Raw genomic sequence first — 56,771 nt, forward strand, 5'->3', positions numbered from 1 at the left:
GGGCCGGTCGGGCCCGCCCGGAACGGCGCGGCGGCGGGGTCCTACCCCAGGTGCTGCGGCCCGAAGGCCTGCGGCAGCATCTCGTCGAGCGTACGGAGACCGTCGGGCGTCTCCAGGACGAGGCCGGGTCCGCCGAACTCGTACAGCAGCTGCCTGCACCGCCCGCACGGCACGAGCACCGAGCCCGTGCCGTCCACGCAGGTGAAGTGCGTCAGCCGGCCGCCGCCCGTGACGGCGAGCTGCGAGACCAGCCCGCACTCGGCGCAGAGCCCGATGCCGTACGAGGCGTTCTCGACGTTGCATCCGGTGACCGTGCGGCCGTCGTCGACGAGGGCCGCGACGCCGACCGGGTAGCCCGAGTACGGGGCGTACGCCCGGGACATGGCGTCCCGGGCGGCCTCGCGGAGCTTCTCCCAGTCGACGGGCGCGGGGGCTGTCACTTGCCCTCGCCCTTGCGGTACGGCACGCCGTCCGCCTTCGGCATGCGCAGCCGCTGCGCGGACAGGGCGAGCACCAGCAGCGTCGTGACGTACGGCGCGGCGTCGACGAACTGGCTCGGAACCTGGTCGGTCAGGGCGTACCAGGTGAAGAGCGCGCCGGAGATGACCGCCGAGATGGCCGCGGACAGGTACTTCTTCCGGTACAGCTGCCAGAAGACGACGATCACCAACAGGATTGCCAGAAGCAGCAGCATCGCGTGGACGTTCTCGGCGCCGCCGCGGAGCTTGAGGCTGTCGGTGAAGCCGAAGAGTCCGGCGCCCAGGGCCATGCCACCGGGCATCCAGTTGCCGAAGATCATCGCGGCGAGACCGATATAACCGCGGCCGCCGGTCTGGCCCTCCTGGTAGATGCTGGTGGCGACGATGGCCAGGAACGCGCCGCCGAGTCCCGCCAGACCGCCCGAGATCGTCACGGCGATGTACTTGTACTTGTAGACGTTCACACCGAGGGTCTCGGCCGCCACGGGGCTCTCGCCGCAGGAGCGGAGCCGCAGGCCGAACGTGGTGCGCCACAGCACCCACCAGGTGGCGGGGATGAGCAGCAGGGCGACGACGGTCAGCAGGGACAGGCCGGTGACCAGGCCGCCGATGATGCCCGCGAGGTCGGAGACGAAGAACCAGTGGTGTTGCTGGAGGTCCTGCATCCAGTCCGAGAGCCCCGGGATGGTGATCTTGTCGATCTCCTCCAGCCGCGGTGACTGCTTGGAGGACCCGCCGGGCTCCTCGGCGAAGGTGAAGTTGGAGAGGTAGCGGGTGACGCCGACGGCGAGGATGTTGATGGCCACACCGGAGACAATGTGGTTCACGCCGAAGGTGACGGTGATGACCGCGTGCAGCAGACCGCCGAGCGCGCCGCCGATGACGCCGAACAGGACACCCACCCAGGGGCCCCACTGGAAGCCGGCCCAGGCGCCGAACCAGGTGCCGAGGATCATCATGCCCTCGAGACCGATGTTGACGACACCGGCCCGCTCGGCCCAGAGGCCGCCGAGGCCCGCGAGTCCGATCGGGACCGCGAGTTCGAGGGCGCCACTGACCTGGCCCGCGGAGGTCACGTCGTTCGCGCCGCTGATGAGGCGCACCAGCGAGACAAGGGCGAGCGCACCGGCGATGATCAGGAGGACGACGGGCAGGGACAGCTTGCGCCGTCCGCCGCCCTTCGGGGCGGCGACGCGTGCGGCGGAGACTTTGCTGGTACTCACAGGGCCGCCTCCTTCTCGGTGGTGAGGGCGTGGCCGGCGGCGAGTTCCTCGCCGACCTTCTGCTGCTGGCGGCGGGTCCCGTAACGCCGGACGAGCTCGTAGCTGACGACGACCGAGATCACGATCAGGCCCTGCATGATCGTGGCGATCTCCTTCTCGAAGCCGAACTGGTCGAGGGGGGAAGACGCCTTGTCCAGGAACGCGATCAGCAACGCGCTGAGCGCGATGCCCACCGGGTGGTTGCGGCCGAGCAGCGCGATGGTGATGCCGGTGAAGCCGAGGCCGACGGGGAAGTCGAGGCTGTACGTGTGGGTGTCGCCCAGCAGCGTCGGCATGCCGACGAGGCCGGCGATCCCGCCCGAGATCAGCATCGAGGTCAGGATCATCTTCTTGGCGTCGACGCCGGAGGCCTGGGCGGCGCTCTCGCTGGCGCCCGTGGCGCGCAGGTCGAAGCCGAACCGGGTGCGGTTCAGGACGAACCAGTAGACGAGTCCGCAGCCGGCGGCGACGAAGGTGAATCCGTAGATCTCACCGGCCTCGGCGCTGAGGGAGAGACCGGGGAACCATCCGGCCTCCGGGATCTCGCCCGTCGTCAGGTTGTTGGAGCCCGCGGCCTGGTCACCGAAGTTCGTAGGCAGGATCAGCCAAGCGATCAGCGAAGTCGAGATGGAGTTGAGCATGATCGTGGACACGACCTCGCTCACTCCGCGCGTGGTCTTCAGGATGCCCGCGATGCCCGCCCAGAAGGCACCGACCAGCATCGCCACGACGACGATCAGCGCGATCTGGAGCGGTCCCGGCAGGCTGACGCTGGCACCGACGAGGGCGGCCATCATCGCCGCGAGGCGGTACTGCCCGTCGACACCGATGTTGAAGAGGTTCATCCGGAAGCCGACCGCGACCGCGAGAGCGGCGAGGTAGTACGTACCGGCCTGGTTGATGATCAGGACCTGTACGTCGCTGTACGACACCTGCTCGAAGAGCAGCCGGTACAGCTCGAACGGGTCGCGGTCGGAGATGAGCAGCACGATGGTGCTGAGCGCGAAGGCGACGACCAGGGCGAGTACCGGGCCGGCGAAGCCCAGGATCAGCCGGTCCTTGTCGAATTTCTTCATCAGGCCTCGTCCTCCGGTGCTGCTTCGAGGTGACCGGCGGCGGCGCCGGTCATGGCCGAGCCCAGTTCCTCGGGTGTGATGGTGGCGGGGTCGGCGTCCGCGACCAGCTGTCCTCGGTACATGACGCGCAGGGTGTCGGAGAGCCCGATGAGCTCGTCCAGGTCCGCCGAGATGAGCAGGACGGCGAGGCCCTCGCGGCGGGCCTCGCGGATCTGGTCCCAGATCTGCGCCTGCGCGCCGACGTCCACGCCCCGGGTGGGGTGCGCGGCGATCAGCAGCTTCGGGCTGTGGCTCATCTCGCGGCCGACGATCAGCTTCTGCTGGTTGCCGCCGGAGAGGGAACCAGCGGTGACCTCGATGCCGGGCGTGCGGACGTCGTACTCGCGCACGATCCGCTCGGTGTCGGTGCGTGCGGCCTTCGGGTCCAGGAGCCAGCCCTTGCTGTTGGGCTTCTCCGTGACGTGGCCGAGGATGCGGTTCTCCCAGAGCGGGGCGTCCAGCAGGACCCCGTGGCGGTGGCGGTCCTCGGGGATGTAACCGAGGCCGCCCTCGCGCCGCTTGCGGGTCGGGGTGCGCGAGATGTCGTCGGTGTCCAGCGTGATGACGCCGCCGTCCGGGCTCCGCATGCCGACGAGCGTCTCGATCAGCTCGGTCTGGCCGTTGCCCTCGACGCCCGCGATGCCGAGGACCTCGCCCTTGTGGATCGTGAAGCCGACGTCGGACAGGACGTCGCGGACGACGCCGTCGGGGTCCGTCACGCTGAGGGAGAGCCCCTCGACGCGCAGCATCGGCACGTCCGTCACGGTGGACTCGCGCGTCTCGGGCGAGGGGAGTTCGCTGCCGACCATCAGCTCGGCGAGCTGCTTGGTGGTGGTGTTCGCGGGGTCGGCGGTGCCGACCGTCGTGCCCCGCCGGATCACCGTGATCTCGTCGGCGACGGAGAGCACCTCGCCGAGCTTGTGCGAGATGAAGATGACGGTGAGGCCCTCGGCCTTGAGCTCGCGGAGGTTCGCGAAGAGCGCGTCCACCTCCTGCGGCACGAGCACGGCGGTCGGCTCGTCGAGGATGAGGATGCGGGCGCCCCGGTAGAGGACCTTGAGGATCTCCACGCGCTGGCGGTCGGCGACGCCGAGGTCCTCGATGAGCGCGTCGGGCCGCACCCCCAGGCCGTACGCGTCGGAGATCTCCTTGATTTTCTTGCGCGCGGCCGAGCCGATGCCGTGCAGCTTCTCGCCGCCGAGGACGACGTTCTCCAGGACGGTGAAGTTGTCGGCGAGCATGAAGTGCTGGTGGACCATGCCGATGCCACGCGCGATGGCGTCACCGGGGTTGCCGAACGAGACCTGCTCGCCGTCCACCGCGATGGTGCCCTCGTCCGGCTTCTGCATGCCGTAGAGGATCTTCATCAGGGTGGACTTTCCGGCGCCGTTCTCGCCGACGAGGGCGTGGACCGTTCCCTTGCGTACGGTGATACCGATGTCGTGGTTGGCCACGACTCCGGGGAAGCGCTTGGTGATGCCGTGCAGTTCTACGGCGGGGGGACTGCTGGACGCGTTGATGACGCACTCTCCTTGGCCGGACAGGAGCGGGGGCACGGGGGCAGAGGGGCGGGGTGAAGTTATCGCGCCTGAGGGCCGTCTACACGCGTAGCGCTGCCGAATCGTAAAGCGAGGAACCACGGCACGGCCCCGACACCGGGTCCGAGGCCTGTGCGAACAGGGCACTGCGACGGGCACAACTTCTTCGATGAGCACCCCACGGGCCCGGAGCGGCGGCGCTCCGCACTCCGGGCCCACGGGAAACCAGCCTGACGACCGGAGCCGTTACGGGGCGGTCTTGACGGTGATCTTGCCTTCGATGATCTCCTGCTTCGCCTTGTCCACGGCGGCGATGACCTCGGTCATCTTGGTGAAGGCCGGGTTGGACATCGCCAGGCCGACGCCGTCCTTGTCGAGGCCGTAGCGGACCTCACCGGACTGCGGCTTGCCGTCCTGGACGGACTTGATCAGGTTGAAGACGGAGTCCTCGACGTCCTTGGTGACGGAGGTGAGGATCGACTCCTTGTAGTCGGCCAGACCCGCCTGGTTGTACTGGTCGGAGTCGACGCCGATGTTCCACTTGCCGGCCTTGGAGACGGCCTCGATGGCACCGGAACCGGCCAGACCAGCGGCCGAGTAGATCACGTCGGCGCCCTTGTCGAGCTGGCCCTGCGCGGCGGCCTTGCCCAGGTCGGGCTTGGAGAAGCCGTCGAAGTTCGGCGGCTGCGTCAGGTACTGCGGCACGACCTTGACCGCGGAGTCGGTGTCCTTGACGCCCTGCTCGAAGCCGGCCTGGAACTTCTTGATCAGCGGGGTCTCGACACCGCCGATGAAGCCGACCGTCTTGGTCTTGGTGACCTTGGCGGCGGCGACACCCGCGAGGTAGGAGCCCTGCTCCTCGTTGAAGACGATGTTGGCGATGTTGTCGCCGGTCACAGAGGCGTCGTCGATGATGCCGAAGGTGATCTTCGGGAACTTCGGGGCGACCTTCTTGATGGCGGGCGCGTAGGCGAAGCCGACACCGATCACCGGGTTGTTGCCGGCGCGGGCCAGCGAGGTGAGGCGCTGGACCTTGTCCGCGTCCGACTCGCCCTCGGAGGGCTCGGCCTCGGTGCCCTTGACGCCGAGTTCCTTCTCGGCCTTGGCCAGGCCCGCGTAGGCGGCGTCGTTGAACGACTGGTCGCCGCGGCCACCGATGTCGTAGGCGATGGCCGTCTTGTCGGCCTTGGAGTCGGACGACGTGCTGCTGTCCGACGACGAGTCGCCACAGGCACTGACGCTCAGAGCGAGTGCCGCGGACATGACGCCCACGGTGGCAATCCTGGTGATCCGGCGCAAGGGAAGGCTCCTTCAAACCTGACCGAAGCGCCTCTTCCGGCGCTGGTTTCGCGGCGATCGTAACGCGCGTAGATGTCAGATAAGGACCTGTACGGAAGCCGTTATCGGATCGTCGCGAACAGAAGGTGTCCTGGTGGCCTACGCATCGTTGCCGGATCGGGCCGCGCGGCCCTCCACCGGCCGGGCCGCCGGGAGCGGGTCACGGGGCCCCGGAGCCGTGGGAGGCCCGGAGCCCGGGCCGCTTCCGGGCCCGGCGGCACTCCGGGCGGCTGCGGGCGGGCGCCCGGAGTGCCGCCGCACGGGAGGGGCACTGGTCAGCTGTCCAGCAGAGCAGCGGCGGTGAACAGCTCGACCCCGACGGTGATGGCTTCCTCGTCCACGTCGAAGTTTCCCCGGTGCAGGTCCAGGTCGCGGATGTCGCCGAGACCGCGTACGCCGAGCCTGGCCATGGCGCCGGGAATCTTCTCCAGGTACCAGGAGAAGTCCTCTCCGCCGAGACTCTGTTCGGTGTCCTCGATCGCATACGATCCGCGGCGGATCGTCATCGCGGCGTCGAGCAGGCCGATCGTCTCGGCCTCGTTCACCACGGGCGGGACGCCCCGTACGTAGTCGATCACGGTCTTCGCCCGGTACATTCCGGCCACCTCGTCGATCGCCGCGTGCACCAGGTCGGGCGCCTGCCGCCAGCTCTCCAGGTCGAGGCAGCGCACCGTGCCAGACAGCTCGGCGTGCTGCGGGATGACATTGGGCGCGTGGCCGGTCTCCAGCCGCCCCCAGGTGACCGCGAGGCCGGCCCGCGCGTCCACACGCCGGGCGAGCAGGGCGGGCACGTCGGTGGCCACCCGGGCCGCGGCCGTGACCAGGTCGGTGGTGAGGTGGGGGCGGGCGGTGTGCCCGCCCGGACCGTCGAGGGACACCTCCACCCGGTCGCAGGCGGAGGTGATCGGCCCGATCCGGAGCCCGATCTTCCCCACGTCCACCTTGGGGTCGCAGTGCACCCCGATGATCCGCCCGACGCCCTCCAGCACCCCGGCAGCCACCGCGTCGGACGCACCGCCGGGCAGCACCTCCTCGGCGGGCTGGAACAGCAGCCGCACGGGGCGCGGCAGCAGGCCCTGCCGGTCGAGCTCGCTGAGCACGAGTCCCGCGCCCAGGACGCACACGGTGTGGACGTCGTGCCCGCAGGCGTGCGCGCGGTCGGGCACCGTGGACCGGTAGGGGACGCCGGTCTTGGTGTCCGGGATCGGCAGGGCGTCGATGTCCCCGCGCAGCGCCAGCATGGGCGTCACGCCGTCCCACTCCCCCACGTCACAGACGAGTCCCGTGCCGCCGGGCAGCACCTCGGGCTCCAGCCCCGCCTTCTCCAGCCGGGCCTTGATGGCCGCGGTGGTGCGAAACTCCTGGTTGCCGAGCTCCGGGTGCATGTGCAGATCACGGCGGAAGGCGATGAGCTCGGCACGCAGTCCGTCGGTGAGTGTGCCGGGCAGGACGGCCTCGGCGTGGGGCGCACGGGACTTCAACTGGTTCACCTAGTCAAGGGTAGGCCCCCACCACCCACAACTGGCCACAGATCAACAAAAGTTCAGCCGCACAGACGAACAAAAGATGGCGTTGCGGCGTGTGGCGGGCGTTCTGGGTGGGTAAACTCCCCCGCTTTCCGGCGGGCCGCGAGCCCGGTCAGTCGTTCCGCGCGTCCCAGGGAGGGCCGATCCAGCTGTCGAAGGACGGGACCAGGGCCGTGAGGGCGGCTCCGAGCCGCCAGTCCAGCTCCGGCGCGTACAGCCGCACCGTGTTGCCGGACGACGTGAACTCCAGCGGCACCTTCCCCCCGGAGCGCCACTTGATGCGGCGGGGGCCGCGCGGGAAGTCCCCGCCGCCTCCGCCTCCGCCGAACACGAGGGCCACGAGCATGATCGGCAGGAAGAGCGTGAAGGGCCACCACACGCACCACCAGAAGAGCCGGCCCTTGTATCCCACCGCGTCGGTGCCACCGGCGGGTGTCACGGTCCAGCGTGTGCGCAGACCCCGGCTGAACGCCTTGTCGCGCGTGATCACCCCGAGTTGTTCCCCCTGCGCGCCGAGCACCTGGAACTGCGCCCGCCCGCCGCTCGCGGAGACGGTCACCAGCGTGGCGACCCGCGCCTGGCGGTGCTCGTCCGCCCACAGGACGAAGGAGCGGGCGCCGCTCTTGCGTGCCGCGAGATAAACGGGTACGCCGCCGGGCGGAAGCTCGCGTTCCACGTGGGCGACCGGCCGGGAACCGCCCTGCCCGTCGGAGAAGTCGATGCGGCAGTCCATGTCGCCGCCGGGGGCGGTCCTCAGCTTCCCCAGCGACCGCAGGCTCAACGTACTGGGCACCCGGCGGGCTCCTTCACGTGTCCGGGACGATCGGTCACCGGCCAATCTACGGGAGCCGGTTGACAACCGCCGGGGTGCGTCCGATACATCCCGGGCTGTCTCCGGGACCCCGCCCGGGAGCCTCCGGGCAAGGCGGCGGATTCCGGGGCATGGAGCCTCCCCCTGGGCTCCGGGGCATGGACCGGAGCAGGGCGGGGGCGCCGTGACGAGCCGTTCAGGGCCTCCACTTAGGCTGCTGCCGTTGGCCAATGCATCAAGTGGGGGGTACACGGCTGATGAGTCACGCCACAGAGGTCTTCCAGCCACTCCAGTCCGACGATCCACCCTCGGTGGAGGGCTATCGGTTCGCCGCGCGGCTGGGTGCCGGCGGTATGGGCCGGGTGTATCTGTCGCACACGCAGGGCGGCCGGCCCGTGGCGATCAAGGTGGTGCGGCCGGAGCTGGCCGACGATCCGGACTTCCGAAGGCGGTTCGCCCGGGAGATCAGGGCGGCGCGGCAGGTCAAGGGGGCGTACACCGCCGAGCTGATCGACGCCGACGCCGACGGGACACCTCCGTGGCTGGCCACGCTGTACGTGCCGGGGCCCTCGCTGACGCAGGCGGTGACCCGGCGCGGGCCGCTGCCGGTGCCGGCGCTGCTGTGGCTGATGGCCGGGGTGGCCGAGGCCCTGCAGGTCATCCACGCCGAGGGCATCGTGCACCGGGACCTGAAGCCTTCGAACGTGCTGCTGGCCCACGACGGCCCCCGGGTGATCGACTTCGGTATCGCGCTGGCCGCGGGCGGGACGTCGTACACCGCACCGGGGAGCACCATCGGCACGCCGTCCTTCATGGCTCCGGAGCAGGTGTCCGGGGGTGAGATCACCCCGGCGGCCGATGTCTTCGCGCTCGGCCAGACGGCGGCGTTCGCGGCGCTGGGCCGGACGCTCTACGGCGACGGCCCGGCCGTCAACGTCCAGTACCGGATCCTGCACTCCGAACCCGATCTGTCGCTGCTGCCCGATGCGCTGCGACCGCTGTTCGCCCGGTGCCTGGCCGCCGAACCGGCGGAGCGTGCCACGCCCGCCGAGATCGTGGAGTGGTGCCGGCAGCGCCTGGGGGCGGAGGCCGGCACGAGCGGGGGACCCCCCGTGTGGCGGGAGGTCGCCGGACCGGAGACGGTGGCTCCGGCACCCGTACCCGATCCGACCCCTGCCCTTCCGCAGCAGCCCACGCTCACGCCTACGGCCGCGACCGCGCCGGCGCCCCTGCTCGCCCCTCCTTACCCGCAGCCGCAGTTCGGATGGCCGAAGAAGCAGCTGACGGCACAGGAGCGCAGGATTCGCAGGCGGCGCACCGCACTGGTCACGGCCGCCGGTGTGACGGGAGGCCTTCTGCTGGTGGCGGCACTGGCGTGGACCCTCACGGATGCGATCGGCCGGTTCGGCGACGATGACGCGTCCGGCTCCAGGACATCCGCGACCGGACCGGCCGGGCGGTCGTCCGGGTCCCCGACGGGGTCTTCTCCGGGCACCTCGTCGGACGCGTCGGAGAAGCCGGACTCCCCTGGTCCTTCGGCCGTCGGGACCGGTGAAGACACCTCCGGGAGCGAGGCGTCCGCGACGGACCCGGACGGCAATCCATGGCCCAAGGTGTTCGCCCCGGTGACGGTGGACGCGAAGCACCGGCTGAGCCTGGAGAACCCGCCCTCTCTGAAGGGCAACAAGGGTGACATCCATCTGAGCTGCAAGGAGCCCGGCTGTGAACTGAAGGGCGAGCACACCGTCTTCATGCAGATAATGGGCGGCCATGGCACAGGCCTGGACATGTGCCGTCTCATGCTCAACAGCGCCGACGCCCACAGCTGGTCGCTGTCGGCGGCCGCGGTCGGCACCGAGTTCTGCATGAAGGACGACAAGGGCAACATCGGGCTGTTCGTGATCCAGACGAAGTCGACCTCGCTGCCGGAGCAGGCCTTCCTCCAGGGCGACCTGACCGTCTGGCCGAACGCGGACCAGTAGGGAGGCCCGGCCGCGGCGGGCGCCCCCTCAGCCCTCCGTGGCCGCCGCCGTGACCCGCCACGGCGCCAGCCGCTGCACGTCCCGGGCCGTCTCCGTGACCCCGCTCAGGAAACCCTGCGCGCGGGGGGACGCCGTGTCCCGCAGCCACTCGGGCGCTATGTCGCACACCGCGACCTTCACTCCCGTGCCCGCCAGGGCCAGGGGGAGGGTGTGGACCACGGTGGACGGGAAGCTCAGGACCGTGTGGCCGACGGGGCCTCTGCGGGCGATGAGTTCCAGGGGGAGGTCCGGGCGGACGATCTCCAGGCCGGTGGCGGATTCCAGGGCGTGGAGCTTCTCCGCCGACTCGCGGCGGTGCGCGAAGTAGCGGGTCGCGCCATGGGTGCGGGCCAGGGCCGTGACGGCTTCCTCGTACGGGGCCGGGTCGACCACGCCCGTCTCCACCAGGGAGGTGCCGACCAGGTCGGCCCCCTTGGTGATGAGGGGCGGGCCGAAGCGTTCCCGGGTCCAGGCGAAGGTGTTCGCGGTGACCTCGATGCCGGGGGGAGCCTCCACCGGCATGGCGGTGAACACCTCGACCGTGCGGGTCGCCGAGGGGGTGAAGCTGCGGCGGGCCGCGGAGGTGACCGGGGCGAGCAGCAGCTCGCGCGGCCCCCCGCTCCCCCGGCGGTGCCAGCGCACGAGACGTTCGCCCCGGGCCAGCTGGGCGACGAACTCCATGGTGGCCGTGCCGTCGTCGACCACCGTGATCCGGCGGGTGCGGACCAGGCTCAGGAGCAGTTGCACGTAACGGGAGAAGGGGTCCCCGATGACGATGCGGTCGGCCTTGCGGATCAGGCCGGTCAGGGCCCGCAGGGCCTTCAGGGGCGCGCCGGTCTCCCCGCGCGCCTCCTGCCAGCGGACATGTATGCCCTCGTCGCGGGCCAGCTCCGCCATCCTGCGCAGCTGGCCGCGCGACATCGGGTCGACCGGGGGGAGGACGACGACCGTGGTGTCGGGTCCTCCCCTGGTGTGGGTCCACTCCAGGACGTTCAGGAGCTGGACCGGGCTCTCGACGAAGGCGAGGTTCACCGGTCGGCCCGTCAGACCGCGACCGGCTCGGCGGCCGGCGCGTTCTCGCCCTCGGCGACGACGCCCGCGACCCGGCGGAGCTTCTTCATCGGGCCGAGCTCGGACTCGTAGACCTTCTTGACGCCGTCGCCGAGGGACGCCTCGATGGTGCGGATGTCGCGGACGAGGCGCGTGAGGCCCTGCGGCTCGACGGAGGCGGCCTGGTCGGAGCCCCACATGGCGCGGTCCAGGGTGATGTGGCGCTCGACGAACGTGGCGCCGAGCGCGACGGCGGCGAGGGTCGTCTGCAGACCGGTCTCGTGGCCGCTGTAGCCGATCGGGACGTTCGGGTACTCCTGCTGGAGGGTGTTGATGACCCGCAGGTTGAGCTCCTCGGCCTTCGCCGGGTACGTCGACGTGGCGTGGCAGAGCAGGATGTTGTCGCTGCCGAGGACCTCGACCGCGTGCCGGATCTGCTTCGGCGTCGACATGCCGGTGGAGAGGATGACGGTGCGGCCGGTGGCGCGGAGGGCGCGCAGGAGCTCGTCGTCGGTGAGGGAGGCGGAGGCGACCTTGTGCGCGGGGACGTCGAACTTCTCCAGGAAGGCGACGGCCTCGGTGTCCCACGGGGAGGCGAACCAGTCGATGCCGCGCTTGGCGCAGTGCTCGGCGATGGCGGTGTACTCCGCCTCGCCGAACTCGACGCGGTGGCGGTAGTCGATGTACGTCATCCGGCCCCAGGGGGTGTCGCGCTCGATGTCCCACTGGTCGCGCGGGGTGCAGATCTCCGGGGTGCGCTTCTGGAACTTGACGGCGTCACAGCCGGCTTCGGCGGCCACGTCGATCAGCGCGAGGGCGTTCTCGAGGTCACCGTTGTGGTTGATGCCGATCTCGCCGGTGACGTAGACGGGGTGACCGGGTCCGGCGGTGCGGGTGCCGAAGGTGCGCAGACGGGAGGTGCTGCTCATGGTGGTGCTTCCTTACATGGTGGGGGTGTTGGGGACAGTGGTGAGGGTGGGACCCAGGAGCCAGGCCGCGATCTCGCGGATGGCGCCGGAGCCGCCGGGGTTGGTGGTCACGGCGCGCGCGGCGGCGCGCACCGAGTCGTGGGCGCTCGCCACGGCGACGGGCCAGCCCGCCAGGCCGAAGCAGGCCAGGTCGTTGACGTCGTTGCCGACGTAGAGCACGCGGTCGGGAGCGATGGACTGCTCCTCGCACCACTGCTTGAGCGCCAGGTCCTTGCGGTCGATGCCGTGGAGGACCGGGACCTGGAGTTTGCGGGCGCGGGCGGCGACGACCGGGTTCTGTTCCGTGGAGAGGATCAGCAGGGGAAGTCCGGCCCGGCGCAGTGCGGCGATGCCGAGACCGTCGCCCCGGTGCACCGCGACGGTCTCGCGTCCGTCGGAGTCGACGAGGACGCGGTCGTCGGTCTGCGTGCCGTCGAAGTCGAGGACGACGGCGTCGATGTCCGCCCGGGTGGGCAGCGGGGAGGGGTCCAGGAGCGGTGCGAGGACGCGGGCGCGGGCCAGGTCGTGCGGGTCGTCGATCTCCAGCACCCGCGCGGGGTCGGTCCGCACCAGCGCGGTGTGGCCGAAGAAGCGGTGGCGGTGGGTACGGAAGCCCTCGGCGTCCATGGCGTAGGCGGCGCCGGTCTCCAGGAGGTCCTGGGGCCGGTCCTGGCGGCGGGGGCGTACGGACTTGTCGTGGTTGACGCCGTAGGTGTCGTCCTCGACCGCGCTGCCGTCGCGCCACACGAAGCCGTGGAAGGGGGCCACGGTGACGGCCGTGTCGGCGCCCTCGCGGGCGACCGCGGCCGCGACGCCGTCGATGTCCTCACGGGTGATGAAGGGGCTCGTGCACTGGACCAGGAGGACCACGTCGGCCGTGCGGCCGTGCCCCATCGCCTCGTACGCGTCCAGGGCGTGCAGGACGGCGTCCTCGCTGGTCGCGGTGTCGCCCGCGATGGCGGCGGGGCGCTGCACGCAGTGCAGCCGGCCGGCCTCCCCCAGCGCCTCGCCGGCCGCGCGGGCGGCGTCGGCGATGGCCGCGTCATCGGTGGTGACGACGACATCGGTGACCTCGGGCGAGGCGAGGCAGGCACGGACCGCGCGGGCGACGAGCGGGACTCCGCCGACCTGGGCGAGGTTCTTGGCGGGCACGCCCTTGGATCCGCCGCGGGCGGGGATCACGGCGAGCACGGTGGGGGGCGGGGTCATGGATGCTCCTGAATCGGTGGTCACAGCTCGCCCATCCGCCGGATCACGGGGGCGACCCGCTGCACGCCGTGGCGGTAGGCGCCGCGCGCCGCGTTGCGTACGGTTTCGCGCACCGCGCCCCGGACCCGGCCGGTCTCCTTGGGGGCGACGGCGCCCGGGAGGGGCACGCCGTCAGGGCCCAGGTGGTGGCGGGCGAGGATGCCGGGGAGGTATCCGGGCGCGGTGGCGGGCGTGTAGTAGGGGGCGAGGCGGGGAAGCGGCCCTGCGGCGAGCAGTGCTCCGACCCGGGCGCGGGCGGTGTCGTAGGCCGTCGCATAGCTGCCGTCGGCGGCGACGCCCTGGCCGGCGAGCCACTCCTCGTCGGGCTCGGGGCGCAGGCCGCCGTCGAGGTGGTCCCAGGAGGTGATCAGCCCGGAGCCGATGAAGTGGTGGTTGCCGAGGGTCTCGCGGACGCCGAGGTCGGAGAGGACCGCCGTCGGGATGCGGCGGTGCAGGGACTCCAGGGCGGCGGTCGAGGACACGGTGACCAGCAGGTCGGTGCGGTCCAGGACCTCGCCCATGTGGCCGTACACCAGGCGGAAGTTGGGCGGCAGACCGCCGGGGAGCCGCTCGGCGAGGCGCTGGTAGGGAAGCTCCTCGATGTGCGTGGTGTGCTCACCCGGCTTGGAACGCAGCTTCAGCAGCACCTCGCGGCCGGGGTGCAGCCGGGCGTGCTCGACGAGGCGGCGCAGCAGGTACATCCGGTCGGCGCGGGACGCGGGGACCGAGGGCTGGGCGGCGAACACCACGGTGTCGCGGCCATCCACCGCCCGGTGGGGCTCCCCGCCGAGGAAGGGCAGGGCGGCCTCGGTGACGGACGAGGCGTCGGCGCCGACCCCTTCGTACACCGCGCGGAAACGGTCCGCGTCGTGACGGGAGTTGGCGAGGACGACGTCCGCGCCGTGGCGCAGCAGGAGTCCGTCGGCGAGCTTCTCGTAGACCACCCCGACATAGCCGGTGACGACCACGGGCCTGCGGGGCAGCTCCAGTGCGGCCAGTCCGTGCAGCATGGCCTGGACGGCGCCGCCGACGAGGGCGAGCACCACGACGTCGTACGCCTCGTCCCGCACCGTGTGCAGGAACTCGACGACCGTCACCTCGCGCACCCGGTCCGTGTCGACCCCGACCTCGCCCACCTCGGCGAGCTGCCTGGGCGTCGGGGTGGCCCGGCCGCGCAGCAGCAGCCCGGTGATCTCCACGGGGCGTTCCACGCCGGATTCCTGGGCTCCGGCGAGGCGGCGCGCGGTGAGCGCGCCCCATTTCCACCGGGTGTCGGAGTCGGCGAGCACGGCTATGCGCAGGGCCGCGCTTCCGGCTGCTGGGGTGACGGCCGGATCGGCCGCGTCTTCGGTACGAGGGGGCACGTCGTAAAAGCTAGGAAGCCATTCCGATCCGCGGCCCAACGCGGTGGCAACAGATGGTTAACAGCCGGTCGACGCTTGGGGATTTGATTCCGCAGCCCGGTGAATCGGCCCCGAATGCGGGCCGGTTCACTTTTCCGCCGCGCGTCGTTCACTTTCCGTATGCGCGGGCGACAAAGCAAATGCCGGGGCCGCCCCTAACGTGACGCGGGTGGTCAAGCTCTCCGTCATCGTGCCGTTCTTCAACGTTCAGGCCTACGCGTCCGACACCCTCAGAAGTCTGCGGGCCAATGCCCGGGAGGACTTCGAATTCATCCTCGTCGACGACTGTTCGACCGACGGCACGGGGGATCTGCTGCGCCGGGCCGGCGAGGACATCGAGGGTGTGGTGGTCCTCTCGCACGAACGCAACGCCGGTCTGGCCACGGCCCGCAACACCGGTCTGGACGCGGCCCGCGGCGAGTACATCGCCTTCCTGGACGGCGACGACTGGGTCGCCCCCGGCCACTACGCCCGCCTGCTCGCCCGGACCGAGGCCCTGGGCTGCTCGTTCGTGCGCACGGACCATGTCCAGGTCACCGGCACATCCCGTACGCTGCGCCGCGTCCCGCACGGTCCGCGCGGGGTGGTGAGCGACCCCAGGGAGGCGATCCTGCCCGCCGACCGGACCACCTCGGTGGACTACGCGTACGCCTGGGCCGGGCTCTACCACCGTGACCTGCTGGACCAGGGGCTGCTGCGTTTCACGGACGGGCTGCGCACCGCCGAGGACCGGCCGTGGATCTGGCGGCTGCACCGGCGGGCCCCGTCCTTCGCGGTCCTGGGAACCCTGAGCCATTTCTACCGGCGGGGCGTCGCGTCCTCCCTCACCCGGATCGGCGACGAACGCCGGCTGGATTTCATTCGCGCTTACGGCCAGGTGCTGTCCGACACCGCTTCGGACCCCGCGGCCGGTGAACTCCTGCCGAAAGCGGTGCGCACCTACTGCGCCGTCATCGCCCATCACGTCGGAGCCGTCGGTGAATTCGAACCACCGGTGGCCCGCACCCTGAAATCACTCTGCGCGGCGGCGCTGAAAAGCATGCCCCAGCCGATTCTGGACGATGTCCTGGACTCCATGGACATGGAACGGGCGACCGTGCTCCGAAGGCTGCGCCGCCGTCCCGCAGGCATCAAGGAGACGAGCGCCGCGTGACCGTCCAGATCTTCGCCGCCTCAGGGCCGCACACCACGGCCACGCTCGCCGCGGCCATCGACTCGGGCTTCTTCGACCCGGACGGAGCGGAGCGCTTCCCGCGCCGCGTCCTGCTGCTCTGCGACACCTCGGCCGTCCCGGAAGCGGCACCCCCCGCCGACGCGCTGCCCGGGTACGCCCGGCTGCGCGCCCGGTTCGACGAGGTGCTCTCGTGGAACGACGCCGTCCTCCCCCTGCATCCCGGCGCGTGGGCGCCCCGCCCCGACGACGTACCCCTGTGGGAACGCCATCTGCGCCGCCTCTGGGACCTCGGGGACGAGCCGGTCGAGCTGGTGCTGGAGTCCCCGCACGCCTCCCCCGCCCTGGCGCTCGCCCAGATTTTCACCGACGGTCCGGTCACCGTGTACGCGGACGGGTCGGCCGGATACGGCCCCACCGGCGGGAAGGTCGCGCCGCTGATCGGCACCCGGGTCCGGCAGCTGCTCCACCCGGATCTCCTGCCGGGCCTGAAGCCGCTGCTGCTGGCCGAGTTCGGCGTGCCCGTACGCACGGTGCCGGCCGGGGCCCTGCGGAAGGTCTACGGCGAGATGGCCGACGCCTCACCGGTGCCGGACGCCCTCGGGGGCGCCGCCGTCCTGCTGCTCCCCGCGCCGGGGGCGCTGTCCGCCGCCGAGGAGTCGGAGCTCGCGCTGCGGATGGTCCGCGGCACGGTGGCACTGGGTCACACGCGGCTCGTCGTCCGGCCGCACCCCGGCGCGCCCGCCCCCGGGCTCGACGCGCTGCGGGCGGAGGCCTCCCGGCTCGGTGCCGAACTGGCCGCACCGGCCCCGGACCTGCCCGGCGTCCCGCTCCCCGCCGAGGTCCTGTTCGAGCGGCTGCGCCCCGCGCTGGTCGTCGGCTGCTCCTCGTCCGCGCTGCTCACGGCGTCGGTGACGTACGGCCTGCCCGTGGCGGTCACCGGCACGGACACGCTCCTGGAGCGCCTCGCGCCGTACGAGAACCCGGCCAGGATTCCGGCGACCATCACCGACGCGCTGCTGCCCGGTCTGGACGACCCCGAGGCCGTGAAGGGGCAGTCGCCGCCGACGGAGGCCGTGGTGGCCGAGGCGCTCGGCGGTCTGCTGGACGCCGTCGCCTTCGCCATGCGGCCGCGGGTGCGCCCCGACCTCCGTCCGGCCGCCGAGCTCTATCTCTCCACCCGGCTGAACGCCCGGACCTGGCGCTACTTCAAGCGCCGCCGCCTGGCCTCGCTCGCCCTTCCCGGCGTCGTCCCCAACCGTCTGGCCTTCGTCCGCCGCAACGCGACGCTGCGCCGGATGGCCCGTCGCGCCCGCGCGCTGGCCCGCCGCTGACGGGGTGCCGCTCAGCCCAGCAGGCGGGTCAGGCCGAGGCGGGTCCACAGGAGCGCGGCGCCGAAGGAGAGTGCCGTGGTGGCGGCGGTGACGGCGAGAGCCAGCACCGCCGCCACCGGCAGGGAGAGGTCGCTGCCGACGAGCAGGTCGGTGAGGACGCCCAGGACCAGGACGTGGATCATGTACGCCCCGAACGAGGCGCCCGCCAGCCGGGTCAGGGCGGGGCGCAGCCGCTCGGGGACCCGCACGCGGTGCAGGGAGAGCAGCACACCGGCGCTGAACAGGGCGACCAGGACGCTCGCGTACGGGATCGCGTAGTGCACCCCGTGCTGGTACGCGACGATCGCGGCCAGCGCCCCGCCCGCGGGGAGCAGCCACCACAGGCCGCGCCTGCCGAACGTACCGGCGGGCAGCGAGAGGACCAGGGCGCCCAGCACGGCGTAGATCAGCTGGTACGGGCCGAAGCCCCAGCCGAAGCGCGGCACTTCCAGGCCCGTGATCCGGGACAGGTCGCCCGCCAGCGTCGGGGCGGCGCCCAGCACGAGGAGGGCGGCCCCCAGGCCCCAGGGGCGCTTGCCGGACTTCACCAGGGCGGCGAAGGCCAGGAGCATGATCACGGGGATGTAGGCGTACAGGTACCAGAGGTGGTACGCCGGGCGGACCGAGGCGAGGAGCGAGTCGAGCGCCAGCTCGCCGGCCGGGGCGTCGTTGGTGCCGCGCAGCCTGCCCCAGGCCAGGTAGAGCGCGGTCCAGACGGCGAGCGGCACCGCGATCCGGACGATCCGCTGCCACAGCTGCCGCCCGTCGCGGACCGGGGCGCCGACCAGGACGACCCAGCCGGCGATCGCGAAGAACAGCGGCACGGCGAAGCGGCCCGCCGAGTCCGCGACCAGCCCGGCCCAGTAGGTGCCGGGCCCGTTCGAGGCCTCGCGGCCCGCCGTGTTCACGAACGCCGAGCCGGTGTGGCAGAGGATCACGCCGACGGAGCAGAGCAGCCGCACCAGGTCGATGTCGTACCGGTGTTCACGGCGTGGCGGGGCCCCGGCGGCGGGCTGCGGGGACTCGGCGGGGGCGGGCACGCCGGGCGGGGAGGAGCCGGCGGGCGAGGAGACGGAGGAAGACATGGTCATCGAAGGCTATGAACGCGCGTGGCCGGGGTGAACTCCGGTCAGGTGAACAGTCACTTCGTCCGGGTGTCGGGCAGGTGAAGGCCCCGTGCGTCCTCGGCGGCACGGGGCCCGGGGACGTGCGGGGCGGGGGCACCGGAGAAGGGGTCGGGAAGCCCGAACAGCTTCTGGAGTTCCCCGAGGTTGGCGCGGGTGACCGACCAGAGGCGTTCCTGCCTGCCGTGCACGTCGGCCACGGCGGCCGTGTGGTGGTCCAGCACATCGGTCGCCCGCTCGGCGAGGCGGGCTCCGAGCGCCCTGTCGTGGACGGACACACCCCACTCGGGGCGGTCGATGTCGGAGAGGAAATAGGCGAGTTTGGGGTGCGAGACCAGGCTGATGACCGGCGTACCGCAGCCGAAGGGGATCATTCCCGCGTGCCCCCGCATGCCGATGACCAGGCGCGTGTGCCGGTAGAGCTCGCGGATCCGGTCGTTGGTGAACAGGTAGAGCGGCTCCACCGGCAGGGCGATGCCGTGTTCCCTGCGCAGGTCGTGGACGAACTTCTCGTCGGCCGGCATATGGGCGGCGTAGCGGACCTCGGCGCGCTTCCCGATGGCGCGTACGGCGGCGGCCGTCTCGGCGAGGAAGTGGCCGTAGTCGTGGCCGAAGCGCAGACCGGCGCGGTCGTAGGCGCAGTTGACCAGCACGGTGTCGTCCCGGTGGTCCGCGTCGGCCGTGCCGGGTTCGAGGTGGCGGGCGACGGTGGTGGGGCAGGGCTGGTAGCGCACCCGGTCGCGGAGTTCCTCCGGCAGGAGTTCACGGACCCGGTCCACGGAGCCCTGGTTGCGCAGCCCGAAGAACGCCGACCGCTCCACGAGGGCGCGCAGGCTCTCCGCGAAGCGCTCGCGGCGGTAGCGCTGGCCGTCGAAGACGTTGTAGCCGACCGCGAAGACGGCGAGCGGCGCGGTGATCCGGGCCAGGACCGCGTCGGGGATGTTCCACTGCCAGCCGCTGTTGCCGTTGGGCGCGGTGTCGGGGAGGAAGAGCCCGCCACCGCCGACGACGATGCCGCGCCTGGCGTTGAGCTCCTCCAGGCCGGACTCGTCGACCAGGCGGTGCACGGACCGCTCGTGCCAGCGGGCGGGGCCGGTGTCCGGTCCGAAGCACATGCGTACGGCTTCGGGCAGCACCTTGTCGCCCGCGTTCTCCTGGCCGTCGGCGAACAGGGCCACATGGGCCAGCTGTTGCTCCGCGCGGCCCTCGGCCGTGGCCTCGGTGGGGCGGGTACGGACGTACCAGGCATGGCAGTTGCCGTCGGCCGGGTCCGCGTCGAGCCCCTCGCGGGCGTAGGCGTGTGCGTCCGCGTCCCGGCCCAGCAGCCAGGCGAGCCGGGCGAGCTGTCCGTACGCGCGGGCGGCGAAGTCCGGTGACACGGTGGCCAGGAGCAGGTGCGCCTCGGCCTCCTCGTAGCGGGACAGGGCCATCAGGCTTATGCCCAGCGTCTCGTGGCAGCGCGGGAGGTCCGGCCGGTCCGCCACGGCGGGGGTGAGCAGCGCGACGGCCTCGTCGTAGCGGCCCTGCTGCCGGTGCACCTCGGCGACCTGTCGCACCAGGTCGACCGGCGCACGCCCCCCTTCGGGGAACGGCAGGGCGCAGTGCAGAAGCAGTTCGGGGTGCTTGGAGCCGGGGAGGGCGCAGTAGGCGGCGCGGAACGCCTCGTCGTCCAGTTCGTACCGCTCACGCGCCGCGCGCGCCGGTGCGGAGAAGGCGGACGCGTCGCTCTCCCCTCCGGACCGGCCCGCCCCGAACCTCAGGACAACGGTGCTGTCGGGTACGGGGGTGTCGTCGTGCGGCGGTCCCGCCGGGACGTCGTAGCGGGAGGCGAGCGGCACGAGGAGCCCCTCGTCCGCCAGCGCCCGGTCGGCCGCCTCCTCTCCCCGCTCCAGGGCGTCGAGCACGGTGTCCGTGACGTCCTGGAGCTGGATCACCGCCAGCCCGCCGCCGCGCAGGGGCCCTTCGCCGCCGGGCCCGGGGACCGCCGCGACCCCGGTGCGCAGGACCAGCAGCGGCGCGAGGGAGCCCAGGACGATCGTGCCGGCCCCGAGGGCGACGACGGTGTCGTAGCCGGTCACCCGGAACACGTCGAGTCGGCTGTCAGCGGCGCGCGGGACGAGCCGGGGGTGCAGCCGGCGTGCCGCGTCGAACGCGGAGTCGGGCAGCCCGGGGTGCAGGACGAGGAAGTCCTCGCAGACGGCCGGGCCAGTCAGGGCGAGGCTGCGCAGCAGCACCAGCAGGCCGGGCATCCGGTCCTCGTCGGTGTACGCGGCGAAGGCGATCCTCCGCTTGCCGGTGACGGCGCGCCTGTCGTCGGCCTCGGGCCCGGCGGCCGGTCGGCCGGCGGCGGGGCCGGTGCGTCTGTCCGCAGGGGGGGTGTTCATCGGAGCGCGGTCCTCATCTCGGTCTCGTCCTCGTGTGTCGCGTGGGCCGTGACCCACGCGCGCTCGCCCGGCAGCAGCTGCCCCGGCAGCCCGAAGCCGATGAGGTCCAGCCGGCCCGCGTCCAGGAAGTCCAGGAGCCGGAGCACCGTGAAGGCGGTGCTGGTCCGCGGGGGCCAGCCGTCCTCGCCGAGCAGTGCCGGGTCGTCCAGGGGGTGCCGCAGCGAGGCGTCCCCGATGCGGTCCTGGGCGCCCGCGGCGAGACGGGCACGCAGGGCCCTGCGCCAGTGCGCGAGGGGGTCGCCGAAGACCAGCCGGGTCCCGGCCCTGCGGTCCCAGGCCGGACCGGTCCACGGGGTGTCGCCGCGCAGGGTGAGCGCGTGCAGATCGGTGCGCGGGGCGCCCTCGGGGAGGGTGTCGCAGCGCACCACCAGGTCGTATCCCTCGATCAGCCTGCCGAGCGCGCTGCCCGGCGCCCGCTCCTCCTCGGCGATCCGGGGCGCCCCCGCGACCAGGCACACCGAGCGTCCCGCGACGAGGCGGCGCAGCGCGGGCACCCCGACGGGCTCGGCGCCGCCGAGCAGGGGGTCGGCCATCCTGTCCCGGTCCAGCAGCCGCCGGTAGGAGGCGTACAGCGCGGTGAGACGGCGTACGCCCGGGTCCGCCATGCCGCCGCCGTCGGCGGTGCGCCGCCGTACGAGCTCGGCGAAGGCGGTACGCGCCTCGCCCGCGGAGGTCTCGCGCAGACGGCCGCCGCTCTCGCCGGGGAGCAGCCCTGCGGCCTCGTCCAGGCAGGCGCGCAGCTCGTTCAGGGTGGCGATCCGCCGCACGATGTCCTGTGCGGACGACGGGTTCTGCTGAAGCGTCAGATGGCGCTCGTACGCCACGACGGCCTCGTCGCTCCGGCCGAGCGCGTCCAGGGCGCTCCCCCGCAGCCGCCAGGCACCCTTGGACCTGGGCCGCAGCGCGGTCGCCTCGACGGCGATGTCCAGGGCGAGGCGGGCCTCGGTGTCACCACCCGTCTCCAGGGCGAGCCGCCCGGTCCGCAGCAGCGCGTCGAACATGGCGTCCGCGTCGCTGCCGCAGGCCGTCGTGAGGCCGCCGACGGCGGCGACCAGCCGGGTCTGCCGGGCGTCGTTCATGGGGCCGCCCGCGGCGAGGCCCGCGAGGTAGTCGCCGCACAGCCGCAGGGCGGCGGGCGCCGTCGCGGTGGCGTCCTGTCCGGTTCTGGCCCGTACTGCCTTGAGCAGCCCCGTGAAGGTCTGGCCCATGCTCGTTCCGCCGTTCTGTCATCAGTGGCCGGCCGGGGCACGCTCCCCGGTTCCGGGGTCAGAGGCCCAGGCTGGTGCGGGTACGGCGTACGGTGCGGCGCAGCCGGATCGCCGCTCCTCGCGGGCCGCCGCCGGGAAGCGTGAGCTTCTGGAGGCGGCGCCGCTTGAAGTAGTGCTGCGTGGTGGCGTCGAGGTGGTCCCGCAGCCAGGACTCGGCCTCGGCGCGCAGCGTGGGGTGGAGGCCGGACTGCATGCAGTAGCCGACGGTCCTGATCAGCGGCGCCAGGGTGTCCGGTGCGGTGGACGGCAGTCCGGGCACGGGCTCACCGCCCTGCGCGTCCAGGTCGGGCACGAGGTGGTCGACGATCGTCAGCGGGACGCGGTTGCTGTTCTCGTACGGGGTGATGCGGTCCAGCACGAGGCGGGTCCCGACGCGGGCGACGGGGATGCCGTAGTAGGCGGCGGCGGTGAACATCGCGGTCGAGAAGCAGCCGACGACCAGGGTGGGCGCGCACCGTTCGTAGAGGGTCTCGGCGAGCAGCGGGCCGGCCGGCGTGGTCAGCCGCACCCCCAGCTCGGCGGCGGTGTCGTCCAGCGCCCGTGAGTAGCGGGCCGGCGCGGTGGGGTGCGGCTTGAACAGGACGGAGGTGTGGCCCGCCCGCGCCGCGCCGCGCAGCATGCGGATGTGCAGGTCCTCCTCCTCCTCGGCGGTGAGGATGTTCAGGGCCGCGAGGTACTGCCCGAGGAGCATGGCCGTGGGCGCCGCGTCCTCGGCCGCCGCGAGCTGCCGGTCGCCGTCCGCCGATCCCGCGATCTCGCCGAGCACCTTGCGGAAGGCGTCGTTCGGGACGAGTTCGGGTTCGACCCCGGACTCGGCCAGCAGGAGGGGCCGCAGTCCCGGTACGAGGTCCAGGTGCAGCACCCGCTGGATGCGGCAGGCGATGGACCGCGGCACCTTGTTGCGCGTCGGGCCGTAGCTCATCAGGCCGTCGGCGTAGACGTGCACGGCGCTCTCGGCGAAGATCGCGGCGAGGGCGCGGGCGGGGTTGACCTGGATGGATTCGACGGCGAGCTCGACCGGCCCGGTGGGGTCGATGCCCCAGGCGAGCCGGAAGGCGCGCTGCCACAGCTCGGTCTCCTCGGGGCGCGGGCCCCAGCCGCTCGGATGGTGCGGGCTGATGGCCTCGTTCCAGTCGACGACGGAGTCGAAGCGGGCCGCGATGCCGCCGTAACCCCGCATCTCCTCCAGCCGCAGGGCGGTCTCGGGGATCGCGGCGTTGTTGGAGACGAGCAGGACGCGGTGGCTGTCCTGCCCGGGTCCGAACTGTCCGGCGTCGAGCGCCGCGGCGAGCGTGGCCGCCCCGTAGAGGGTCGAGACCTGGAAGATCTGGGTGCGTCGCGTGGGCATGGGTCAGGCGGCCTTCTGCTTGTCACGCAGGCGGTTGAGCAGGGTGCTGCGCTTGGCGTCCATCATCGTCAGGGTGTGGTCGAGCACCTGCTGCGGCATGCGGTGCAGCGCGGCGGCCGACTCGTGGCGCAGGCGCCGGAAGGTCCCGGGCTCGTACGCGTCCGCCTTCTCGTTGTGGAAGGCGATCATCGCGCAGTAGGTGCGGACCGCCTTGGGGAGGAGGATCTCCGCGTCGCGGTCCTCGCGGATCTCGTCCAGCAGCGTGTCGTAGGCGGGGAAGAAGTCCAGCTGGCGGGAGTCCTTGATCTGGGTCAGGGAGGTGGTGACCCCGCGCCGGTAGAAGATGCCGTACAGGTTCAGCGCCGCGTAACTGCGGGCCCGCAGGTGCAGCTGCCAGATCCACAGCCGGTCCTCCGCGGTGCGCAGCCGGGTGGTGAAGCGGTGGCCGCCGTCGTCGAAGAGCCGCCGGTGGTAGACGCCCGCCCAGACGAAGGGGTAGTCGACCATCGTCTCCCACTCGGGCGAGGCGATGCCCTGGCGCGGGTCCAGCACGGTGTCACGGAGCGGGGCGGGGGCGCGCTTCACGACCCGGCTCGTCCCGGTGGCCTGGACGTGGTCGGTGCGGGCGAAGTCGCAGTCCAGCTCGGCGGCGGCGTGCAGCAGCCGGCCGAGGTGGCCGGGGGCGTACCAGTCGTCGCCGTCGAGGAAGGTGACGAAGTCGCCGCGGGCCGCGTCGATGCCGCTGTTGCGGGCCGCCGCGATGCCCTGGTTCTTCTCGTGCCGGATGACCTCGGCGTTCGGGAGTCTGTCGGCCCAGCGGTCGATGACGGCCGGTGTGTCGTCCGTGGAGCAGTCGTCCACCAGCAGGAACTCGATGTCCGGGCCGGTGTTGCGGGCGAGACTGCCCAGCGTCGTGTCGGCGAACGCGCCGACATTGTGGAACGGGACGACAACGGACAGTTTCGGCACGCGGACCCTCGCCTTCGATCGTGGTCCGCACACGCTAGTGACGCGGGTGGAGGGGAGGGTGTCGCCCGGCCCGACGAACGGTGAACTCTGAGCGTCCCCGGGGTGACCCGGCACCGAGCGAGCCGGGTCCGGCGGACTTCCGGCCGGCTCCGGGCTCGCCGGGTACGCCGCACCAACGGGCCTTGACCTCAACTTTGCTTGAGGTCCTACGGTCCGGGACATGGACTACTCACATGACGACGCGGGTCTCGCACGCCAGCCCATCGGTTACTGGAGCTGGGCCGCCCACGAAGCGACCGTGACCCACATCCGGGCCGCACTGGCCGAACACGGACTGACCCAGCCCCCCTGGTGGGTCCTGAACCAGCTGACCGAAGCGGACGAGCACGGCCGCCCGCGTGCCGATGTGGTGGCGATGCTCCGCGGCTATCTGGACGTAGGCGACGCACTGGAGCCCGAGATCGACTCCCTCGTCGCCCGGGGCCTGGTCACCGAGGACGCGGCCACCCGGCTGCGGCTCACGCCCGAGGGGCACGCGCTGCGCGCCAGGGCCTTCGAGCGGGTCAGCAGGGCGAGCGCCGAGATCCACGCCGGAATCCCGGACGAGGATTTCGTCGCCGCCCTCAAGGTCCTCCAGCGCATGATCCACAACGTGGGCGGCAAGGCCTGGCACCACTGAGCCCGGAGCCCGGACCCGGCCGGGACGCTCAGACGCTGCTGAAGGACAGCTTCGCCGCGAACCCGAGGAACAGCACGCCCGCCGCCGAAGTGGCCCCCGCCGAAAGCCGCTTGCGGCGGCGGAACGCGGCGGCCAGGCGGGTGCCGCCGAAGATCAGCGTCGAGAGGTAGAGGAAGCTGCCGATCTGGAGCAGCGTGCCGAGCACCAGGAAGGAGAGCGCCGGATAGGCGTAACCGGGATCGACGAACTGAACGAAGAAGGAGATCAGGAACAGGATGGCCTTCGGGTTGAAGAGGCTCACCACGAGTGCCCGCCTGTAGGGGTGTTCCACCCCCTGCACGGGCTTCCCGCCCTCCTCCGCCAGCTCCGCCGCGCGCTGGTGCCGCTCGCGCCACATCGACACCGCGGCCCGCAGCATCCCGATCGCCATCCACGTCAGATAGCCCGCGCCGGCGTACTTGACGACGGCGAACAGCAGCGGCGTCGTCTGGAGCAGCGAGGCGGCGCCCAGCGCGGACAGCGTCATCAGGACCGTGTCACCGGTCCACACTCCGGCGGCGGCCACATAGCCGGTGCGCACCCCGCGCCTGGCGGCGACGGAGAGCACGTACAGCGAATTCGGCCCCGGCAGCAGAATGATCAGCACCAGGCCGGCGAGATAGGTCGGAAGATCGGTGACACCCAGCATGGACGGAGTGTCGCACGCGGGTGCGGCACTCCGTCCGGCTGGTCCGCATTGCGGCCGGCCTTCCAGGGCCCTCCGCCCGGCTGGTCCGGAGCGCGCCCGGCCCCGCCGCGTCCTCGGAACGCGTCCTCAGAACGCGTCCGTCGGGACGTACGCCCCCCAGACCTCCCGCAGCGCGTCGCAGACCTCGCCCACCGTGGCCCGCGCCCTGAGGGCGTCCTTCATCGGGTACAGCACGTTGTCCGTGCCCTCGGCCGCCTTCTTGAGCTCCGCGAGCGCCGCGTCCACCGCCCCCTGGTCCCGCTCCGCGCGGAGCTTCGCCAGCCGGGCCGCCTGCTGGGCCTCGATCGCGGGGTCGACACGGAGCGGCTCGTACGGCTCCTCCTCGTCGAGGCGGAAGCGGTTCACGCCGACGACCACGCGCTCGCCGCTGTCCGTCTCCTGGGCGACCCGGTACGCGCTGCGCTCGATCTCCCCCTTCTGGAAGCCGCGTTCGATGGCCTCGACCGCGCCCCCCATGTCCTCGACCTTCCGCATCAGCTCCAGGGCCGCGGCCTCGACGTCGTCGGTCATGCTCTCGACGACGTAACTGCCCGCGAACGGGTCCACCGTCGCCGTCACGTCCGTCTCGTACGCCAGGACCTGCTGGGTGCGCAGCGCGAGACGGGCCGACTTGTCCGTCGGCAGGGCGATCGCCTCGTCGAAGGAGTTGGTGTGCAGCGACTGCGTGCCGCCGAGCACCGCGCCCAGGCCCTGCACGGCGACCCGCACGAGGTTCACCTCGGGCTGCTGGGCGGTGAGCTGGACGCCCGCGGTCTGCGTGTGGAAGCGCAGCATCAGCGACTTGGGGTTCTCCGCGCCGAACTCCTCCTTCATCACCCGGGCCCAGATCCGGCGCGCGGCACGGAACTTGGCGACCTCTTCGAGGATCGTCGTACGGGCGACGAAGAAGAAGGAGAGCCGCGGCGCGAAGTCGTCCACGTCCATGCCCGCGGCCACGGCGGTACGGACGTACTCGATGCCGTCCGCGAGGGTGAAGGCGATCTCCTGCGCGGGCGTGGCTCCGGCCTCGGCCATGTGGTAGCCCGAGATCGAGATGGTGTTCCACTTCGGGATCTCGGCCCGGCAGTACTTGAAGATGTCGGCGATCAGCCGCAGCGAGGGCTTCGGCGGGAAGATGTAGGTGCCCCGGGCGATGTACTCCTTGAGCACGTCGTTCTGGATCGTGCCCGTCAGCCGGCCGGCCGGTACGCCCTGCTCCTCCGCTACGAGCTGGTAGAGCAGGAGCAGCAGCGAGGCGGGGGCGTTGATGGTCATCGAGGTGGAGACCTCGTCCAGCGGAATCCCGCCGAACAGGACGCGCATGTCGTCGATCGAGTCGATCGCCACGCCGACCTTGCCGACCTCGCCCGAGGCGATCGGCGCGTCCGAGTCGTGGCCCATCTGGGTCGGCAGGTCGAACGCGACGGAGAGGCCCGCCGTGCCGTTGGCGATCAGCTGCTTGTAGCGGGCGTTGGACTCGGTGGCGGTGCCGAATCCGGCGTACTGCCGCATCGTCCACGGCCTGCCCGTGTACATCGTGGGGTAGACACCACGCGTGAAGGGAAAGGCACCCGGGGCGCCGAGCTTCTCCTCGGCCCGCCAGCCGTCGAGCGCCTCCGGTCCGTACACCGGCTCGATGGGCAGTCCTGACTCGGACTCACGCGTCATGTGCTGTGCCTCCCGCTCAAGCTACTTATCGGTAACAAATCTCGCGACGGACTCTAGCGGCGACGCCCCGGCCTGCGGGCGCCCTGCGCTGGGACCTTGCTCACAGCCCGCGTGCCGAGGTCTGTGCGCGCATCCCCATCATGCTCAGGAATCCGCAACCGGGCAGGCCGGGAATCCGTCCCATGAGATATCCGTGCCACGCGAGGGTCCGCGTGACCGGGCCGCGACGGGCGAGCCAGGGGGCAGAGGATGAGACGCGTACGGGAGAACAGCGGCGCGCGAAGCGTGCGTACGGCGGTCTCGGCGGCCGTCGGCGTGCTCGCACTGACCGTCCTGACGGCGGGCTGCAAGGTGGAGACGGTGGGCGCGGCGGAGCCCACCACCACCGCGACGAGGCCGGGAGCGAGCCCCACGGACGACGCCAAGCCGGGCGGCGGACAGGCGAGCCCCCCGGCGACACCCTCCAGGACACCGAGCGCACGCCCCTCCCCGGAACCCAGGACCCTGATGTCCACGGGTGACCGGAGCGGGCGCGTGAAGGAACTCCAGGCCCGGCTGCGCCAGATCGGCCACTTCGACCGCGGCCCCACGGGGTACTACGGCACCGCCACCGCCGCCTCCGTGCGGTCCTTCCAGGGCAAGCGCGGCCTGCCCCGCACCGGCAGGACGGACACGGTGACGTGGGAGCGGCTGCTCGGGATGACACGGAAGCCGACGGCGAAGGAGCTCGACCCTCCGACGTCACGGCCCGCCGCGAAGCCCGACGCCCGCTGCATGACCGGCCGGGTGCTGTGCATCAGCAAGAACAGCCGCACGCTGTCCTGGATGATCGACGGCCGGGTCGTCTCGTCCATGGACGTGCGGTTCGGCTCGCAGTACACACCCACCCGCGAGGGCACCTTCTCGGTGTACTGGAAGTCCCGCCACCATGTCTCCACGCTCTACGACTCCCCCATGCCGTACGCCATGTTCTTCAGCGGCGGCCAGGCGGTGCACTACTCGTCGGACTTCGCGGCCCGGGGCTACAGCGGCGCCTCGCACGGCTGCGTGAACGTGAGGGACGAGGCGAGGATCGCCGCCCTCTACGCCCAGGTGAGGAAGGGCGACAAGGTCGTCATCTACTGGTAGTGAGGGGCGCGGACGGGACCGGGGGAACGTGTCCCGCCCGCGCCTGGTGCGCTGAGCCGAAGGTACGGGGGGAACCCCGGCTCGTATGCGCGGCCGATGACCAGTCGGCATTCTGTACTGCGCCGGACCGCCGCAGAACGTTACAGCTCCCGCATTCATGCAGGTCAGCGCGTTACAGAGGACAACAGGTCAGCGCGTCACGGAGGACAGCTGCGCCGAGGGGCTCACGGGGGAACCCGTCGCCGGCGGCACGCTGGTGCCGGACTCCGGCGAGCCGTCGGGGGGCTCCGTGCGGAAGGTGATCGAGGGGAGCGAGCCGTTCCCGTCGGAGTCGTCGTCCCCGCCCTTGCCGTCGCCCTCGCCGGAGCCGCCGTTCTTGCCGCCGTTCTCCTCGCCCTGGTCGTCCTCGGCGGCGAGGACGCGGTCGCAGAAGCGGTCCAGGTTGCGCTCGCCGTCGGCCAGTTCGAGGAGGCGGCGCTCCTCGCTCCTGCTCAGCGTGCCGTCACGATGAGCGCGGCAGGCCTGGACGGACTTCTCGTACACATCGGCCGCGGACTCCCCGGGCAGCTGCCCGTCCGCGCGGTCCTTCGTGCCGCCACCGGCGGTGCCGGTGTCCCGGCCGCCGCCCTCCTGGCCCTCGGCGGCGCCGCCGTCCCGCTCGCCCGGCACGTCGCCGTCCGTCTCCGCGGCCGGATCGCCGGACGGGTCCGGGGTGACCGGAGGACTGGAAGCCCCGGGCGTCAGGGTGGGCGGCGCCGAGGGCGGGCCGGCGTCGGGCACCTCGGCCCCCAGCTCCTCGGGGGACGCCGCGGCCGAGACGGAGGAGGCCGGAACCGGAGTGCCGTGGCCCCCGAACGGAGCGGGGAGCATGCCCGTGCCCCCGGCGACCGCCACCCCGCCGAGCGCGCATCCGGCGAGCGAGACGGCGAGGCCGTACCGCATGGGACGGGTCCAGCGGGAGCGCCTCCGCGGCACCCGGGGCACGTCACCGATCCGTACGGTGTGCAGGGCGTCCTGATGGCCGGCCGGTCCGGCCTCACCGGCACGTCCGCCGCCGGGGTACGCCTCACGGAAGGCGGCCAGCGCGACGTCCTCGCCACGGAGTCCGGTGGCCGGTGGGCCAGGGGTCCGGAGCGCTCTCAGCGCCGACTCCAGCAGCCTGGCCTCGGCTCTCGCGTGATCACCGACGGGCTCGACGGCATCGCCGCGGAGCAACATCTCCGCAGCGTCCGCGTCAAGCCACTCGTGCTGCTCGTCGGCCATCACATGTCCTTCTGCGTCCACGGACGCGAATGCGTCACACCGGCGGGCGCCGTGGAGCCCTGACGTCCGGGGCGCTGCGCGGGTACGGCACCGAGTTCCTTGACCACCGCCGGAATCTCGTCGTCCGGGCCGGGGTCCGCGCCGACCAGCTCCGCGAGCCGCTTCAGTCCCCGATGGGCGGCGGTGCGCACGGCGCCGGGGCGCTTGCCCAGCGTACGGGCCGCGCTCTTGGCGTCCAGCCCGATGACGACGCGGAGCACGACCGCCTCCGCCTGGTCCTGCGGCAGCTGCGCGATCAGCGACAGGGCGCGTCCCGTCGCCAGCGACTCCAGCGCCTCGCCCGCCGTGTCGGACTCGGCGGCCTCTCCCGCCAGTTCACTCTCGTCACCGCCGATCGCGGGGCGCCTGCCCCGCATCCGTATGTGATCCAGCGAGCGGTTGCGCGCTATCCGGGCCGCCCAGCCCCGGAAGCGGTCCGCGTCGCCGCTGAACCGGTCGAGGTCACGCGCTATCTGGAGCCAGGACTCGGACGCCACGTCCTCGGCGTCCGCCTCACCGACCAGCGTCCGTATGTAGCCCAGCAGCCGCGGGTGCACGGCGCGGTACACAGTCCGGAAGGCGTCCTCGTCCCCGTCCTGTGCCGCGAGCACCGCGGCGGTCAGCTCCGCGTCGTCCCCCAGCACTCCCTCAACCCGCCCTGCTGATCCGAATCGCGGCTGGTCACCGCTGCTGCGCCACCCTGCGCGACTCAGCACGCTACGTGGTCGGACGGTTCCCCGTCCATGACTTGTACAACCCGCAACTGTCTCCTGACGCAGTGCGGTGTGACAGAAAACGCACCTGTGGCGCTGAGATGAGTACGGGGTCGCTACGCGGCCCCGTGGAAGACGGCCGGGGCCTCTCCTGTGGGGGGTGGCGGCCCCGGTCGTCGTCCCCACATGTGATTCCTTGACCTGGCGCTTTGCGGGCCGCCTACCCCTCCGTGACCAACGGCGTGACCAACGCGCCAGCGAATTCTTCTGGGCGGGCGCGTTCTCGGACGCCGGGCACCCCAGTGACCAGCACTTTCCAGCGCTCACCCGAACCACCGGGGCTCAGTCGCCGCGTGAGCTCAGGACAAGCTCCTGGCACCCTCCATTCGGCCCCGCAGGCCACCGACGCGAAGAGCGCGCTCGAAGGCGCAACCCACGGCAACCCACGCGCCTCCGCCGCCAAGACGATCGCGAACGATCAGCGGACAGCAGCCATTAGAGTGCCCAGCGTGAACACCGCGCCTCAGCAGACGACCGTCTTCCGCCTGATCGTGACGGGAGGCGGCACCGGCGGTCACACGTACCCCGCTCTCACCGCGATCCGCACCTTGCAGGCACGCCTGGCCGCTTCCGGCCTCACCCTCGACGTCCTGTGGATCGGAACCTCGGAAGGTTTGGAAGCCCGGGTCACGAGCGCGGAGGGCATCCCGTTCACCACCGTCGCCACGGGCAAGATCCGGCGTCACGCGAACCCGCTGAAGATGGTGTCTCCTGCCAACGTCCGGGACATGGCACGCGTCCCGCTCGGGGTCGCCCAGGCCCGCAGCGCTGTCTCCGCCTTCCGGCCGGACGTCATGCTCGCCACGGGCGGTTACGTCGCCGTGCCGGCCGGGCTCGCCGCCAGGATGTGCCGAGTCCCGCTGGTCCTGCACGAACAGACCGTCCGCCTGGGCCTCGCCAACCGGAAGCTCGCCAGTTCCGCCGCGCGGATCGCCGTGTCCTCGGAGTCGACCCTGCCGCTCCTGCCGGAGAGCGTCCGGTCGGCGGCAGTGGTCACCGGCAACCCCGTACGACCGGAGATCCTGACCGGCCACCCGGACAAAGCAGTGACTGCCCTCGGTCTCCACACCTTCGACCGGCGCCTTCCGACGGTGTACGTCACCGGAGGCGCGCAAGGCTCACAGCAGATCAACGACGTGGTCGGCGGCGAACTGCCATGGCTACTGGAACGCGCCAACGTTGTACACCAGTGCGGCTCCGCCCACCAGCAGGCGCTGTCCGCTCGCGCCGCAGGGCTGACTGCCGCCCTCGCCGCCCGGTACCACCTCACCCCCTTCGTCGGGCCGGAGCTGCCGGATGTCCTGGCCATGGCCGACCTGGTGATTTCGCGCAGCGGCGCGGGCACCCTGGCGGAGCTGACCGCCCTGGGCAAGCCGGCAGTGTTCGTCCCTCTTGCGACGGCGGCCGGAAACGAGCAGGCGCACAACGCCCGTCATCTGGAGGAGGCCGGGGCCGCGGTCGCCCTCCTCGGCGACGTCACCGGCCGGCACCTGCGCGATGCGGTCGGCCCGCTCCTCGACGATCCGGCGCGCCAGGGCGCGATGGCCGCAGCGGCCAGGGCACACGGTCGCCCGGACGCTGCGGAAAGGCTCGTGGACGTGATCCTGTCCGCAGCATCCCAGTAACAGCGCGGTCGGCAGTGGTCTACGCGATCCGTCCACCGGTATGCAGCACGGTGCCAACTTCAATGAGCACAGCGCACTCGTGGAACGCAGCGTCGTCCTGGCCCATCGGGTCGGGCACGTCCCGGTCGCCGAGGTAGAGGCGCAGTTTGTTCTCGTTCTCCGGGCCGCAGACGGCCCGGAGGGTAGCGAGAACGGAGGCGTCCATGGCGAGCACCGTGTTCGCCCAATCCAGCATGTCCAGGTTGATCTGCTGAGCACGGTGAGCAGTGAGGTCGTAGCCCAGCCGCCGGGCGGCGTTGATCATGACGGAATGGGCGGGCCGGTCCTGCCACTTGCCGATCAGCCCGGCCGAGCGGACGGCCAGACCTGGTCCGCCCCGTCGAGCGAGAGCGAGCTGGGCGAAGGGGCTGCGACAGTAGTTCCCCAGACACACGGCGAGCAGATTCGACATCAGGCGCCGCCCGTGGCCTTGAGCGCGTGTCCGAGGGCGCTCACCACTCGGTGGACATCTGCCTCGGTGAGGTGTTGGTGGAAGGGCAGGCTCAGGATTTCCCGGCTGACCCGCTCCGTAGCGGCCAGGTCGCGCCTCCAGCGTGCGAAGGCGGGCTGAAGGTGGTTGGGCGGGTAATGAACGCCGACGCCGATGTTCCTGGCCCGCAGGTGAGCGAATACGTGGTCCCGGTGCGGTACGCGGACCTGACAAAGGTGCGGCACCGTGTGGTCGAGGTCGACGTCGACGAGCGTCACCCCCTCCAGCGCGTCCAGGGCCTCACTGTAGGTGCGCCACAAGTGCCGCCGGGAGCGCACGGCGGTGTCGAAATGGCCGAGCTGCGCCAGCCCGATGGCGGCGTTGATGGACGAGAGCTGATACCGCAAGCCGAAGCCTTCCACCTGGTAGCCGGTGGTCTCAGCGCGCTCGCTCTGGGACTGCGTGACGCCCAGCATGCGGAGTCGGCGGACAGCGGCGGCCTCCTCGGGCGTACGGGGGATGACGGCCCCGCCTTGGCCACAGGTCAGATTCTTGACAGGCCCGAAGGAAAAGCACGTCAGGGCCGTGTCGTCGGCGCCGACGTGCCGGGGTCCGCAGTGAGAGCCAAAGGCATGGGCGGCGTCCTCGATAACCGCGATGCCCCTCTCCGCCAGATCCTCACGAAGACGACCGAGGTCGACGGCCCGGCCACCGAAGAGCACCGGCAGCACGGCGGCCGTATCATCGGTGACTGCCTCCATGACGAGTTGCGGGGTGACGCACAACGTCGCCGGGTCCACGTCGATAAACCGCGGGGACGCTCCGACAGCCCGGATGACCTGCACAGTGGCGCAGAACGTCATGGACGGCACGATCACCTCGTCACCAAGACCGATGCCTGTGGCAAGCAGGGCGCTGTGCAGGGCAGCGGTACCGGAACTGACGGCCACCACGTCGGGTACGCCGAGGTACGCGGCGATCCGGCTCTCGAATTCGGCGGTGAGGTCAGTATGTCCGTACTGGCCCGCCTCCAGGACTCGGACGACTGACTCCGCCTCTTGTCCGTAGAGGTATGGGGACGCGTTTCGCCGGACGTCGGGAGTGGTCAGGCTCATGTGGTTACCCCGTTCATGGCGATGCGCTTCAGATCGGTCGTCTCACCGACGGCCAACGTCTCGACGTAGTTGGTCAGGAACACCCCTGTCCGGTAGGTCAGACGGTCATGGTCGACCGCGAGGCCGAACAGCCCGTTGACCATCTGGCCGACGAGATCGGCTCCGGCCGCCTCGGTCAGCGGGAAGCCTCCGGCGATCCGGACGTTCAGTTCGGTGATGGTGACCTGGCCGTCGTCCTGGACGAAGCCCTGCACGCAGCACAGGCCCTCGGCGCGTACAGCACGTAGGGCGGCCAGCACGAAATCGAGCACGGTGGTGTCGTGGAAGGTGGTGGAGACCGCGGCGAGCCCGGCCTTCACCAAGTCCCGGCGACGTAGGATCGCCGACGCTCGGCCCGTGCGGTCCACCAGGCAGTCCGCCGTGAACTCGGTTCCGTACACCCGCTCCTGCACCAAGGCCCCAGGGACCACCTCGCTCAGCAGCAGGGCGTGCTCCTTCTTCTCGACGAAGTGGACGTGCTGGGCACCGTGGCCGCGCCGGGGCTTGACCACCAGCCGCGTGTTCTCGGGGACCAGGTCGAGGGTGTCGCCCCACCATGACCGAGGCGTAGGCACTCCGTGCTCGGTGAGCACGCGATGAAAGGCTGCCTTGTCGATGCATGCGTGTACCGATGCGGGTTCGGGCAGCCACATCCGCACGCCGATCTCCTCCAGCCGAGAACTCATGCGCAGCAGCGGAGGAAGATCGTTCTCGATGGCGGGTACCACCGCGTGTACCGCCAGCGCCCGGCACAGCCCGGTCATGCGGGCTCGTAGTCCTGGTCGTCAGCCGACGGAATGACCTGGGGCACGACTTGCGGGAGAAGGAACCCTGGGGCGAGAGGGTTGGCGTCGGCGGCGATGACTCGGTGGCCGAGACGGGTAAGGCTTCGGGCCAGCCCGAAGCCTGGGTTCGCTCCGGTGCCGGTGACCAGGATCCGGCGCGGTGCGATCTGATCAGCGGGCACGGTAGTCCTCCAGAAACGCGGGCGCACGGCGGGAGGCTGGCAAAGAGGTGCGCCGGAGACCACCGCTCGCGAGCGGGGCCCACCGGTCGGGGTTGCGGCGGTACCACTCGGCGGTTTCAGCCAGCCCGTCCTTCAGGCGGTGAGTCGGCCGGTATCCGAGTTTGTTGCGGGCCTTGGACCAGTCGATCGAGTAGCGGACGTCGTTCGACGGTCGGTCAGGGATGTACGTGACCGCGTCCCACGTTGCGCCGCAGATCTTCAGCAGGTGGCCGGTCAGCTCCTTGCTGGACAGGTCAGTGCCTCCACCGAGGTTGTAGATCTCCCCCGGCTCCCCACCACGCAGTACCGCTTCGATCCCGGCACAGTTGTCTTCTACGTGCAGCCAGTTACGCACGTGCTGCCCCTGGTCATGGAGAGTAACGGGCGCTCCTCGCAGGAGCCGGGTCACGAAGAGCGGGATGATCTTTTCCGGGTACTGGTAGGGCCCGTAGTTGTTGCTGCTGCGAGTTACACATAGCGGGAGCCCAAGGGTTTGGTGAGCACCCAGGGCTACCAGGTCGGCGGCCGCCTTCGACACCGCGTACGGGACCGAGGGGCGCATGGGTGAATCCTCGGTCGCTGCTCCCTTCGGCAGCGGGCCGTAGACCTCGTCGGTGGAGACGTGGACGAATTTGGCGATGCTGTGGCGGTGAGCCGCGTCCACAAGCACCCGGGTACCGAGAACATTCGTGGACAGAAACCCGTCGGCCGCGTCATAGGAACGATCGACGTGGGACTCGGCCGCGAAATGCACCACTGCTGTGGTACCGGACGCCATCAAGTTGTCGACGGCAGTTGCGTCTCGGATGTCACCATGGACGAACCGGAGCTTGTCTGACAGGAACGCCATGCCCAGGTTCTCGATGTGACCGGCATAGGTGAGGGCGTCGAGGACGGTCACGCGGGCGACGTCCTTGGCCTGGATGATTCGCTTGACGAAGTGCGAGCCGATGAAGCCCGCACCTCCAGTGACGAGTACGTGTTCCATGCACGCCTCCCGGAAGAGTGGCAGCCAGGCACATCACGCAGAAAGGCGATGTCCTCAGACCGTCGAAAGATGCTCGGAATCTCGCCGAGCTGCCTCCACGGTGGGCCGCACACCCCGTTGGAGTCTGTATCCCCGATGTGGGCCCGCTTTGCGAATCGGGTCGCTACGGTGCCGTACAGACACCAGAGTTGGGGGGTGTGCATGACGACGGAAGCGGTACGACATCCCCTGACCTACGTGCGCCAGCAACGCGGGTGGAGCATGGAAAAGCTTGCCTATCACCTGAACCTGGCCGCGCAACGCCGCGGTCTTCGCATCGCTGCCGACCGCAGTCGTATCTACCGGTGGGAGCACAGGCGGGTAGGCGCCCCCAGCGACCTCTATCAAGAGCTGCTGGCCGACGTCCTGGGCATCGATTCCGCACGATGGCGGACCATGACATGGCCGTGGTGGCTCCCCGCCTACGATCGCCCATTCCCCTTCAGCCCAGCCGGCGTCCGCGCCGCCCACACGGAGTTATTGGTGGATCTCGACCAGCCTGACCGCCGCACCTTCCTCGTTCTCGCCGCCGGATCCTTGGTCGGTATGGCAACCGAATGGTCCCGCGTCGAACCCGAACGTCTGGCCGGGGCTCTGGCCGGGCGCCGCGTCGACGAAAGCCTGCTCACCTGGCTGGAGAGCAGCGTCGAACGTCTCCCTGGCCTGGCGAACGCATCCCCTCAAGAGTGTGCCGACCTCCTCGGCGCGGCCATGCGCGTCACCATCGGCCTGCTCGACTCAGCCCGCTACGACGAACCCACCGGCCACCGCCTGCGTACCGTCCTGGCTCACGCGGCGCAGAGCGCCGCATGGCTCCAGTTCGACCAAGGCCACCATGCCTCGGCGCAACGCCATTGGCGCACCGCCCTGCACTCAGCCCACAGCGCCGATGATCGGGACCTCGGAGCCGGAGTCCTCTCCGACCTCGCTTACTCCGCCACTTGGCTCGGCCATCCCAGTGAAGCGGTCGAGATCCTCTCCCTAGCCCGTACCCGAACCCGCTACGCGATAGCCCGCTCCCTGCTCGATGTACGCCGGGCTCGCGCTCTCGCGGTCCTCCAGGACGATGTAGGCACCGCCCGGGCCCTCAACGACGCCGAACACCAACTGGAGCGTGGCAGAGCACAACCCGCACCCCCGTGGGTGTCCTGGATGTCATCCGCCGACCTCGCCGTTGATGCGGGGCGCTGCTGGCTGGACCTGGGAGACCCCCGGCGAGCGACCGCCGCATTGGAGGAGGGCCTGGGCTTGCTGGTTCCCGAACGGGAGAGGACCCGCGCCATCATGCTTACCTACCGTGCCCACGCAGCGCTCGCCAACCATGACGTGGACGCTGCCGTGGCAGACACTCGAACAGCGCTGGACACCGCTTTGGGAACAGGTGCTTCACGGTGTCTCGACCTGGTGCGCAGCACACTGCGGGAATCGCTTGAACCACACAAGGGCGAAACCGCCGTTCGAGACCTGCGCTCGTACGCACTCCAGCGGCTGACGTCCGTGCGTGCGTGAACAGCCTGCCCGGACACCGGACGAGTTGGGCGCATCGCATGACCAACGCGTGACCAGCAGCGCCCAGGAACAGACAGAAACACCTGGGCGCAGGCCGCGACAGCCGGAAGCAAGGAACCGGAACCTAGACGGCAAACTCGCAGGTCAAAGGGCTATTTCGACTGGGGCGGCCGGGGGTGGCGGCCCCGGTCGTCGTCCCCCACCCCCATGACGCCGTGTCAGGACGCGCCGCCCGGGCGGGCCCGGCCGCGGGCGTGGCGGGACATCACCGCGCGCAGCACCCGGCGCCCCTCGACCGAGAGATCCAGGACCCGGCGCAGGCCGGACGCGCCGCCGGCCGTCTCCGCGGTCCCGCCGAGGATCTCCAGGATCTCGGCCTGGCGGCGGAGTTCGCCCAGGACGAGCGGGCCGCCACCGGCCGCCCCGCCTTCCCGGCAGCGGTTCAGCGCCTCCGTGTCCGTCGCCGCCGGGAAGTCGAACCGCCCGTGGACGTCCAGCGCGAGGAGCGAACAGGCGTCGGCCCAGGCGCGCAGCGGTCCGGCCTCGAACTCCCGGGGCGCCGCGCCGAGCAGGGCGACGACGCGGACCGTCGTCGCACCGGTCACCGGTCCCGCGCCGTCGGCCCCGGCCCGCTCCAGCTCCGCGTGCACGGCGTCGAGCCGGTCCGCCCACCGCGCCCCGGTCTCGCAGCTCGCCCAGAGCGGGCGCAGCGGCTCCGGATCGCTCCCGTCCTCCGCCGGTGGAAGACAGCGGTCCAGGCAGGCGAGTCCACTCGCCGCCAGGCCTCGCTCGTCGGCATCCGCGATCAGCTCCAGCAGATTCACCGGCACCTCCCCCATCCGTCCATCGGTCCACGGGAGCTCAGCGCAGCCCGCTACCGCATACAGCGCCCGATGGCTGAAAGGCGTCACTCTTCCGACACGGAGGATCACTGCGGGACTCAGCCGGACAACCTCTCGATGCCCAGACGGTCCAGAAATGCGAAGAAAAGTTCCTCACCGGAGCGCTCGGGATGCTCGACGCGCAGCAGTTCGAGCAGGGGCCCTTCGAGGACACCGCGGCCGGATTCCGCCGCCCACCGGACGGCTCGCGCGGCGGCGTCCTCGGGTTGCAGGAAGTAGTCCTCGATCGTCGTGCCGTCCCGGTCGAGGTGCGCGGCCATCGGTGCCCGGCCCAGACAGGCGTACCAGGCTCCGCTGTACGGCGCCGCCGCCTCCACCGCCACGCAGACTCCGTCCATGACGAACCCGAAGAGGACCGGCTCCCCCACCGCGTCGGCGAGCGCGGCCATGCTGCCCGGCGAGGGTTCGGTGGGGTGGGACCAGACCTGCCAGCCGTCCGCGCGGTACTCCCGCAGCGTCAGCCGCTCGCGCGCCTCCCGCAGGGCAGGGTGACCGATGAGCGGCTCACCGCTGCGGCCCACCAGATAGCAGCCCCAGAAACCCACGTCTCGCTCCCCCCGCGGTCCGGGGTTCCATTCTGCCCACCGGGCAGCGGCGGGAAGCGCGAAATCGGGTCAACCCGGGACGGGGCCGGACCCGCGGACGGCACGGGCCCGGCCACGCCTCACCGCGTGCTGTCGGCGAGCTCCTCGAACTGCGCCCAGGTCAGCTTCGGCTCGCGCGGGTCCCACAGCTTCTGGGACACGGCGTTGAGCGGCATCCGTATCCCGTCGGCCACCTGCTGCTGGGTCTGGGCGTTCGGCAGGTCGCCCCAGACCGCGAACCGGCCGCCCAGGATCTGCTTCGAATAGCGCGCGGCCACGGGCTCGGTGCCGCGCAGGACGAACGGCGTCCACTGCTCGTAGATGCGCTTGCCCGTCGGGTACGTGAAGTCGTTGGGCTCGCCGAGCACGTAGTAGAGGAACTCGTCGTTGAGGTTGACCACGTCGCGGCCCTCGGCGAGGTACTCCTGCGGCGGCCGGGCGCCGATCTCCTTGCCCGTCCAGTACTCGACCTCGATGCCCTTGTGGGCGGTGACCGTGCCGCCGCTGAAGAAGCCGTCGTTCCACGCCTTGGGGATCTTCTCCGCGTCGCGGATGACCGCGGCGCGGTCGTTCAGCCAGCCCTCCGTCAGGTCCTGGACGGTGGCGTCGGCGCCGTACTTCTCCCGTGCGGCGGCGGCGAGCTGCGGGTAGGAGGCGGCCGGATCGCTCACGGTGAGGGCCTGGTACTCGTCCGCGCCGACGTGGAACCAGTCGCCGGGGAAGAGCTCGGTGTACTCCTTCAGCAGGTCGTCGACGATCTTCGCCGCCCCGGGCTCGGAGATGTCGATGGCGCCCTGCCGGGCGACGCCCTGGGTGTTGCGCAGCTGGAGATCGGGGTGGGCGCGCAGCACGGCACCGAGGTGTCCGGGTGAGTCGATCTCGCCGACGATGGTGATGTGGAGGCTCTGGGCGAGCTTCACGATCCGGCGGACCTCGGTCTTGGTGAGGTGCTCGTCGGAGACGACCTCGGGGTGCGAGTCGGACTCGATCCGGAAGGCCTGGTCGTCGGAGAAGTGCAGTCCGAGCTGGTTGAGCTTGAGGTCGGCCATCTCGCGCAGCCGTCCCTCGATCCACTCCGCGCTGTAGTGCTTGCGCGCGATGTCGAGGTTGAGCCCTCGCTGCGGCCGGTCGGGGGTGTCGCGCACGGTGCCCTCGGGCATGGTGCCGTCGGCGTTCAGGGACTGCTTGAGGGTGCGGGTCCCGTAGAAGACGCCGGCCTGGGCGGGACCGCTGATCGTGACCGTGTTGTCCGCGGTCTTCAGGGTGTACGACTCCGGGTCGCCCTTCGCCGAGGCCGCGAGCGCCAGCTCGACGTCGCCGGAGCGCGGGGACTTCTCGCCCCGGTAGCCGATCTTCAGCTCCTTGGCGAGCAGTTTCGCCTCGTCGGCGAGCCCGGCGTCGGCCGCGACGACCGTGCTGTCCTTGGCCGGTTTCCAGCCCGGACCGCGTGCGGCGGTGTGCTCGCGCACCGCGGGTATCGTCCGCGGCGTCGTGGAGAGCGGATAGCTCCGGGTGGGTGAGGGCTCGGCGCTGGTGGCGGAGGAGGCCGGCCCGTTCTGTGTTCCGGAGCCGGAACCGTCGGGCCAGACGACGACGGTGAGGGTGACGGCGGCTGCCGCCGCGACGGCCGCGCCGGCGACCAGGGGTCCACGTGAGGGCGACATCGGTCAGAAACCTCCGGATCGGGGGAAGAACAGGTCAAAGAAGACGAGAAAGCCGGGCATTTCCCCCACCGGTACGTCCATCAAGCGTTCCGAAACTCTCCCGTCCGGGTGAACTTCTCGCATCATTCGGTTGCGCGTTACGCGGTCTCGCTAGCGTGGCGGCGTACACGAGGCACACACGAACCAACCCTCACTTCTCTCCCCCGCGCAACCTCGTCGCTCTCCGGCCCCTCTCCAGGGTCACAGATGTCATTCATCCGAGGAGTCCCGCTGACCAGGTCCAGCGAGTCCCACGCAGGCCTGCCGGAACCACCGCGGCAGGCCGGGCGGACGGCCGTGCCCGTGCAGAGCCGCGGCCCCGCCCCGGACCCGGCGGAGGCCTCGGTGGAGGCCCCCGTTCCGGAACCAGTGTCGGTGAGTACGCGCGGGAGTGCCCACTCGAGCGGGCTGGCCCGCTTCAACGCCTGGCCCCGGGAGCTCGCCGAGGCCGCCCTGCTGGAGTGCTGCGGCAGCAGCCGCTGGGCACTGCGGCTGGCGGCCCACCGCCCCTACCCGGACCTGGACACCCTGCTCGCGGCCTCCGACGAGGCGGGGTACGACCTCGCGCCCGCGGACATCTCCGAGGCACTCGCCGCGGAGAGCGCGCCCTGCCTGCACCACGACGCGCCCCGCGCGGCCCATCTGGCGCTGCGCGCCGCCCACGCCGCGTACGAGAGCCGCTTCGGCCATGTCTTCGTGATCTGCCTCGACGGGCTGCGGCCCTCGCTCCACGTCGACCAGGTGCTGGCCGCCATCCGCACCCGGCTCGCGCACGAGCCGGACGAGGAGCGTTCCCTGACCGCGGAGGAGATGCGACGACTCGCCCGGGGCCGCATCATCGAGCTGGTGACGGAGGCGGGCCGGACGCCCGACCCGTTCCGCCCGGTGGCATATGACCCTCAGTAGCCCGTCCGTGCCTGTTTGATTGCCACTTTGATCACACCGCCAGGCCCCGCCGCCATGGAACCGACAAAGCGTCGCTACGATGGCCGGGGCCGGTGGACCGTACCCGGCCGGGTCAGACCGACAGTCAAGCCGGCCGACCCCAATCCCCGCTCCCGGAGGGTTCTTCCGTGCCGGCTGGAACGCTGTACCGCGGCCGGGAAGGCATGTGGTCCTGGGTGGCTCATCGAGTCACCGGTGTCCTCATTTTCTTCTTCCTGTTCGTACACGTCCTGGACACCGCTCTCGTGCGTGTCTCCCCCGAGGCGTACGACGAGGTCGTGGCCACCTACAAGACCCCGCTCGTAGCGCTGCTCGAGTACGGCCTGGTGGCCGCGATCCTCTTCCACGCGCTGAACGGTCTCCGGATCGTCGCCGTGGACTTCTGGGCCAAGGGCCCGCGCTACCAGAAGCAGATGCTCTGGACCGTCCTCGGTATCTGGATCGTGCTGATGGTCGGGGCCCTGTACCCCGTACTCGGTCACGCCGTACGCGAAGTCTTCGGGAGCTGAAGCCAATGTCCACCGAGACTTCTTCCTCGTCGGCGATCGGTGACGTCGAGGGCGTGAGCCTGTACGACGTCGACAACCCCGCCCCCGTGATCGAGCCCCCGCGCAAGCGCACGGGCAAGACCCCCAAGGGTTCGCGCACCAACTTCGAGATGTACGCCTGGCTCTTCATGCGCCTGTCGGGCATCGTGCTGGTCGTTCTCGTCATCGGCCACCTGCTGATCCAGCTGGTGCTGGACGGCGGCGTCTCCAAGATCGGTTTCGCCTTCGTCGCGGGCCGCTGGGCCTCGCCGTTCTGGCAGGTCTGGGACCTGGCGATGCTGTGGCTCGCCATGCTCCACGGTGCCAACGGCCTCCGTACGGTCATCAACGACTACGCCGAGCGGGACAACACCCGCTTCTGGCTGAAGATGCTCCTGTACACCGCCACGGTGTTCACCGTCCTGCTGGGCACGCTGGTGATCTTCACCTTCGACCCGAACATCCGCTAGGCGCCGGGACAGAGGGACCAGAGGAAAACCATGCAGATCCACAAGTACGACACCGTCATCGTCGGCGCCGGCGGCGCCGGCATGCGCGCGGCCATCGAGTCGACCAAGCGCAGCCGCACCGCCGTGCTGACGAAGCTCTACCCCACCCGCTCCCACACGGGCGCGGCGCAGGGCGGCATGGCCGCCGCGCTCGCCAACGTGGAGGAGGACAACTGGGAGTGGCACACCTTCGACACGATCAAGGGCGGCGACTACCTGGTCGACCAGGACGCCGCCGAGATCCTCGCGAAGGAGGCCATCGACGCCGTTCTCGACCTGGAGAAGATGGGCCTGCCGTTCGGCCGTACGCCCGAGGGCAAGATCGACCAGCGCCGCTTCGGCGGCCACTCCCGCAACCACGGTGAGGCCCCCGTCCGCCGCGCCTGCTACTCGGGCGACCGCACCGGCCACATGATCCTCCAGACGCTGTACCAGAACTGCGTCAAGGAGGGCGTGGAGTTCTTCAACGAGTTCTACGTCCTGGACCAGCTGGTCGTCGAGGTGGACGGCGTCAAGAAGTCCGCCGGCGTCGTCGCCTACGAGCTGGCCACCGGCGAGATCCACGTCTTCCAGGCGAAGTCGGTCATCTACGCCTCGGGCGGCACCGGCAAGTTCTTCAAGGTGACGTCGAACGCGCACACCCTGACCGGTGACGGCCAGGCCGCCTGCTACCGCCGGGGTCTGCCGCTGGAGGACATGGAGTTCTTCCAGTTCCACCCGACGGGCATCTGGCGCATGGGCATCCTGCTGACGGAGGGCGCCCGCGGTGAGGGCGGCATCCTCCGCAACAAGGACGGCGAGCGCTTCATGGAGAAGTACGCGCCGGTCATGAAGGACCTCGCGTCCCGTGACGTCGTGTCCCGCTCCATCTACACGGAGATCCGTGAGGGCCGCGGCTGCGGTCCCGAGGGCGACCACGTCTACCTCGACCTCACCCACCTCCCGCCGGAGCAGCTGGACGCCAAGCTCCCGGACATCACCGAGTTCGCGCGCACCTACCTCGGCATCGAGCCCTACACGGACCCGATCCCGATCCAGCCGACCGCGCACTACGCCATGGGCGGCATCCCGACCAACGTCGAGGGCGAGGTGCTGGCCGACAACACCACCGTCGTCCCGGGCCTGTACGCCGCCGGCGAGGTCGCCTGTGTCTCCGTGCACGGCGCCAACCGCCTCGGCACCAACTCGCTGCTCGACATCAACGTCTTCGGACGCCGGTCGGGCATCGCCGCCGCCGAGTACGCCGAGAAGAACGACTTCGTCGCGCTTCCCGAGAACCCGGCCCAGCTGGTCCAGGACCAGGTCGAGCGGCTGCGGAACTCCACGGGCACCGAGCGCGTCTCGGCGCTGCGCCTGGAGCTCCAGGAGTGCATGGACGCCAACGTGATGGTGTTCCGCACCGAGCAGACCATCAAGACCGCGGTGGACAAGATCGCCGAGCTGCGCAGGCGCTACCTCGACGTGTCCATCCAGGACAAGGGCAAGCGGTTCAACACCGACCTGCTGGAGGCCATCGAGCTGGGCAACCTGCTCGACCTGGCCGAGGTCATGGCGACCTCCGCGCTGGCCCGCAAGGAGTCCCGCGGCGGTCACTACCGCGAGGACTACCCGAACCGCGACGACGTCAACTTCATGCGCCACACCATGGCGTACCGCGAGGTCGCGGACGACGGCACCGAGTCGATCCGGCTCGACTACAAGCCGGTCGTCACGACCCGCTACCAGCCGATGGAGCGTAAGTACTGATGGCAACCCCCACCCTGGAGAAGTCGGACAAGGCCCCCGAGCCCGAGGCAGGCTTCGCCGACTCCCCGTACATCACGGTCACGTTCCGGATCCGCCGCTTCAACCCCGAGGTCTCCGACGAGGCCCAGTGGCAGGACTTCCAGATCTCGATCGACCCGAAGGAGCGTGTGCTCGACGCCCTTCACAAGATCAAGTGGGAGACGGACGGCACCCTGACGTTCCGCCGCTCCTGCGCGCACGGCATCTGCGGCTCCGACGCGATGCGGATCAACGGCAAGAACAGGCTCGCCTGCAAGACGCTGATCAAGGACATCAACCCGGAGAAGCCGATCACGATCGAGGCCATCAAGGGCCTCACGGTCCTCAAGGACCTCGTGGTCGACATGGACCCGTTCTTCCAGGCCTACCGCGATGTCATGCCCTTCCTCATCACCAAGGGCAACGAGCCGACGCGTGAGCGCCTGCAGTCCCCCGAGGACCGCGAGCGCTTCGACGACACCACCAAGTGCATCCTGTGCGCCGCGTGCACGTCCTCGTGCCCGGTGTTCTGGAACGACGGCCAGTACTTCGGCCCGGCGGCCATCGTCAACGCGCACCGGTTCATCTTCGACTCGCGTGACGAGGGCGGCGAGCAGCGCCTGGAGATCCTCAACGACCGTGACGGTGTGTGGCGTTGCCGCACGACGTTCAACTGCACGGACGCCTGCCCGCGTGGCATCGAGGTCACCAAGGCGATCCAGGAAGTGAAGCGCGCGCTGATCACGCGTCGCTTCTGACCCACCGCGGTACCTCAGGAGGCCCCGTCCCGCGCACGCACCGTGCGGGGGACGGGGCCTCCTGGTGTGCGGGGCCGGGTCCGGCGGGACGATCCCCCCGATAGCCTTGGGACCGTGGTGAAGCAACAGAAGAACGTGGCCGAAGGTCCCGGGACCGTCGGCGGGCGGCCGGCCGGCAGGTCCAAGGCGCCGAAGAGCGAGCAGACCCGCACCCTGATCCTGGAGACCGCGCTCCGGCTCTTCGAGGAGCGCGGCTACGACCGGACCACGATGCGTGCCATCGCCCAGGAGGCGGGGGTATCCGTCGGGAACGCGTACTACTACTTCTCCTCGAAGGAGCACCTCGTCCAGGGCTTCTACGACCGGATCGCCGCCGAGCACACGGCCGCAGTCGGTCCGGTTCTGGCGGGGGACAGGGATCTCGCCGTACGCATCCGGGGTGTGCTGCACCGCTGGCTGGACGTGGCGGGGCCGTACCACCGCTTCGCCGCCCAGTTCTTCAAGAACGCCGCCGATCCGGACAGCCCGCTCTCCCCGTTCTCCCGGGAGTCGGCCGATGCCCGCGACGCGGTCGTCGCCCTGCACGAGCGCTGCCTGTCGGGCTCCTCGGTCAAGGCCGACCCGGAACTGGCCCGGCTGCTGCCGGAGCTGATGTGGCTGATGCAGATGGGCCTGGTGCTGTTCTGGGTCTACGACCGCTCCGAGAACACCGAGCGCAGCCGCAGGCTCGTCGAGCGCACGGCGCCGCTGGCCGCACGGGCGATCGCGCTCTCCCGCTTCCGGGTGCTGCGACCGCTCGTGCGGCAGATCCACGACGTACTGGTGGAGTTCCTGCCCGGCGCCGGCTCAGGCGGCGCTCAGGACGTCAGATCCAGCTGAGTTCCCAGAGCCGCCAGATCCCGGTGCCGTCGGAGAGGTACTGGGATCCGGACACGCTCTGCTTGCTGACGACGTAGTCCTTCTTCTGCCACAGCGGGACCAGCGGCACGTCCTCGCCGACCAGCTCCTGGAGCTCCTTGAAGTCGGCCGAGGTCCGGCCGCGGTCGCTGTACTGCTGGGTGGCGGAGATCAGCGCGTCCATCTTCGAGCTGACGTAGCCGTTGTGGAGGGAGCTCTCGCGGCCGACCAGCGGCTGGCTGAAGGTGTCGGGGTCCGGGAAGTCGGGGAGCCAGCCCACGGTGTACGCGTCGTACTCACCGGCCGCGTAGCCCTTCTGGAAGGCCTGCCATTCGACGGCCTTCTCCGTGACCTCGAACAGCCCGTCCTTCTCCAGCTGGCGGACCAGCTCGGCGGACTCCTCCTTGTTGGCGTCGTCGTCGCGGTGGGCGAAGGTGATGTGCAGCGGCAGCTCCACACCCGCCTTCTCCATCAGCGCCCGGGCTCGCTTGGAGTCCGGCTGCGGATAGGCGTCGAAGAAGGGCGTGCTGTGCCCGATGTAGCCCTGCGGGATCAGCGAGTAGAGCGGGTCGACGGTGCTCTTGTACACGTCCGAGACCAGCGGTCCGCGGTCGATGATCCAGGCGATGGCCTGGCGGACCCGCTTGTCCGAGAGCGGCGAGCCGTCCCTGACGTTGAAGACGAGGTTGCGGATCTCGGCGCTGTCCATCTCGGTGACGCGCATGTCGGTGGCGCCCGGGTCGAGCTCGGCGAGGGTCTCGGACGGCAGCTGACGGTGGGTGACGTCCACGTCGCCGGCCGCCCAGGCCGCCTGGAGCGCCTCGGAGCCCTCGAAGTAGCGGATGTTCACCGGGCCACCGGTGGTCTTCAGAGCGCCCTTGTAGGCCGGGTTGGGCACCAGTTCCGCGGAGGCGCCGGGCACGTACGACTTCAGGGTGTACGGACCGGAGCCGTCGACCTGGTTCCCCGTGCGGAGCTTGTCCTTGGGGTAGTTCGCCGGGTCGACGATGGACCCGGCGCCCGTGGCGAGCTTCTGCGGGAACGTCGCGTCCCGTGCGGAGAGGTTGAAGGTGATCGTGCGGCCCTCGGCCACGACATTGGTGAGGCTGGGGAACAGCACCGAGGGGCCGACGTCCGCCTTGATCTTCAGCATGCGGTCGAAGGAGTACTTGACGTCCTTCGCCGTGATCTTGCGGCCGCTGGAGAAGGTCAGGTCGTCCCTCAGGGTGCAGCGGTAGGTCTGGAGCTTCTGGCCGATGAAGGCGCAGCTCTCGGCCGCGTCGGGTTCCGGCACGACGGCCCCGGACCTGAAGGTCATGAGGGACTGGTAGAGGTTGCTGTAGATCGCCCAGGAACCCGCGTCGTACGCGCCCGCCGGGTCCAGCGAGGTGACCTCGTCGGATGTGCCGACCGTGACCGGCGTCTGGTTCTCCTCATCCGATGGGAGAAGTTGCCAGGCTCCTACGCCTGCGATGACCAGTACCGCCAGAATCGCGAGAATCCGAAGACGGATCAACCGCATGTGCCGTGCTCCCTTGCAACCCACCCCGGCTCATGTGCACAGAAAGGCACATCGCCGCATGTTCTTCCTCACCCAATCACACGATATTCACATCTGGAAGTTCGGGTGGGTTGCTCACAGGTTCGGCCCATTCCGGCTCTCCGGGTCAGGTCATGCCTGGTGGGAGGCGAGTTGGACCACGGTGATGTCGGACGGAGCACCCACCCGCACGGGCGGGCCCCAGGCTCCGGCGCCCCGCGAGACGTACAACTGGGTGTCTCCGTAACGCTCGTAGCCGGCGACGGTGGGGTTCGCGAACCCGGCCAGCAGATTGCCGGGCCAGAGCTGGCCGCCGTGGGTGTGGCCGGAGAGCTGGAGTCCGACGCCGTATTCGACGGCCTCGTCGATGACGACCGGCTGGTGCGCGAGGAGGACCGAGGCGCGGCTGCGGTCGCGGTCGCCGAGCGCGCGGGCGAAGTCGGGGCCCTGGCCCTCGCTCTCGCCCGCCACGTCGTTGACACCCGCGAGATCGAAGCCGCTGATCTCGACGCGGGCGTTCTCCAGGGGGTGCAGCCCCAGCTCGCGGACGTGGTCGACCCACTCCGCGGCACCCGAGAAGTACTCGTGGTTGCCGGTGACGAAGTAGCTGCCGTGGCGTGATTCGAGACGGGCGAGCGGTTCGGCGGCGGGGCCGAGGTCGGCCACGGAGCCGTCGACGAGGTCGCCGACGACGGCGACCAGATCGGGGCTGGTGGCGTTGATCGCGTCGACGATGCGCTGGGTGTGCGCGCGCCCCAGGATCGGGCCGAGGTGGATGTCGCTGACCACGGCGATGCGGAAGCCGTGGGCGGAGCGCGGCAGCCCGGCGAGCGGGACGGTGATGCGCTTGGTGCTGGGGCCGCGGAGCACGCCGTACGTGCCGTTGGCGACGGTGCCGAGCCCGGCCAGGGCGGCAGCTCCGCCGACGGCGCGGGCGACGAACAGCCGGCGCGAGGGGTCGGCGACGGCCGGGGCGGCGGGAGCCTCGGCGCGGGGGGTGGTGTCGGTGCGGGTGCTGCCGGAGCCGGCGTCGGAGGCCGCGACGGCGGCCACGGCCCGCTCCTCGCTCTCCGCGCCGGCGGCCCCGTCCTTGCGGGCCAGGAAGCGGCGCAGCAGGGGGCGCACGGCCTCCCCGGCCAGCAGGGCGAGCGTCAGATAGAGCAGGGCGGCCAGCCAGAGATAGCCGGGCCAGGCCAGCACCTGCTGGAGTGCGAAGGGGAAGCCGGAGCGGCTGGAGACGAGGGCTCCGACGGAGAGCAGGGGAAGCACGAAGGCCGCCACGGTGCCCGCACGGCGCGCGAGGCTTCCGGGGAGCGTGGTGTCACCGATCAGCCGGCGCCACAGATATCTGTGCACCCCGGCGAGCAGCGCGAGCACCGCCACCGCCACGAGCACGAAGACCACTACCACGTACGCTCCCCCGCTGAACCGGTCCTGTCCGGACGTCCATCCTCGTCCGGCACGCCATCTGCCTTAGCGAACGCCTTCGCGAGCGGCTTCGTGCCCGGATCCGGGACCGGATTCCTGCCCGTCCTCCCGGCCCCCTCCCGAACCGGCTTCACGGCGCAGGGCCCTGACACCGCGGAACCCGATGACGCCCACGGCCGTCCCCAGAAGAAACGACGTGACGGCGAGCAGGAGATGGACCCAGAAGTAGGCGGTCGGGTCGCCCGCGTCGTCGAACGCGAGCCCGCTGCCGTCCTTCCAGAGGTTCTTCACAAAGGTGACCCAGATGACCCAGCTCCATGCTCCGAAGACGAGCAGGAACCAGGAAACGGGGCGGCTGAGCTTCATGCCCCCAGTATCGCCGTCACCCCTGCGTAAGCTCGCACGGGGTGGGCTGTCCCGGCGGTACGCACGGCGGGTCAGGCCATCCGGGTCCCGATACCCGTCAACGCCCTGTACGTTTCCGACCGTGCCTGCTCTGAAAAAGACCGTATTGACGGTCATCTCTGCTGCGTTGCTGTCCGTATCTGTCGTCAGTCCCGCAGGGGCGGCCGACAAGGACAAGACCGACGACAAACAGCCGAAGCCGACCGTTCCGATGTCGACCCTGGGCGGCGAGCGGCTGGGCAGGGTGGGTACCCAGGTCCAGCTGGGCCCCGGCGCCCCGGTGCTGCCCAAGGAACTCAGCGCCCGGTCGTGGATCGTCGCCGACGCGGAGAACGGGCAGGTGCTCGCGGCGCACAACGCGCACTGGCGGCTGCCGCCCGCCTCCACCCTGAAGATGCTCTTCGCCGACACGGTGCTGCCCGCCCTCCAGCCCAAGACCCTCACCCACATGGTGACCGAGGAGGAGCTCGCCGGCGTGGGCGCGGGCAGCAGCCTGGTGGGCGTCAAGGAGGACCACACCTACACGGTCCACGACCTGTGGCTCGGTGTGTTCCTGCGCTCCGGCAACGACGCCGTGCACGTGCTGTCCGAGATGTACGGCGGCGTGCCCGCGACGGTCGCCGCGATGCAGCGGCACGCCGAGGAGCTCCAGGCCCTGGACACGAGGGTCGTCTCGCCCGACGGTTACGACGCCCCGAACCAGGTCTCCAGCGCGTACGACCTGACGCTGTTCGCCCGGAGCGGTATGCAGAAGGCCGACTTCCGCGAGTACGCGGCGACGGCGACCGCCGAGTTCCCCGGCGAGAAGAAGAAGGGCAAGAAGCGCGAGACCTTCGAGATCCAGAACACCAACCGGCTGATCACCGGTGACATCGGGGTGGAGCCGTACAAGGGCATCGCGGGGGTCAAGAACGGCTACACGACCCACGCGGGCAACACCTTCACGGGGATCGCCGAACGCGACGGGAAGGTCCTCCTGGTGACCGTCATGAACCCGTCGTCGGAGGAGAGCCACGCCGTCTACAAGGAGGCCGCGAGCCTGCTCGACTGGGGCTTCTCGGCCAGCGGCAAGGTGACCCCGGTGGGTGAGCTGGTGCCGCCGAAGTCCGCCGTGACCGACAGCGCGAAGGGCTCGGAGCCCGCGGCGGGCGCGGACAAGGCCGAGGCCAAGGAGGTGCCGGCCACGACGGCGCACGCGGCCGCGGCCGGTACCGGCGGGGTCTGGACCGCGCTGTCGGTCGTGGGCGGGGTGCTGGTGCTCCTGGCGGCCGGGGTGTTCCTGGTCAACCGGCGCTGGCCGCTGCCGGACCTGGTCCGCCGCCTTCCGCGTCGCTGACGCCCTTGCCTCCGCCGCCGCCCGCGCTCCTCCCGTCCCCTCCGGGCCCTTCCTCCACGGGCTCATCCTTCTCGCGGGACTCCTCCTTGCTGGGCGTCGCCGTCCAGGCGGCGCAGACCAGCAGGAGCTTGGCGCTGAAGTTGATCCAGAGGAGGAGCGCGATCGGCACGCCGAAGGCGCCGTACATGCTCTTCGACGCGACGTCCCTCATATAGCTGCCGAGCAGCAGCTTGAGCAGTTCGAACCCGACCGCGCCGACCAGTCCGGCCACGATCAGACGGCGGCGCGGCGGTTCCACGCCCGGGAGCAGGGTCAGCAGGTAGAGCAGGATCAGGAAGTCCGCGAGGACGGCCACCACCACGGCGGCGGCCTGGAGCAGCATCCCGCCGGCGCCGTCCTCGGGGATGCCCAGCCGGTCGGCCGTCCAGCCGATGGCGGTCGAGGCGACGGTGGAGACGGCGAGCGTCACGAGGACGGCGCCGCCGAGGCCGAACAGCAGACCGGCGTCCTTGAGCTTGCGGACGACCGGATTGCCCTCGTCCACGTCGTCCTTCTCCCACACGGCACGCAGGCAGTCCCTCATGGAGCCGATCCAGCCGATGCCGGTGAAGAGCAGCAGCGCACCGGCGACCACACCCACCGTGCCCGCGTGGGCCACGAGGTTGTCGATGCCGAGCTGGTCCGAGATGCCGGGCACCTGCTCGGTGAGCTTGTCCTCGATCGTGTCGAGCTGGTCCTGGGAGAGCAGCGCGGCGCCGATCGCGGCGCCCACCGCGATCAGCGGGAAGAGCGCGAGGAAGCTGAGGAAGGTGATCGCGGCGGCGAGCCTGCTCCAGTGGACCCGTTGCAGGGTCTCGAAGGAGCGCCAGGCGTGCGTCTCCATCAGCCGAGCGACGAGCGGCCCGATGACGGGAAGGTTCTTCAGCCAGTCCATGACGTACGCGTACCCGTCCGGACGCGGAAAACCGGCGTCAGGAGCCTCCTGGATCAGCAATCACCCATTTCGGTGAGTGCTGTAACAAATCCCTCAAAAGGGTTTTCTCTGGCGATACGGTCACGACCATGTCTGTCGACACGGTGTCCTTGACCGGCTGGGGCCGCACCTCCCCGACGACCGCCGTGCGGTTCCGCCCCCGTACGTACGAGGACGCCGCCGTCGCGGTGCGGGGCCGCGGGCCCCGCGGTGTCGTCGCCCGGGGGCTGGGCCGCGCCCACGGTGACGCGGCGCAGAACGCGGGCGGGTCCGTGGTCGACATGACCGCGCTGGACCGCATCCACACGGTCGACACCGTCGCGGGGACGGTGGTCTGCGACGCCGGGGTCAGCCTCCACCGGCTGATGGAGGCGCTGCTCCCGCTCGGCTGGTTCGTCCCGGTCACCCCGGCGACCCGCCATGTGACCGTCGGCGGGGCGATCGGCTCGGACGTCCACGGCAGGAACCACCTGGCCTCCGGCTCCTTCACCCGGCATGTGCGCTCCCTGGAGTTGCTGACCGCCGACGGCGACGTGCGCACGGTCCTGCCGGGCACCGGCCTGTTCGACGCGACGGCGGGCGGCCTGGGGCTGACCGGGGTGATCCTCTCCGCCACCCTGGCACTGCGTCCCGTCACCACCTCGCTGATGTCGGTCGACACCGCGCGGGCCGCCGACCTGGACGAGGCGCTGGCGCGGCTCGCCGCGTGCGGGGCGGGCACGCCGTACGCGGCGGCCCGGGTCGATCTGCTGGCGCGCGGGAAGGCCACCGGGCGCGCCATCGTGACCAGGGGGGCGCATGTGCCTCTGGACGCGCTCCCGGCGCACGCCCGGCGCACAGCGCTCACGTTCCGTCCCGGACGCCTGCCGGCGGCCTCCGCGCTCCTGCCCGGGGGCCTGGCGGGGCGGGTGTCCGGGGCGTTGCTGCACGAGCTCCGCCACCGGGGCACGCCCGCCGTGCGGGCCGGGGAGCTCCAGCGGATCCCCGCCTTCCTCCACCCGCTGGACGCCGTTCCCCGGTGGAGCCGCTTCCCGGGCCGCGGCGGCGTCCTCCAGTACCAGTTCACCCTCGGGCACGGCCACGAGGAGACCCTGCACCGCATCGTCCGGCAGATCGCCGCGCGCCGCTGTCCCGCCTTCCACGCCGTGCTCAAGCGGTTCGGCGAGGCGGGGCCCGGCTGGCTCTCGTTCCCCAGGCCCGGCTGGACGCTCTCCTTCGGGCTGCCTGCCGGGCTGCCCGGCCTCGCGCGGCTGCTCGACGGGTTCGACGAGGAGGTGGCGGCGGCCGGCGGCCGGGTCTGCCTGGCGAAGGACGCGCGGCTGCGGCCCAGCCTGCTCGAAGTGATGTACCCCCGGCTGGCCGCCTTCCGGGCCCTGCGCCAGGAGCTGGACCCGACGGGGGCCTTCCGGTCCGACCTGTCCCGCCGTCTCGCGCTCTGACCCGCCGGGCGGCCCCGCCCGTCCGCTCCGCCCCTCCCCACCGCTCTGCCAGCTAGGAGTCACCCCGTGAAGGACGCCTTCGGTGCCCCGCAGTCCCTGCTCATCCTCGGCGGCACCTCGGAGATCGGGCTGGCCACCGCGCGCCGGCTGATCGCCCGCCGCACCCGGACCGTGCGGCTGGCCGGGCGGCCGTCCCCCGGGCTGGAGCGGGCCGCCGCCGAGCTGCGCGAACTGGGCGCGGACGTCCGTACGGTCGCCTTCGACGCGCTGGACTCCGGCTCGCACGAGGAGGTGCTCGGGAAGCTCTTCGCCGACGGCGACATCGACATGGTCCTGCTGGCCTTCGGCGTCCTGGGCGACCAGGCGCGCGACGAGGAGGAACCGCTCTCCGCGGTCCGGGTGGCGCAGACCAACTACACGGGGGCGGTCTCGGCGGGCTTGGTGTGCGCCGGCGCACTTCAGGCGCAGGGGCATGGCTCGCTGGTGGTGCTCTCCTCGGTGGCGGGCGAGCGGGCCCGGCGCGCCGACTTCATCTACGGCTCCAGCAAGGCGGGCCTGGACGTCTTCGCGCAGGGGCTGGGCGACGCGCTGCACGGGACCGGGGTGCACGTGATGGTCGTACGCCCCGGATTCGTGCGCTCACGCATGACGGCGGGGCGGGAGGAGGCGCCGCTCGCGACCACCCCGGGCGCGGTCGCGGACGCGATCGTCACGGGGCTGCGGCGCCGGTCGGAGACGGTCTGGGTGCCCGGAGCGCTGCGTGTGGTGATGTCGGCCCTGCGGCATGTGCCGCGCCCGCTGTTCCGGCGGCTCCCGGTGCGCTAGGGAGGACTGGGGGCAGGACCGGGCCGGTTGCCGGGCTCAGGGGCGCAGGGACGGCTGGTCCACGGAGCTGCCGCCCTGGGCCGGTACGGCGGGCGCGCCGCCGCCGGCCCCGAACGGGAACTCGTGGATCTTGCGCCAGACGCTGTCCGCGCCCTGTTCGTACAGCGCGAAGGAGGTACAGGTCCAGGCCGCCTCGTACGAGGAGAGCTCCTCGTAGGCGCGGTCCATCGCCTCCTCCGCGATGCCGTGCGCCACGGTCACGTGCGGGTGGTACGGGAACTGGAGCTCGCGCACCAGGGGCCCCGAGGCGTCCCTGACCCGCTTCTGGAGCCAGGAGCAGGCCGAGGCGCCCTCGACGACCTGGACGTAGACGACCGGCGAGAGCGGGCGGAAGGTGCCCGTGCCGGAGAGCCTCATCGGGAAGGGGCGGCCGGCCGTGGCGATCTGGGAGAGATGCGCCTCGATCGCCGGCAGGTCGGCCGCCTCGGCCTCGGTGGGCGGGAGGAGGGTGACGTGGGTGGGGATGCCGTTCGCGGCAGGGTCCCCGAAGCTCGCGCGCCGCTCCTGGAGCAGGCTGCCGTAGGGCTCCGGGACCGCGATCGAAACGCCAAGCGTTACGGTCCCCACATCGTTCTCCTCAATCGTCGATGGTCTGTTTTCGGTCGTCCCGACGCCAGTGTGGCCCCTCCGGCCGTGATCTCGCCAGGGTCCTTGGACTCAGTGCTTCGCGGGCAGAAGGCCCATCCGGTCGTAGGTCCGGGCGAGGGTCTCGGCGGCCACGGTCCTGGCCTTCTCCGCTCCCTTGGCGAGCAGCGAGTCCAGGGTCTCCGGGTCGTCCAGATATTCCTGGGTCCGCGTCCGGAACGGGGTGACGAACTCCACCATGACCTCGGCGAGGTCGGTCTTGAGCGCGCCGTAGCCCTTGCCCTCGTACTTCTGTTCAAGGTCGGCGACGGTGGTGCCGGTGAGGGTGGAGTAGATGCCCAGCAGGTTGCTGACCCCGGGCTTCTTCTCGGCGTCGAAGCGGATCACGGTGTCCGTGTCCGTCACGGCGCTCCTGACCTTCTTCGCGGTGACCTTCGGGTCGTCCAGGAGGTTGATCAGGCCCTTCGGCGTGGACGCCGACTTGCTCATCTTGACCGCCGGGTCCTGGAGGTCGAAGATCTTCGCGGTCTCCTTGAGGATGTACGCGGCCGGGACGGTGAACGTCTCCCCGAAGCGGCCGTTGAACCGCTCGGCGAGGTCACGGGTGAGCTCGATGTGCTGGCGCTGGTCCTCACCGACCGGGACCTGGTTGGCCTGGTACAGCAGGATGTCGGCCACCTGGAGGACCGGGTAGGTGAAGAGGCCGACGGTCGCCCGGTCGGCTCCCTGCTTGGCGGACTTGTCCTTGAACTGCGTCATGCGGGACGCCTCGCCGAAGCCGGTGAGGCAGTTCATGATCCAGCCGAGCTGGGCGTGTTCGGGCACATGGCTCTGGACGAAGAGCGTGCAGCGCTCCGGGTCGAGACCTGCCGCCAGCAACTGGGCGGCGGCGAGCCGGGTGTTGGCGCGGAGTTCCTTCGGGTCCTGCGGCACGGTGATCGCGTGCAGGTCCACCACCATGTAGAACGCGTCGTGGGACTCCTGCAGCGCCACCCACTGGCGGACCGCACCGAGGTAGTTGCCGAGGTGGAACGAGCCTGCGGTGGGCTGGATTCCGGAGAGCACGCGGGGACGATCAGAGGCCATGCACTCATTGTCTCAGGTGTCGAACCGATCTCCGGCAGCCGGTGCGGGAAAGATGTGAGGACGCCGGCGGCCCCTGGGCCCGGGCCCACGCCACCGGCCGTGCGCGCCGGACGGTGTGACGAAGGAGACGGGAGAGACGCCCCGTGGACGCGCTCTGCGGGGCGCGCCGCGCGGCGCGAGGTTTCCCCGTCCCGGATCCGACCGACGATACAAAGTGGGCACCACCCCCGCCCACGCCGCACGACGAACGGAGATCCCGTGTCGACCACGGAGAACGCCATCGCCTCCGCCGAGGCGCACAGCGCGCACAACTACCACCCGTTGCCCGTCGTCGTCGCCTCGGCGGACGGCGCCTGGATGACCGATGTCGAGGGCCGCAGATACCTCGACATGCTCGCCGGCTACTCGGCCCTGAACTTCGGGCACCGCAACCGGCGTCTGATCGACGCGGCCAAGACCCAGCTGGAACGCGTGACCCTGACCTCACGGGCCTTCCACCACGACCGGTTCGCCGAGTTCTGTACGGAGCTGGCCGGGCTCTGCGGCATGGAGATGGTCCTGCCCATGAACACCGGGGCGGAGGCCGTGGAGACGGCGGTGAAGACGGCCCGGAAGTGGGGCTACCGCGTCAAGGGCGTGCCGGACGGCATGGCGAAGATCATCGTTGCCGCCGACAACTTCCACGGCAGGACGACCACGGTCATCAGCTTCTCCACGGACCACGAGGCACGGGCGGACTTCGGCCCGTACACCCCGGGGTTCGAGATCGTCCCGTACGGGGATCTCACCGCGCTCTCGGAGGCGATGACCGAGAACACCGTGGCCGTGCTGATGGAGCCGATCCAGGGCGAGGCGGGGGTGCTGGTCCCGCCGCCGGGCTATCTCGCCGGGGTGCGGGAGCTGACCCGCGAACGGAACGTGCTGTTCGTCGCGGACGAGATCCAGTCGGGCCTGGGCCGCACGGGCCGGACCTTCGCGTGCG

51 protein-coding genes (1 of these 51 running past the window's edge) are annotated in these 56,771 nt (G+C 71.0%); 17 read left to right on the forward strand and 34 right to left on the reverse strand.

All coding sequences use genetic code 11. The features are described from left to right. Nucleotides 1-41 precede the first annotated feature (41 nt). From ACWCQM_RS15835 to ACWCQM_RS15865, 7 genes are all read right to left on the reverse strand, one after another. Nucleotides 42-440 carry a cytidine deaminase gene (locus ACWCQM_RS15835; protein WP_450915875.1) on the reverse strand — a complete coding sequence of 133 codons (399 nt, stop codon included), beginning with the start codon at nt 438-440 and terminating at the stop codon, nt 42-44. Beyond that, entirely contained in the window at nt 437-1,702 is a 1,266-nt protein-coding gene (locus ACWCQM_RS15840) for an ABC transporter permease (RefSeq protein WP_450915876.1), read from the reverse strand. Before ACWCQM_RS15840 ends, ACWCQM_RS15835 begins: the two co-directional genes overlap by 4 nt. Next, nucleotides 1,699-2,817 (reverse strand): ABC transporter permease, encoded by a 1,119-nt coding sequence (locus tag ACWCQM_RS15845; protein ID WP_450915877.1) that lies wholly within the window; start codon nt 2,815-2,817, stop codon nt 1,699-1,701. The genes ACWCQM_RS15840 and ACWCQM_RS15845 overlap by 4 nt, the downstream gene beginning before the upstream one ends. Next, the gene (locus ACWCQM_RS15850; RefSeq protein ID WP_450916083.1) at nt 2,817-4,400 is read right to left on the reverse strand and encodes an ABC transporter ATP-binding protein; all 1,584 of its coding nucleotides are present in this window, start codon (nt 4,398-4,400) and stop codon (nt 2,817-2,819) included. The genes ACWCQM_RS15845 and ACWCQM_RS15850 overlap by 1 nt, the downstream gene beginning before the upstream one ends. Before the next feature lie 240 nt (nt 4,401-4,640). Further along, on the reverse strand, nt 4,641-5,693 hold the full coding sequence (locus tag ACWCQM_RS15855) for a BMP family lipoprotein (protein WP_450915878.1): 1,053 nt from the start codon (nt 5,691-5,693) through the stop codon (nt 4,641-4,643). A 314-nt stretch (nt 5,694-6,007) separates the two neighbouring features. Further along, nucleotides 6,008-7,222, reverse strand: a complete 1,215-nt coding sequence (locus ACWCQM_RS15860; RefSeq protein WP_450915879.1) for an amidohydrolase — start codon at nt 7,220-7,222, stop codon at nt 6,008-6,010. 148 nt (nt 7,223-7,370) lie between these two features. Further along, a complete protein-coding gene (locus ACWCQM_RS15865) occupies nt 7,371-8,051 on the reverse strand; it encodes a hypothetical protein (protein WP_450915880.1) in 681 nt (226 codons plus the stop codon). A gap of 275 nt (nt 8,052-8,326) precedes the next feature. Here ACWCQM_RS15865 and ACWCQM_RS15870 point away from each other — a divergent pair, with 275 nt between their 5' ends. Then, nucleotides 8,327-10,051, forward strand: coding sequence for a serine/threonine-protein kinase (locus tag ACWCQM_RS15870; RefSeq protein WP_450915881.1), 1,725 nt, complete (start codon nt 8,327-8,329; stop codon nt 10,049-10,051). A gap of 27 nt (nt 10,052-10,078) precedes the next feature. On the opposite strand, the gene ACWCQM_RS15875 is transcribed toward ACWCQM_RS15870, so the two are convergent. The 4 genes from ACWCQM_RS15875 to ACWCQM_RS15890 are packed head-to-tail and all read right to left on the reverse strand — an operon-like array spanning nt 10,079 to nt 14,720. Then, nucleotides 10,079-11,122, reverse strand: coding sequence for a hypothetical protein (locus ACWCQM_RS15875; protein WP_450915882.1), 1,044 nt, complete (start codon nt 11,120-11,122; stop codon nt 10,079-10,081). 11 nt (nt 11,123-11,133) lie between these two features. Then, on the reverse strand, nt 11,134-12,069 hold the full coding sequence (locus ACWCQM_RS15880; protein ID WP_267074006.1) for an N-acetylneuraminate synthase family protein: 936 nt from the start codon (nt 12,067-12,069) through the stop codon (nt 11,134-11,136). Nucleotides 12,070-12,081: 12 nt separating this feature from the next. Continuing rightward, nucleotides 12,082-13,317, reverse strand: coding sequence for a cytidylyltransferase domain-containing protein (locus ACWCQM_RS15885; RefSeq protein WP_450915883.1), 1,236 nt, complete (start codon nt 13,315-13,317; stop codon nt 12,082-12,084). Nucleotides 13,318-13,337: 20 nt separating this feature from the next. Further along, nucleotides 13,338-14,720: a DUF6716 putative glycosyltransferase gene (locus tag ACWCQM_RS15890; protein WP_450915884.1), complete on the reverse strand. Its 1,383-nt coding sequence runs from the start codon at nt 14,718-14,720 to the stop codon at nt 13,338-13,340. A 208-nt stretch (nt 14,721-14,928) separates the two neighbouring features. Between ACWCQM_RS15890 and ACWCQM_RS15895 the strand changes: the two genes are divergently transcribed. Next, the gene (locus ACWCQM_RS15895) at nt 14,929-15,912 is read left to right on the forward strand and encodes a glycosyltransferase family 2 protein (RefSeq protein ID WP_450915885.1); all 984 of its coding nucleotides are present in this window, start codon (nt 14,929-14,931) and stop codon (nt 15,910-15,912) included. After that, on the forward strand, nt 15,909-17,264 hold the full coding sequence (locus tag ACWCQM_RS15900; protein ID WP_450915886.1) for a polysialyltransferase family glycosyltransferase: 1,356 nt from the start codon (nt 15,909-15,911) through the stop codon (nt 17,262-17,264). The genes ACWCQM_RS15895 and ACWCQM_RS15900 overlap by 4 nt, the downstream gene beginning before the upstream one ends. An 11-nt stretch (nt 17,265-17,275) precedes the next feature. Here the strand turns inward: ACWCQM_RS15900 and ACWCQM_RS15905 are convergent, their stop codons facing one another. Genes ACWCQM_RS15905 through ACWCQM_RS15925 form a run of 5 tightly spaced genes read right to left on the reverse strand, consistent with a single transcriptional unit; the run spans nt 17,276 to nt 24,456 of the window. Beyond that, nucleotides 17,276-18,394 carry an acyltransferase gene (locus tag ACWCQM_RS15905; RefSeq protein WP_450915887.1) on the reverse strand — a complete coding sequence of 373 codons (1,119 nt, stop codon included), beginning with the start codon at nt 18,392-18,394 and terminating at the stop codon, nt 17,276-17,278. A gap of 50 nt (nt 18,395-18,444) precedes the next feature. Further along, nucleotides 18,445-20,811, reverse strand: coding sequence for a polysaccharide pyruvyl transferase family protein (locus ACWCQM_RS15910; RefSeq protein ID WP_450915888.1), 2,367 nt, complete (start codon nt 20,809-20,811; stop codon nt 18,445-18,447). Continuing rightward, nucleotides 20,808-22,079: a tetratricopeptide repeat protein gene (locus tag ACWCQM_RS15915; RefSeq protein WP_450915889.1), complete on the reverse strand. Its 1,272-nt coding sequence runs from the start codon at nt 22,077-22,079 to the stop codon at nt 20,808-20,810. The genes ACWCQM_RS15910 and ACWCQM_RS15915 overlap by 4 nt, the downstream gene beginning before the upstream one ends. A gap of 58 nt (nt 22,080-22,137) precedes the next feature. Then, entirely contained in the window at nt 22,138-23,487 is a 1,350-nt protein-coding gene (locus ACWCQM_RS15920; protein WP_450915890.1) for a polysialyltransferase family glycosyltransferase, read from the reverse strand. A gap of 3 nt (nt 23,488-23,490) precedes the next feature. Next, nucleotides 23,491-24,456 (reverse strand): glycosyltransferase family 2 protein, encoded by a 966-nt coding sequence (locus ACWCQM_RS15925; RefSeq protein ID WP_450915891.1) that lies wholly within the window; start codon nt 24,454-24,456, stop codon nt 23,491-23,493. 220 nt (nt 24,457-24,676) lie between these two features. Between ACWCQM_RS15925 and ACWCQM_RS15930 the strand changes: the two genes are divergently transcribed. Then, nucleotides 24,677-25,135 carry a MarR family winged helix-turn-helix transcriptional regulator gene (locus ACWCQM_RS15930; protein ID WP_450915892.1) on the forward strand — a complete coding sequence of 153 codons (459 nt, stop codon included), beginning with the start codon at nt 24,677-24,679 and terminating at the stop codon, nt 25,133-25,135. 28 nt (nt 25,136-25,163) lie between these two features. On the opposite strand, the gene leuE is transcribed toward ACWCQM_RS15930, so the two are convergent. Continuing rightward, on the reverse strand, nt 25,164-25,823 hold the full coding sequence (leuE, locus tag ACWCQM_RS15935; RefSeq protein WP_450915893.1) for a leucine efflux protein LeuE: 660 nt from the start codon (nt 25,821-25,823) through the stop codon (nt 25,164-25,166). Between the two features lie 126 nt (nt 25,824-25,949). Continuing rightward, complete coding sequence (locus ACWCQM_RS15940; RefSeq protein ID WP_073744467.1) at nt 25,950-27,530, reverse strand: acyl-CoA mutase large subunit family protein; 1,581 nt, start codon at nt 27,528-27,530, stop codon at nt 25,950-25,952. A 249-nt stretch (nt 27,531-27,779) separates the two neighbouring features. On the opposite strand from ACWCQM_RS15940, the gene ACWCQM_RS15945 reads away from it, so the two are divergent. Next, nucleotides 27,780-28,658 carry a L,D-transpeptidase family protein gene (locus ACWCQM_RS15945; RefSeq protein WP_450915894.1) on the forward strand — a complete coding sequence of 293 codons (879 nt, stop codon included), beginning with the start codon at nt 27,780-27,782 and terminating at the stop codon, nt 28,656-28,658. 189 nt (nt 28,659-28,847) lie between these two features. Here ACWCQM_RS15945 and ACWCQM_RS15950 read toward each other — a convergent pair whose 3' ends face one another. Together ACWCQM_RS15950 and ACWCQM_RS15955 are read right to left on the reverse strand one after the other, a co-directional pair. Next, nucleotides 28,848-29,921: a hypothetical protein gene (locus ACWCQM_RS15950; RefSeq protein ID WP_450915895.1), complete on the reverse strand. Its 1,074-nt coding sequence runs from the start codon at nt 29,919-29,921 to the stop codon at nt 28,848-28,850. Further along, nucleotides 29,921-30,604 carry an RNA polymerase sigma factor gene (locus ACWCQM_RS15955; RefSeq protein WP_450915896.1) on the reverse strand — a complete coding sequence of 228 codons (684 nt, stop codon included), beginning with the start codon at nt 30,602-30,604 and terminating at the stop codon, nt 29,921-29,923. Before ACWCQM_RS15955 ends, ACWCQM_RS15950 begins: the two co-directional genes overlap by 1 nt. A gap of 578 nt (nt 30,605-31,182) precedes the next feature. Between ACWCQM_RS15955 and ACWCQM_RS15960 the strand changes: the two genes are divergently transcribed. Next, on the forward strand, nt 31,183-32,358 hold the full coding sequence (locus tag ACWCQM_RS15960) for a UDP-N-acetylglucosamine--N-acetylmuramyl-(pentapeptide) pyrophosphoryl-undecaprenol N-acetylglucosamine transferase (protein ID WP_450915897.1): 1,176 nt from the start codon (nt 31,183-31,185) through the stop codon (nt 32,356-32,358). A gap of 19 nt (nt 32,359-32,377) precedes the next feature. Here the strand turns inward: ACWCQM_RS15960 and ACWCQM_RS15965 are convergent, their stop codons facing one another. From ACWCQM_RS15965 to ACWCQM_RS15985, 5 genes are all read right to left on the reverse strand, one after another. Then, the gene (locus ACWCQM_RS15965) at nt 32,378-32,809 is read right to left on the reverse strand and encodes an arsenate reductase/protein-tyrosine-phosphatase family protein (RefSeq protein WP_450915898.1); all 432 of its coding nucleotides are present in this window, start codon (nt 32,807-32,809) and stop codon (nt 32,378-32,380) included. Continuing rightward, the gene (locus ACWCQM_RS15970; RefSeq protein ID WP_450915899.1) at nt 32,809-33,942 is read right to left on the reverse strand and encodes a DegT/DnrJ/EryC1/StrS family aminotransferase; all 1,134 of its coding nucleotides are present in this window, start codon (nt 33,940-33,942) and stop codon (nt 32,809-32,811) included. The genes ACWCQM_RS15965 and ACWCQM_RS15970 overlap by 1 nt, the downstream gene beginning before the upstream one ends. Beyond that, a complete protein-coding gene (locus ACWCQM_RS15975) occupies nt 33,939-34,667 on the reverse strand; it encodes an ATP-grasp domain-containing protein (RefSeq protein ID WP_450915900.1) in 729 nt (242 codons plus the stop codon). Before ACWCQM_RS15975 ends, ACWCQM_RS15970 begins: the two co-directional genes overlap by 4 nt. A 74-nt stretch (nt 34,668-34,741) precedes the next feature. Beyond that, nucleotides 34,742-34,948, reverse strand: coding sequence for a hypothetical protein (locus tag ACWCQM_RS15980; protein ID WP_450915901.1), 207 nt, complete (start codon nt 34,946-34,948; stop codon nt 34,742-34,744). Then, nucleotides 34,938-35,975, reverse strand: a complete 1,038-nt coding sequence (locus tag ACWCQM_RS15985) for a dTDP-glucose 4,6-dehydratase (protein WP_450915902.1) — start codon at nt 35,973-35,975, stop codon at nt 34,938-34,940. The genes ACWCQM_RS15980 and ACWCQM_RS15985 overlap by 11 nt, the downstream gene beginning before the upstream one ends. A gap of 201 nt (nt 35,976-36,176) precedes the next feature. Between ACWCQM_RS15985 and ACWCQM_RS15990 the strand changes: the two genes are divergently transcribed. Further along, on the forward strand, nt 36,177-37,523 hold the full coding sequence (locus ACWCQM_RS15990; RefSeq protein ID WP_450915903.1) for an XRE family transcriptional regulator: 1,347 nt from the start codon (nt 36,177-36,179) through the stop codon (nt 37,521-37,523). A gap of 218 nt (nt 37,524-37,741) precedes the next feature. On the opposite strand, the gene ACWCQM_RS15995 is transcribed toward ACWCQM_RS15990, so the two are convergent. From ACWCQM_RS15995 to ACWCQM_RS16005, 3 genes are all read right to left on the reverse strand, one after another. Then, nucleotides 37,742-38,347, reverse strand: a complete 606-nt coding sequence (locus ACWCQM_RS15995; protein WP_450915904.1) for a hypothetical protein — start codon at nt 38,345-38,347, stop codon at nt 37,742-37,744. A 116-nt stretch (nt 38,348-38,463) separates the two neighbouring features. Beyond that, nucleotides 38,464-38,970 carry a hypothetical protein gene (locus ACWCQM_RS16000; RefSeq protein ID WP_450915905.1) on the reverse strand — a complete coding sequence of 169 codons (507 nt, stop codon included), beginning with the start codon at nt 38,968-38,970 and terminating at the stop codon, nt 38,464-38,466. 119 nt (nt 38,971-39,089) lie between these two features. Next, complete coding sequence (locus ACWCQM_RS16005) at nt 39,090-40,673, reverse strand: family 20 glycosylhydrolase (protein WP_450915906.1); 1,584 nt, start codon at nt 40,671-40,673, stop codon at nt 39,090-39,092. A gap of 384 nt (nt 40,674-41,057) precedes the next feature. Here ACWCQM_RS16005 and ACWCQM_RS16010 point away from each other — a divergent pair, with 384 nt between their 5' ends. The 6 genes from ACWCQM_RS16010 to ACWCQM_RS16035 all read left to right on the forward strand — a co-directional run bounded on the left by ACWCQM_RS16010 (nt 41,058) and on the right by ACWCQM_RS16035 (nt 46,094). Beyond that, nucleotides 41,058-41,618: a 2-oxo-4-hydroxy-4-carboxy-5-ureidoimidazoline decarboxylase gene (locus ACWCQM_RS16010; RefSeq protein WP_450916084.1), complete on the forward strand. Its 561-nt coding sequence runs from the start codon at nt 41,058-41,060 to the stop codon at nt 41,616-41,618. A 167-nt stretch (nt 41,619-41,785) separates the two neighbouring features. Further along, entirely contained in the window at nt 41,786-42,166 is a 381-nt protein-coding gene (gene sdhC / locus ACWCQM_RS16015) for a succinate dehydrogenase, cytochrome b556 subunit (RefSeq protein ID WP_073744455.1), read from the forward strand. Between the two features lie 5 nt (nt 42,167-42,171). Further along, nucleotides 42,172-42,654 carry a succinate dehydrogenase hydrophobic membrane anchor subunit gene (locus ACWCQM_RS16020; RefSeq protein WP_450915907.1) on the forward strand — a complete coding sequence of 161 codons (483 nt, stop codon included), beginning with the start codon at nt 42,172-42,174 and terminating at the stop codon, nt 42,652-42,654. A gap of 30 nt (nt 42,655-42,684) precedes the next feature. After that, on the forward strand, nt 42,685-44,439 hold the full coding sequence (sdhA, locus tag ACWCQM_RS16025) for a succinate dehydrogenase flavoprotein subunit (RefSeq protein ID WP_450915908.1): 1,755 nt from the start codon (nt 42,685-42,687) through the stop codon (nt 44,437-44,439). Further along, complete coding sequence (locus ACWCQM_RS16030) at nt 44,439-45,215, forward strand: succinate dehydrogenase iron-sulfur subunit (RefSeq protein ID WP_450915909.1); 777 nt, start codon at nt 44,439-44,441, stop codon at nt 45,213-45,215. The genes sdhA and ACWCQM_RS16030 overlap by 1 nt, the downstream gene beginning before the upstream one ends. Before the next feature lie 114 nt (nt 45,216-45,329). Continuing rightward, entirely contained in the window at nt 45,330-46,094 is a 765-nt protein-coding gene (locus ACWCQM_RS16035) for a TetR family transcriptional regulator (protein WP_450915910.1), read from the forward strand. Here ACWCQM_RS16035 and ACWCQM_RS16040 read toward each other — a convergent pair. From ACWCQM_RS16040 to ACWCQM_RS16050, 3 genes are all read right to left on the reverse strand, one after another. Then, nucleotides 46,081-47,634, reverse strand: a complete 1,554-nt coding sequence (locus tag ACWCQM_RS16040) for an ABC transporter substrate-binding protein (protein ID WP_450915911.1) — start codon at nt 47,632-47,634, stop codon at nt 46,081-46,083. The genes ACWCQM_RS16035 and ACWCQM_RS16040 overlap by 14 nt on opposite strands. Before the next feature lie 150 nt (nt 47,635-47,784). Next, entirely contained in the window at nt 47,785-49,062 is a 1,278-nt protein-coding gene (locus ACWCQM_RS16045) for a metallophosphoesterase (protein WP_450915912.1), read from the reverse strand. Nucleotides 49,063-49,125: 63 nt separating this feature from the next. Continuing rightward, nucleotides 49,126-49,446: an SCO4848 family membrane protein gene (locus tag ACWCQM_RS16050; protein ID WP_450915913.1), complete on the reverse strand. Its 321-nt coding sequence runs from the start codon at nt 49,444-49,446 to the stop codon at nt 49,126-49,128. Between the two features lie 121 nt (nt 49,447-49,567). Between ACWCQM_RS16050 and ACWCQM_RS16055 the strand changes: the two genes are divergently transcribed. After that, nucleotides 49,568-50,821 (forward strand): D-alanyl-D-alanine carboxypeptidase family protein, encoded by a 1,254-nt coding sequence (locus ACWCQM_RS16055; protein WP_450915914.1) that lies wholly within the window; start codon nt 49,568-49,570, stop codon nt 50,819-50,821. Here the strand turns inward: ACWCQM_RS16055 and ACWCQM_RS16060 are convergent. Beyond that, nucleotides 50,769-51,755: a YihY/virulence factor BrkB family protein gene (locus tag ACWCQM_RS16060; protein ID WP_450915915.1), complete on the reverse strand. Its 987-nt coding sequence runs from the start codon at nt 51,753-51,755 to the stop codon at nt 50,769-50,771. The genes ACWCQM_RS16055 and ACWCQM_RS16060 overlap by 53 nt on opposite strands. A 128-nt stretch (nt 51,756-51,883) precedes the next feature. Here ACWCQM_RS16060 and ACWCQM_RS16065 point away from each other — a divergent pair, with 128 nt between their 5' ends. Both ACWCQM_RS16065 and ACWCQM_RS16070 read left to right on the forward strand, forming a co-directional pair. Continuing rightward, the gene (locus tag ACWCQM_RS16065) at nt 51,884-53,233 is read left to right on the forward strand and encodes an FAD-binding protein (protein WP_450915916.1); all 1,350 of its coding nucleotides are present in this window, start codon (nt 51,884-51,886) and stop codon (nt 53,231-53,233) included. Nucleotides 53,234-53,299: 66 nt separating this feature from the next. After that, entirely contained in the window at nt 53,300-54,058 is a 759-nt protein-coding gene (locus ACWCQM_RS16070) for a decaprenylphospho-beta-D-erythro-pentofuranosid-2-ulose 2-reductase (protein ID WP_450915917.1), read from the forward strand. A 36-nt stretch (nt 54,059-54,094) separates the two neighbouring features. Here ACWCQM_RS16070 and ACWCQM_RS16075 read toward each other — a convergent pair whose 3' ends face one another. Then, nucleotides 54,095-54,685 (reverse strand): 2'-5' RNA ligase family protein, encoded by a 591-nt coding sequence (locus tag ACWCQM_RS16075; RefSeq protein ID WP_450915918.1) that lies wholly within the window; start codon nt 54,683-54,685, stop codon nt 54,095-54,097. Nucleotides 54,686-54,775: 90 nt separating this feature from the next. Then, the gene (gene trpS, locus ACWCQM_RS16080) at nt 54,776-55,789 is read right to left on the reverse strand and encodes a tryptophan--tRNA ligase (protein ID WP_450915919.1); all 1,014 of its coding nucleotides are present in this window, start codon (nt 55,787-55,789) and stop codon (nt 54,776-54,778) included. Nucleotides 55,790-56,047: 258 nt separating this feature from the next. Between trpS and rocD the strand changes: the two genes are divergently transcribed. After that, on the forward strand, nt 56,048-56,771 hold the 5' portion of the coding sequence (rocD, locus tag ACWCQM_RS16085) for an ornithine--oxo-acid transaminase (RefSeq protein WP_450915920.1). Its footprint extends 482 nt past the window's final position; only the first 724 of its 1,206 coding nucleotides appear in the window; the start codon lies at nt 56,048-56,050; its stop codon lies beyond the right edge, outside the window.

It is taken from the genome of Streptomyces sp. NPDC002125, from assembly GCF_053593715.1.

Bases quoted from the DNA above. Each gene is read 5' to 3' on its own strand.
- ACWCQM_RS15845 (WP_450915877.1), bottom strand. From the start codon at position 2,817: ATGAAGAAATTCGACAAGGACCGGCTGATCCTGGGCTTCGCCGGCCCG.
- ACWCQM_RS15870 (WP_450915881.1), top strand. From the start codon at position 8,327: ATGAGTCACGCCACAGAGGTCTTCCAGCCACTCCAGTCCGACGATCCA.
- ACWCQM_RS15880 (WP_267074006.1), bottom strand. From the start codon at position 12,069: ATGAGCAGCACCTCCCGTCTGCGCACCTTCGGCACCCGCACCGCCGGA.
- ACWCQM_RS15885 (WP_450915883.1), bottom strand. From the start codon at position 13,317: ATGACCCCGCCCCCCACCGTGCTCGCCGTGATCCCCGCCCGCGGCGGA.
- ACWCQM_RS15905 (WP_450915887.1), bottom strand. From the start codon at position 18,394: ATGACCATGTCTTCCTCCGTCTCCTCGCCCGCCGGCTCCTCCCCGCCC.
- ACWCQM_RS15910 (WP_450915888.1), bottom strand. From the start codon at position 20,811: ATGAACACCCCCCCTGCGGACAGACGCACCGGCCCCGCCGCCGGCCGA.
- ACWCQM_RS15915 (WP_450915889.1), bottom strand. From the start codon at position 22,079: ATGGGCCAGACCTTCACGGGGCTGCTCAAGGCAGTACGGGCCAGAACC.
- ACWCQM_RS15920 (WP_450915890.1), bottom strand. From the start codon at position 23,487: ATGCCCACGCGACGCACCCAGATCTTCCAGGTCTCGACCCTCTACGGG.
- ACWCQM_RS15930 (WP_450915892.1), top strand. From the start codon at position 24,677: ATGGACTACTCACATGACGACGCGGGTCTCGCACGCCAGCCCATCGGT.
- leuE (WP_450915893.1), bottom strand. From the start codon at position 25,823: ATGCTGGGTGTCACCGATCTTCCGACCTATCTCGCCGGCCTGGTGCTG.
- ACWCQM_RS15940 (WP_073744467.1), bottom strand. From the start codon at position 27,530: ATGACGCGTGAGTCCGAGTCAGGACTGCCCATCGAGCCGGTGTACGGA.
- ACWCQM_RS15945 (WP_450915894.1), top strand. From the start codon at position 27,780: ATGAGACGCGTACGGGAGAACAGCGGCGCGCGAAGCGTGCGTACGGCG.
- ACWCQM_RS15950 (WP_450915895.1), bottom strand. From the start codon at position 29,921: ATGGCCGACGAGCAGCACGAGTGGCTTGACGCGGACGCTGCGGAGATG.
- ACWCQM_RS15965 (WP_450915898.1), bottom strand. From the start codon at position 32,809: ATGTCGAATCTGCTCGCCGTGTGTCTGGGGAACTACTGTCGCAGCCCC.
- ACWCQM_RS15970 (WP_450915899.1), bottom strand. From the start codon at position 33,942: ATGAGCCTGACCACTCCCGACGTCCGGCGAAACGCGTCCCCATACCTC.
- ACWCQM_RS15975 (WP_450915900.1), bottom strand. From the start codon at position 34,667: ATGAGTTCTCGGCTGGAGGAGATCGGCGTGCGGATGTGGCTGCCCGAA.
- ACWCQM_RS15985 (WP_450915902.1), bottom strand. From the start codon at position 35,975: ATGGAACACGTACTCGTCACTGGAGGTGCGGGCTTCATCGGCTCGCAC.
- ACWCQM_RS15990 (WP_450915903.1), top strand. From the start codon at position 36,177: ATGACGACGGAAGCGGTACGACATCCCCTGACCTACGTGCGCCAGCAA.
- ACWCQM_RS16005 (WP_450915906.1), bottom strand. From the start codon at position 40,673: ATGTCGCCCTCACGTGGACCCCTGGTCGCCGGCGCGGCCGTCGCGGCG.
- ACWCQM_RS16020 (WP_450915907.1), top strand. From the start codon at position 42,172: ATGTCCACCGAGACTTCTTCCTCGTCGGCGATCGGTGACGTCGAGGGC.
- sdhA (WP_450915908.1), top strand. From the start codon at position 42,685: ATGCAGATCCACAAGTACGACACCGTCATCGTCGGCGCCGGCGGCGCC.
- ACWCQM_RS16030 (WP_450915909.1), top strand. From the start codon at position 44,439: ATGGCAACCCCCACCCTGGAGAAGTCGGACAAGGCCCCCGAGCCCGAG.
- ACWCQM_RS16040 (WP_450915911.1), bottom strand. From the start codon at position 47,634: ATGCGGTTGATCCGTCTTCGGATTCTCGCGATTCTGGCGGTACTGGTC.
- ACWCQM_RS16050 (WP_450915913.1), bottom strand. From the start codon at position 49,446: ATGAAGCTCAGCCGCCCCGTTTCCTGGTTCCTGCTCGTCTTCGGAGCA.
- ACWCQM_RS16060 (WP_450915915.1), bottom strand. From the start codon at position 51,755: ATGGACTGGCTGAAGAACCTTCCCGTCATCGGGCCGCTCGTCGCTCGG.
- ACWCQM_RS16065 (WP_450915916.1), top strand. From the start codon at position 51,884: ATGTCTGTCGACACGGTGTCCTTGACCGGCTGGGGCCGCACCTCCCCG.
- trpS (WP_450915919.1), bottom strand. From the start codon at position 55,789: ATGGCCTCTGATCGTCCCCGCGTGCTCTCCGGAATCCAGCCCACCGCA.